This is a genomic window from Pectobacterium brasiliense, assembly GCF_013449685.1.
GTDB lineage: Bacteria > Pseudomonadota > Gammaproteobacteria > Enterobacterales > Enterobacteriaceae > Pectobacterium > Pectobacterium brasiliense_A.
The window spans coordinates 104668-162338 of record NZ_JACDSF010000027.1 but is presented as its reverse complement, the minus strand read 5'-3'; the positions used below and the strand labels follow the sequence as shown (position 1 = coordinate 162338).

Below are 57671 nucleotides of genomic sequence, written 5' to 3'. Positions count from 1 at the left end.
ATGGGTTCGAAACCGCGTCCGTCAACGAAGATAGCGACGATAAAGACGACGTAAACACAGCATGCCCAGCGCACCGAACACGCACCAGAAAACTGCACTCATCACGTAGGCCAACTCTTGCCAGAAAGAACGCATAGGCGTACTCCACAGGTGGAGCACCAGCAAACACACGGGCATTGCCGCCAGCGCGCCAAACAGCGGGTAAAGTAGGCGACCGCGCGCGGAAAGAAAATAGGCCACCATGCCAGGCAGCAGAAAAAGCAACATTCCTGGACTACCACGTAGCCCATCACTCACCGCAACCTCTGATGCCTCAATTTTTTGACTCAGAAATACGATGGTGAACAATAAAAAACAGCAGGTCGCACTAACCCAGCCTTTATTTCTTGCCATAAATCGCCCCCACTCAATATGCCTCCTAACCTGCCTCAACCAGATAACGAAAATAGGCAGCATAGTAAAAATGATCGGTATACCTATTCCTCGATATGAAAAACATGAGGCTTCGTTACGATTTATTCGACATGTAGGCTGTCCACAGAAAAAGACGATAACCCAATGCATTTCTTCAGCAGCAGTACCAAAATCATTAAATTAAACAATAATTACACTGAACAATTTTTATCGGATAAATTATACTGAACGAGGCTGATTCCTTTCAGCTGACGCGTATTGATACCGTCACGGGAATTCATGCATTTCATGGCTAAATCTAGCCGCTATAGTTAATAACATCAAGAACTTACTGGTAAACAACAAGTTACATTCCATGAATATAAACGTCGCTGATTTGTTAAATGGGAATTACATTCTACTTTTATTCGTGGTTCTTTCATTAGGACTCTGCCTGGGGAAATTGCGTCTCGGGCCAGTACAACTCGGTAATTCTATTGGAGTTTTAGTTGTTTCTTTATTACTCGGCCAACAGCATTTTTCGATTAATACTGAAGCGCTGAGCCTCGGCTTTATGTTATTTATTTTTTGCGTCGGTGTGGAGGCTGGGCCGAATTTCTTTTCTATTTTCTTCCGCGACGGAAAGAATTATTTCATGCTGGCGCTGGTGATGGTTGGCAGCGCCATGTTACTGGCGTTAGGCTTAGGCAAATTCTTTGGTTGGGGAATTGGCCTGACGGCGGGGATGCTGGCCGGGTCCATGACCTCAACGCCGGTGCTGGTCGGTGCAGGCGACACGTTGCGCAGCACCGCCAGTTTGGGTAACCAGCTCGGTATTGAGCAAGATCACCTGAGTTTGGGCTATGCGCTGACGTATCTGGTCGGGTTGGTCAGCCTCATTTTTGGCGCACGCTACCTGCCCAAACTCCAGCATCAGGATTTGCCTACCAGCGCTCAGCAGATTGCACGCGAGCGCGGATTAGACCCAGACAGCCTGAGAAAAGTGTATCTGCCCGTGATTCGCGCCTATCGCGTTGGGCCGGAATTGGTTGGCTGGGCGGATGGCAAGAATCTGCGTGAACTGGGGATTTATCGCCAGACTGGCTGCTACATCGAGCGCATCCGACGCAACGGAATTCTAGCCAGCCCCGACGGTGATGCCATCTTGCAAATCGGTGATGAGATCGCGCTGGTCGGCTATCCCGACGCCCATTCACGCCTGAACTCCAATTTCCGCGATGGCAAGGAAGTTTTCGACCGCGATTTGCTGGATATGCGCATCGTAACGGAAGAAATCGTCGTCAAGAACCACAATGCTGTCGGCAAACGCCTGAGCCAATTGAAGCTGACCGATCACGGCTGTTTCCTCAACCGTATTGTCCGTAGCCAAATTGAAATGCCGATTGACGATAACGTCGTGCTGAATAAAGGCGATGTCTTGCAGGTCAGCGGTGATGCCCGCCGGGTAAAAAGCATTGCTGACAGAATTGGGTTCATTTCTATTCATAGCCAGGTCACCGACCTGCTGGCCTTCTGCGCTTTTTTTGTCATCGGCGTGATGATCGGGCTGATCACCATCCAATTCAGCAACTTCACCTTTGGCATCGGTAACGCGGCTGGATTATTGTTCGCCGGTATCATGCTGGGGTTCCTGCGCGCCAACCACCCGACCTTTGGCTACATTCCGCAAGGCGCACTTAACATGGTCAAAGAATTCGGCCTGATGGTTTTTATGGCTGGCGTTGGCCTGAGTGCAGGGAGCACCATCAACAGTAGTCTGGGTGACGTTGGTATCCAGATGCTGGTTTCAGGGCTGATCGTTAGCCTACTACCCGTGGTGATTTGCTTTCTGTTTGGTGCGTACGTGTTAAAAATGAACCGTGCGCTGCTGTTTGGCGCCATGATGGGTGCACGAACCTGCGCTCCCGCAATGGAAATTATCAGCGATACGGCACGCAGTAACATCCCTGCGCTCGGCTATGCGGGTACCTATGCGATTGCTAACGTGCTACTCACCTTAGCAGGTTCACTGATCGTGGTTATCTGGCCTGAACTGCCCGGCTGAAAAAGTGTAAAAAATCGTCAATATTATTTTCTAAAGGCCAGAACTTTTTCTTTGCCCTAGAGTCTGAATAAGTGCCACTGCTTTTCTTTGATTCCCCTTATTGAGGAGCCCATCGTTCCCGCCTTTCAGGTTCAAGAACGATGGGCGTTTTCTTTTCCGCATTATACTCGTCATACTTCCCGATATCCACACATCCGCTATCACATTTACTTCATTTTTTGTTATTAAAATAACAAAAATTAATTACATTGTTATTTTTATGACATAAAAATCATTGAGTGTCATAATCGCGCTATCTGATTTCTTATCTCCACCGCCAAGGATTTACCATGACTGACTACGCACGCTATATCGACCACACACTACTGGCAGCCAATGCCACTGAACAGCAAATCGCCACCCTGTGTGATGAAGCGATCGCTCACCGTTTTTATGCCGTCTGTGTTAACTCAGGTTACGTGCCTCTCGTGGCAGAAAAGCTGAAAGGCACGGAAGTGCAGGTATGTTCTGTTATCGGTTTCCCTCTTGGTGCAAGCCTGACATCCAGCAAAGTTTTTGAAGCGAAAGCGGCAATTGATGCCGGTGCGCAAGAAATCGATATGGTGATTAACGCCGGCTGGCTGAAAAGCGGGAATGTTGCCGCCGTCAAAGCGGATATTCAGGCCGTGCGTGAGGTTTGCGCCGCTATACCGTTGAAGGTAATATTGGAAACCTGTCTGCTTGATGACGAACAGATTGTCCTGGTGTGTGAAATGTGTCGTCAGTTGGATGTCGCGTTCGTCAAAACGTCTACCGGTTTCAGCACCGGCGGCGCACGCGAAGAACACGTTCGACTGATGCGTAGCACCGTCGGCAGCGACATGGGTGTCAAAGCATCCGGCGCGGTTCGCGATCGCCAAACGGCACAGCGTATGATTGAAGCAGGTGCCACACGTATCGGCACCAGTTCAGGCGTCGCTATCGTTTCAGGTGAAACGGCAGTAGCAGGAAACTACTAACAACAAAAATAGCTTACTAGCAGGGAATTTTATGGAAACGCGGCGCGGCGAACGGATAGGCAGACTGGCTCAGGCATTAAAGAAAACCGATAAACTCCATCTTAAAGACGCCGCACAGCTACTCGGCGTGTCCGAGATGACCGTGCGCCGCGATCTAAATGCCGATTCCACCAGCGTCATGCTGCTCGGCGGCTACGTGGTTAGCGACCTGAAGAATAACGGTGTCACCAACTATTTTGTCTCCGACCAGCAGACCAAGCACGTAAGAGAGAAGCGGGCTATCGGTACTGCGGCTGCTTATCTGGTGGAAGCAAACGATACCGTTTTTTTCGACTGTGGTACTACGATTCCTTTCATCATTGATGCCATTCCTGATGCGTTGCCCTTTACCGCGATTTGCTATTCCCTGAACACCTTTTTAGCACTACAGGAAAAAAAGGCGTGCAGAGTGATTTTGTGCGGCGGGGAATACCATCCAGATAACGCGATTTTTACCCCGCTCAACCAGCGAAGCGAGCTGGACAACGTCTGTCCGAACAAAGCCTTTATCTCTGCGGCGGGTATCGAACTGACTGCGGGAGCCACCTGCTTTAACTTTGCCGAACTGGGCATGAAGCAACGCGCGATGGCAACCGCACAGCGAATCATTCTAGTGGCGGACAGCAGCAAGTTCGGTCAGATTAAACGCGCCTGCATTGGCCCAGTGAAGCTGTTTGATACCGTCATTTCCGACGGAGCCCCAAGCGACGTCTACTTACGCTATTTTTCCAACAACGGCATTCAGTTACTCCACCCCGGAAATTAGCTGAATAGCCCACCGAACCACTGCTGCACCTTCATCATCAACGTATCCCAGAGGCGGCTAAAGAAGCCAGCCTCGGGGATATCATCCATCGCGACCAGTTCGCGCTGTCCTATGCTCTTGCCGTCCAGTTGGAAGTCGATAGTGCCGACAACCTGATTCTTGGTCAGTGGTGCGGAAAGCTGCGGCTGATTTAGCGTAAAGCTGGCTTTCAGGTTCTTCATTTGCCCTTTCGGGATGGTCAGCGCAGCATCCTGTGCGACGCCGAGTCGTGCCTCTTTTTCAGTACCAAACCAGACCCGCTGCGTAGTAAAAGGCGTATCCGTCTTGATAGGCGTTACCGTTTCGAAAAAGCGGAAGCCCCAGGTGAGCAGTTTCTCACTTTCACGAAAGCGAATGGCATCCGTTTGCGCGCCCAGCACCACGGAAATCAGGCGCATATTGCCTTCGGTGGCCGAGGCCACCAGATTGTGTCCTGCCCCGCTGGTATGGCCGGTTTTCACACCGTCCACATTCAGGTTAGTACTCCACAGCAGACGGTTGCGGTTAGGCTGGCGAATATTATTGAAGGTGAACTCTTTTTCCTTGTGCAACGCGTATTCTTCCGGCACATCGCGAATCAGCGCTTGCCCTAACCGCGCCATATCACGTGCGGTGCTGTACTGCCCTGGCGCATCAAGACCGTGCACGGTTCGAAAATGCGTATTCGTCAGGTTAAGTGCCTTCGCATAATTGTTCATCAGGCTAACGAACGCATCCTGACTACCCGCGACGTAATCCGCCAGCGCGATGCTGGCATCATTGCCGGACTGAATGACAATGCCTTTATTTAATTCAGAAACGGGGATACGGTCGCCCGGCTTAAGGAACATCAGCGACGAACCACGCAGCGCCGGATTGCCGGTTGCCCAGGCATCTTTTCCGACGGTCACTTCATCCGTCGGACGAATTTTACCGGATTTGATCGCCTGCCCAATCACATAGCTCGCCATAATTTTTGTCAGGCTGGCAGGGTCAAGACGCTCATCAGCATTGCTTTCCGCCAGCACTTTACCGCTGTGGTGATCGATCAGGATATAGGCTTTAGCATCAATCTGCGGCACCGCTGGCAACTGTTCCGCATAGGTGAATGGCACTAAACCAACAAGCAATACCGTACCTACAGAGAAAGACGTGAGTCTGGTCAGGAAAGGAGTTGTTTTCATGAGTTCGCCGCGATATCCATACTTCGTTAAAAATTCTTGATTTTCAATATGTTTTGAAAACTTTAGTAACATACAAAGGTAACGCGTCATCTCTGGGATGAAAACCGCTCCTTCTGTAAAGATAGTCAAAGAAATGAAAGTTTCTAAAAAAACGCAGATAAAAAAGGGACTTAGGGAAAATTAAGGAATGTCTGAAAATCTAGGTATCAGGTAGCCAGAAAGAATAACGGATGGCACGACGAATGTCGCAATGTCGCCTTCTCCTCGAGGTCGAGCGAGAAAGATGCTGTCATTGTTAAGAATGACAAGTGAAATCATAAAGACTAAAAAGGTGTATCATTATTTCCCACTATCGCAAACATCCGAATATCCTTGTGTGCACAAAGAGGTTGCTATGATAACGATTTGGGGTCGTGATAACTCGACCAACGTAAAGAAAGTCCTGTGGTGTGCGGAAGAACTTGCGCTGCCTTATCAGCATATTGTGGCAGGCGGACAATTCGGTCTTAACCATGAAGCCGACTATCTGGCGATGAATCCTAATGGCCTCATCCCCTGTTTGCGTGACGACGATCTGGTGCTATGGGAATCCAATACCATCGTCCGTTATCTGGCGGCACAGTATGTGTCAGGATTCTCTGTATCTTGCCGACCCAGGCAAGCGCGCCAGTGCCGAAAAATGGATGGACTGGGCAACCTCTCTCGCCGTCTCCTTCGGGCCGGTGTTCATTAATATCGTGCGTATGGCACCGGAAAAACGCGATACCGCCTTGGTACAGAAAGGCATCGCCGAATGCGAACGTTTATTTGATATCGTGGATACCGTTCTGGCTAATCAGCCGTGGCTATCCGGCGATCGATTCGGCGTTGGCGATATTCCACTAGGCTGTATTGCTTACGGCTGGCTGAATATGCCGATTGAACAACAGTCGCATCCTCATCTGGAACGCTGGTATCAGCAACTCACCGAGCGCCCAGCGTATCAGAAACACGTCATGATTCCGCTGTCTTAAGTGAATCAGGCACCGTAAGGTGCCTGATTTATTACTCCAGCCCGACTTTCAGCAATTTGCCATTATCGTGATCGGTCAGCAGATAGAGGTAATCGTCTGGCCCCAGTCTTACGTCGCGGATACGTTCACCACGGTCGCCCAGCAAGCGCTCTTGGGACGTGACTTTGTCGCCATCAAGCGTCAACCGAATCAGGTTCTTCTCTGCCAGCGCGCCGATAAAGACTGAGTTTTTCCACTGCGGGAAACGGTCGCTGTTATAGAATGCCATTCCGCTGATACCCGGTGATTTCTCCCAATAAAAATCGGGATTCACCATACCGGCGATCTCTTTTCCTTTCGCTTCTGGAATCTTCAGCCCAGAATAATTAATGCCATGCGTTGCAATTGGCCAGCCATAATTTTCGCCCGCTTTAGGAATGTTAATTTCATCTCCACCTTTCGGGCCATGTTCATTTTCCCACAGCACGCCAGACCATGGGTTAATCGCCAATCCCTGCGGGTTACGATGCCCGTAAGACCAGATTTCCGGTCGAGCGTTAGGCGTGTTCACAAACGGGTTATCGGACGGCACTTTCCCCTCTGCGGTCAGGCGAACAATTTTGCCCTGTAATTTATCCAGATCTTGTGCTGTCGGGCGTTCGTTGTTTTCGCCCAGTGCGATAAACAGATGCCCTTGTCGATCAAAGGCCAGCTTGCCGCCGAAGTGGTTACCCGTAGACAGCTTCGGTTCCTGACGGAAGAAGACCGTGAAATTCTCTAGCCGCGTATTATCCTCCGAGAGTTTGCCATAGCCGACAGCGGTCCCCGCTTTACCCTCGCTCCCTTCTTCGGCAAAGCTCAGGTAGATGCGTCGATTCTGTGCAAAGTCCGGCGATAGCGCGACTTCCAGCAATCCGCCCTGTGATTTAGCAAAGACCTTCGGTACGCCGGCTATCGGCGCAGACAGCGCACTGCCCGCTTTCCATAAACGTAAATTTCCGGCGCGTTCCGTAATCAGAATCCCCTGCTCTTCCGGCAAAAACGCTAATGACCACGGATGATCCAGCTTATCCTGCAATTCCGTCACTTTAGGTTCCGCCGCCAAGAGCTGGCTGGAAAGCAGCAGCGTTGCGCTAAGCAGCAGCCAATGTGGGGCAGCAGAAAATCGTCGTAACAGGGGATGTGAAGCAGAATTGCGAGGCATCAGGCGATAGGGCATAGCGTTGTCTCCATCCAACAAAAGTCCTGTAAATTTAGGCAGCAGGCCGTGTTTGTACAAAAAAACGTGGCAAGGTTTACATTTATTGAAGAAATCGCTCATTAGAAGCGTCATCTTCACAGCGATAAAATGCTGAGTTTTACACCACTGACTATAAGGATAATCAACTATGGTGTAGAATCCTCCGGTTTTTATTTTCTGTTTATTTTGTGAGCGAATAATATGCAACAACCACGTATCGGCTTTGTTTCCCTCGGTTGCCCGAAAAACCTCGTCGACTCCGAGAGGATTCTGACCGAACTGCGTACTGAAGGTTATCAGGTCGTCCCACGTTATGACGACGCTGAGCTGGTGATCGTCAATACCTGTGGTTTTATTGACAGCGCCGTACAAGAGTCGCTGGAAGCCATCGGCGAAGCGCTGAATGAGAACGGTAAAGTCATCGTAACGGGCTGTTTGGGTGCCAAAGAAAATCAAATACGCGAAGTGCATCCCAAGGTTCTTGAAATTACCGGTCCGCACAGCTACGAGCAGGTGCTCTCACACGTACATCAATACGTCCCGAAACCGACGCATAACCCGTTTACCAGTTTAGTTCCCGAGCAGGGCGTCAAGCTCACCCCGCGCCATTACGCCTATTTGAAAATTTCAGAAGGCTGTAACCACCGCTGTACGTTCTGCATCATCCCTTCTATGCGTGGCGATTTAGACAGCCGTCCAATCGGTTCGGTGTTGGATGAAGCAAAACGTCTGGTTGATGCAGGGGTAAAAGAGCTGCTGGTGATTTCTCAGGATACCTCAGCGTACGGCGCGGATGTGAAGCAGCGAACTGGCTTTTGGAACGGACAACCGGTCAAAACCAGCATGGTCAGCCTGTGTGAACAACTGGCATCGCTCGGCGTGTGGGTGCGTCTGCACTATGTCTACCCGTATCCGCACGTAGACGATGTGATCCCGTTAATGGCAGAAGGCAAAATCCTGCCTTATCTGGACATTCCGCTCCAGCACGCCAGCCCGAAAATTCTCAAGCTGATGAAACGCCCTGGCGCAGTAGAAAGAACGCTGGAGCGCATTAAGCGTTGGCGCGAAATCTGCCCGGACTTAACGCTGCGTTCTACCTTTATTGTCGGCTTCCCCGGCGAAACGGAAGAAGATTTCCAGATGCTGCTCGACTTCCTGACAGAAGCCAAGCTCGACCGCGTGGGCTGCTTTAAATTCAGTCCAGTCGAAGGTGCTGCGGCAAACGCATTGCCGGATCAGGTACCGGAAGAGATCAAAGAAGCGCGTTTCCATCGCTTCATGCAGCTTCAGCAGGCGATTTCTACCCAGCGTTTGCAGGATAAAATTGGCCGTGAAGTGCTGGTGCTGATCGATGAAATCGACGAAGAAGGCGCGATTGGCCGCAGCATGGCCGATGCCCCTGAGATTGACGGCGCGGTTTATCTGAACGGCGAAACCGGTGTGAAAGTCGGTGACATCGTTAAAGTGAAAGTCGAACACGCAGACGAGTACGATCTGTGGGGTAGCCGAGTTTAATACTCCTGTCACGCCAGCTTTTCTGCCCGAAAGGCTGGCGTTTTGTTTTTACGCCATCTCGTCCCGCACGCTGAAAATTCAATCAATAAACCGCCCGTTCCTCCCCTTCGTCTTGCGTCCCCCTGTCAGGTAAAGTAGCCTTGGGGAATGATTAGTCTACTCGCCTTACCTGAGGCATAAGCATGTGGAAACGCCTGACATTCGGTTTGTTAGCCCTCATTGGCGTGCTGCTGCTCTCTGCTTTTGCCCTCGATCGTTGGATCAGTTGGAAAACCGCGCCCTTTATTTACGATGAGCTTCAGACCTTGCCGAAACGGCAGGTTGGCGTCGTATTAGGTACCGCGAAATACTACCGTACCGGCGTAATCAATCAGTATTACCTGTTCCGTATGCAAGGGACGATTAACGCTTACAACAGCGGTAAAGTCAGCTATCTGCTATTAAGCGGTGATAACGCGCTACAAAGTTACAATGAACCGATGACGATGCGTCGCGATTTGATCGCCGCAGGCGTTCCACCTTCGGACATCGTGCTGGATTATGCGGGGTTCCGTACGCTGGATTCCATCGTCAGAACGCGCAAAGTGTTTGATACCAACGATTTCACCATCATCACTCAGCGTTTCCACTGTGAACGTGCGCTATTCATCGCGCTGCACCTGGGTATTCAGGCACAGTGTTACGCCGTGCCCTCCCCGAAAAACATGATGACCGTGCGAGTTCGTGAATTTGGCGCTCGTTTGGGCGCGCTGTTCGATCTGTATATCCTGAAACGCGAGCCGCGCTTTTTAGGGCCGCAGGTGCCGATTCCTGCTGAACATACTATCCCAGAGGATGCTCCAGATTATCCTGCCGTCCTGCCTGAACAGGTGATTCCTGCGCCAGCGCATCAGGCTAAACAGGAGCAACCGGCAAAAACCGAGCCCGAATCCGAACCTCACCACGAGCAGGCCGCGCCGTAGCGTCTTTCTCTACGCCGTTTTCCCTATCGCATTAGTGAGCGTGCGCCATAACCATTCGAGTGGTCCCTGACGAAAATAGCGCAGCCAGTAGTGAGAGAAAACCAGATTGACGATCCAAATAGCAGGAACCAGTGCCAGCAGTTGCAGACGGCTAAACGCCATAAACAGGCCAAGCTGATTAAACAATGCGACGCAAATCAGCGTTTGCAGCAAATAGTTGGTTAACGCCATACGCCCGACATCTGTAATCCAGTAGGTGATGCGCGATTGGCACAGCGTGGTCCAGAAGCCATAGCACAGCGCCAGATACCCTATCGCCTGCAAAGGTGAACTCAGCTCGCGCGGAATCTGCAATAACAGCCCACTCCAGCGATATTCCCACTCCACCAGCCACTGCCCCACTACGCCAACGCTGTTAATGGCGATACCTAGCGGAATCAGCCACAGCGCAACCTTACGATAGTGTGCCGTGCTGAATTCACCTTTCAGCCAGCCGCTGCGCATCAAGCCAGCCCCCAGCAGCATCGACCCCGCCAGCAGCCAGCCGTACTGCACGCCCAGCGACAACAGACTTTCCGTTAGCAGGTCGACACGATTCCCCCACGCTTCCGGCCCGCCTAACGCCCGCCAGTAGGCTTCATAGGCGATATCCGCCATGCCCGGCAGCCAAAAACGTCCCGGTTGCAGGCTCAGAATCTGGCTCAACACAAACAGCACGCCGATGCCCACCAGATACAGAACCGCACCCGTCCGCATTAGCAACCGGCTGCTTTCCGCATGACGAATCATGCCGTAACACACGAGTCCAATCAGCGCATAGTCGAGTAAAATGTCGCCATCCCACAGGAAAATGGCATGAATCAGACCGATGATCATCAACCAGAACAGGCGTGCATGTACCCAGCGTTTTCCCCGCGACAGCAGCAGCTGTAACCCTGCGCCAAAAAGAAGAGAAAACAGCGTCAGAAATTTCGCCTGCGCAAGCAAATCCATCGCCGCCCAGGTTAAGACATCAGACAGCGTGGGTTCCCCTTTCCAGGCGGGATTCAGGTAGGCCGCATGCGGTAAACCAAACGCCGTAATATTCAGCAGTAAAATGCCCAAGATGGCGACGCCGCGGGCAAAATCCAGCGTGGCTATCCGTGAAGGTGGCCGCGAAGGTGGCGAATGAAGTGACGGTATAGAGTGAGAAGGCATACAAATTACATTTTCAAATCATCGAAGTAGCGATTGTATGCAGATACAGAGAAAAAGCGAAGATGCTTACTGATTTGACGATGACAAAGCGTATTTTCTTCATCATCGTCAATAAGAAGGCTTAATTGTGGTGACGTACCGCGCGCAAGAATTCCTGACGCGTATTTTGGCTGGATTTAAACAGACCACCGAGCGATGTTGTGGTCGTGGCACTGGTCGCATCACGGATGCCGCGCGCCTTCACGCAGTAGTGCACCGCATCAATCGAGACCGCGACGTTGTTGGTTCCCAACAGCGTTTGTAGCGCAACCAGAATCTGCTGCGTTAAGCGTTCCTGCACCTGAGGGCGCTGAGAGAAAAACTGGACGATTCGGTTGAGCTTCGACAAGCCGATGACGCCGTCTTTCGGAATATACGCCACCGTTGCTTTCCCATCGATCGTCACGAAATGGTGTTCACAGGTGCTGGTCAACGTGATATCCCGCACGGTAACCATTTCATCGACCTTCATTTTGTTTTCAATGATGGTGATTTTGGGGAAGTTGGCGTAGTCCAAACCGGAGAATATTTCATCAACGTACATTTTGGCGATACGCGTCGGTGTTTCAGCCAGGCTGTCATCGCTCAGATCGAGGCTCAGCAAATTCATAATTTCCGTCATATGCTCGGCAATACGTTGCTTACGCGTATCCCGATCCAACAACGCGCCGCGCAGCGGCGTTTCCAGACCGCGTGCCAGCAACGCTTCGTGCACCATAACGGCTTCTTTACTTAGTGATGACATTATTATTCTCCTGCAGGTGTAACTATGCCTATCGCACTATCACGGCCTTGGTCAGGCCCTAGCGCCGTCAACACTCTAGTTGAGAGAGTCACGATTATCCAGTGATTGTATGTCATGATTGTTGAAATAGATTCAGGTTATCAAGCGTGGCGGATGTACCTGTGCGCCGTAGCAAGGTCGAATGGTATGCACAAAAAAACGCCTACGCAGGTGTAACTATTCAGTGATAAACAAAAAAGCACTGGGAAAATATCCTAGTGCTTTTAACGATAAATCACCTGATTTTTGCGGCTGTCAGCGCCCTGACACCGCATGTTATGGGGTTATCAGAAAGTTTCCCAGTTATCGTTAGTGTTGCCTTTCTTACCACCAGTACCGGCTAATAACATCGGTTTCTGCGCTGCTGATGCTTCAGCCAAACGCTGCTGAGAACGACGAGGGGCATCTGCGGCGGACAGCTGGAATACCGATACGGCTTCAGTTAACTGACGGGCCTGATCTTCTAGCAATACTGCTGCAGCGGCAGATGCCTGTACCAACGAGCTGTTCTGTTGCGTTACGCCATCCATCTCGGTAACAGCCTGACCAATCTGCGTAATACCGCGACTCTGCTCATCCGACGCCGAGGCAATTTCTCCCATCAGGTCATTCACCCGGGTAATCGCAGAAATGATAGAGTCCATCGCTTCGCCAGTTTGTGTCACCTGACCCGATCCCACGTTAATACGTTCAACCGATTCGGTAATCAGGCTTTCAATTTCTTTCGCTGCCTGCGCACTGCGCTGTGCCAGATTACGAACTTCACCTGCGACCACCGCAAAGCCGCGGCCTTGTTCACCGGCTCTAGCAGCTTCTACCGCTGCGTTCAACGCCAGAATATTGGTCTGGAAGGCAATACCGTTAATGACGCTGGTGATGTCGGCAATTTTCTTCGAACTGGTCGTAATACTTGCCATCGTCGCCATCACATCTGCCGTGACATCGCCGCCTTTCTTCGCCGCAACGGACGCGTCCTGCGCCAGCTTGGTAGCCTGATGAACGTTATCGGCATTCTGTTTCACTGTCGCACTTAGCTCTTCCATACTGGCTGCAGTCTGCTCCAGTGCGGCTGCCTGCTGATCGGTTCGCGCGGACAGATCGTTGTTACCACTTTTGATTTCACTCGACCCCTGATGAATCGATGCAGAACTGTCGCGGATAATGGATACCGTATTCACCAGACTATCCTGCATCTCTTTCAGATAAGGAATCAGTTGCCCAGCATTATTACTCCCAAATTCATTAATAGGGTGGCCAAGCTGCCCAGCAGCCAGTACTTGGAAATAGCCTTTGATCATGTTCAGCGGTTTAATCAGATAGTGAACCAGATACCGATCCGTCAACAGCAGGATGAGCAACCCAAGAACCGCTGCGCCCAGCAGAATACGATTACTCCAGCCAACCAAGCCGTAGACCTCACCCATTGAGGTTTCTGTCGACGAAAGAATCGCGGATTGGTATTTATCCATGTTGGCACCAAACGAGACGCTGAGTGGTGGATAAATTTTACGAAAGAGCTGGCGGAACTCATCCTGACGATTTTCACGCGCAGCATTCAGCATGGGTGTCAACCCGTTATCCAGTAGCTTGCTCCAAGCAGCGATCATATTGTCTGCGGTTTCTTTATCGACACCAATATGTTTAACCGTTTTAAACAAGGCCAATTGATCCGATGTGATCTTAAAGGCGGCAGTTGCAGACGTGAAGACTTTCTCCGCATCGGCGACATCCCCCGTTTGCTGGAAATCCATCGAGCGAACAACACGGGTAACCGTACGAAAATACTGGTCATTGCCCTTTACCAGCATCTCTACGTTTTTACGCTGAGTTTCGCCGGATTCCAATAGTTTGGTCATGCTGCTTAATGAGGTGGCGGTAAAGAAAGACGCGCCCCCCCATACAACCAGAAACAGACCCAATATTGTTAAGAGCATTGTTCTTATTGAAATATTTTTTAAAAAGTTCACAGAAGACTCCTATAAATTATCTGGCGATTTTTTTTCGCTTTCCACAGCATGGCTACACACCTTGAATTAACAACACGCCCGTTAAGTCATTCAATGAATAAGTTGCTCCTCTCACTAATTAGCTGTTTTCATTTAATGGTAAAAATAAATTTTTTCACAACTATTATTGGCTATTCTTTCTATGTCTTAACATTATCGGCATTTTGCATAAGCACTTTACGCCCCTGCATCAATAATTGCGATCGAAATGAGAGATGACTGTCATTTTAGCCATATATTTTCTAAAACACTGCCATCAATTATGTCAAGCTATTGTTTTAAATTGATATTTACTTAAACCCCCACTTTCAAACTTGGGAAGTTATTTTATTTTTATGTGATTATTCTTATTTTTTACTCTACCCTTTTTCTTAGAAAAATATGACCTTCTTCACGGCAATCATTACTTTTGGTGCTATTAATTTAGGCTACGCACATTTTATCGCTTTCTTCGCTTTACCCCATACCCAGATATTAATCCTGATGATAATTACGTCTGTTATTTTTATCATTCAGAGTACATACCATTGCACTGGGTTTACGTTACGTTCACATCAGCCTAGCGTAAGCCAGTTGCGAAATGCGCTGCTTGACGCTACACTTCACAAAAAATGAATAATCAAGCATCAGTTCATTACGAAAAGAGAAAGATATGGATTTGACCCAGCTCCGCATGTTCTGTCTCGTCGCCGAAACGGGCTCCGTCGCGCGTGCAGCAGAACAGCTTCATCGGGTTCCTTCAAATCTGACCACACGGCTGCGTCAGTTGGAACAAGAACTGGGCACCGATCTGTTTATCCGTGAGAAGCAGCGCCTGCGCCTGTCCCCTATTGGCCACAATTTCTTATGTTATGCACAGCGCATTCTGGCACTTAGTGAGGAAGCGATCAGCATGACACGCACGGGGGAACCCGCCGGTAATTTCGCGCTCGGTTCGATGGAAAGTACCGCGGCAACCCGTTTGCCTACGCTATTAGCGGCTTACCATCAGCGTTACCCCAATGTTTCGCTGTCCCTGAATACCGGTACATCCGGGGAAATCATTGAGCGCGTGCGCGCGGGAACATTAGCGGCAGCGTTAGTCGATGGCCCCGTTGTCTACGATGAGCTGAATGGCTGTTCGTGTTTTACGGAACGACTCGTGCTGATATCTGACACGACGCACGCGCCGATTACCCATGCGCGGGATGCCAGCCACGATACGCTGTTTGCCTTCCGCCCCAGTTGTTCCTATAGAAAGCGCCTTGAGAACTGGTTCCGGCAGGATGGCGTGGTGCCCGGCACGATCATGGAAATCCACTCATACCACGCCATGCTTGCCTGTGTAGCCAGCGGTGCCGGACTCGCCATGCTCCCGTATGCCGTCCTCGAATCACTGCCCGCAGGCACACGCGTTCAGGTGCATGAATTACCACCCGACATCGCCGCCGCGCCCACCTGGCTTGTCTGGCGACGTGACGCCTTCGGCCCGAATGTCGAGGCGCTTAAAAAGCTCATTATTGAACAGGGCAGCATTATTGAACCACCCGCTCAGTCGGAATGAACCCATTATTTTCTCTGAGCAGCCATTTTCAAGACAGGACGACGCCGTGATGAATACCACGTCCTGTCATTCAATTTACCACCCATAACGGAATGCCATTAGGAGCCTCCACCATGCAAATGATTAAAACCCGTGCCGCTATCGCCTGGGGTCCCAACCAGCCACTGTCGGTTGAAGAAGTGGATCTGATGCCACCGCAGAAAGGTGAAGTATTGGTGCGCATCGTCGCAACTGGCGTATGCCACACGGATGCCTACACGCTGTCCGGCAAAGATCCTGAAGGCGTGTTCCCGGCGATTCTTGGTCATGAAGGCGGCGGGATTGTCGAAGCCATCGGGGAAGGCGTGACCAGCGTTGCCGTTGGCGATCACGTTATTCCGCTTTACACCCCAGAATGTGGCGAATGTAAATTCTGTCGCTCTGGTAAAACCAACCTGTGTCAGGCTATTCGTTCCACGCAGGGTAAAGGCCTGATGCCGGACGGTACGACTCGCTTCTCCAAAAATGGCCAGCCGATTTTCCATTACATGGGCACCTCTACCTTCGCAGAGCACACCGTTGTGCCTGAAATTTCGCTGGCGAAAGTGAATAAAGAAGCACCACTGGAAGAAGTTTGCCTGCTGGGCTGTGGCGTTACCACCGGTATGGGCGCCGTGCTGAATACCGCAAAAGTGAAAGCGGGCGATACCGTTGCGATTTTCGGCCTCGGCGGCATTGGTCTGTCGGCGATTATCGGTGCGCAAATGGCAGGTGCGGGACGCATCATCGGTATCGATCTCAACACCAGCAAATTCGATCTGGCGCGTAAACTGGGTGCGACCGATCTGATCAACCCGAAAGATTACGATAAGCCGATTCAGGACGTCATCGTTGAACTGACCGATGGCGGCGTGGACTTCTCCTTCGAGTGTATCGGTAACGTCAATGTCATGCGTTCCGCGCTAGAGTGCTGTCATAAAGGCTGGGGTGAATCCATCATCATCGGCGTAGCGGGTGCAGGTGAAGAAATCGCCACGCGTCCGTTCCAACTGGTGACGGGTCGCGTATGGCGCGGTTCTGCTTTCGGCGGCGTGAAAGGCCGTAGCGAACTGCCAGGCATTGTCGATCGTTACCTGAAAGGCGAATTCCCGCTGAATGACTTCATCACCCACACCATGGGGCTGGACGAGATCAACACGGCATTTGATTTAATGCACGAAGGCAAATCGATTCGATCTGTGATTCATTTCGGTTAATTGCGCTACTGTCAGGAACAGAATAAAGGAGGCTGTACAGCGATGACTTCATCACTGGAACTGCTGGAAGAACACCGTATGTTTGGCGGCTGGCAACAGCGCTACCGCCATGTGTCGGAAACGCTGAACACCGCAATGACGTTCAGTATTTATCTGCCGCCGACACAGGATGACACGCCGCCGCCCGTGCTTTACTGGCTGTCTGGGTTAACCTGCAACGACGAAAATTTTACGACGAAAGCCGGTGCGCAGCGCGTTGCCTCCGAACTGGGTCTGGTGCTGGTCATGCCAGACACTAGCCCGCGCGGCGATGGCGTAGCAGACGACGTGGGATACGATCTGGGTCAGGGGGCGGGATTCTACGTGAATGCCACGCAGGCACCCTGGGCGGCACACTACCGGATGTATGACTACATCAGCAGTGAATTACCAGCGTTAATCCAGCAGCATTTTAACGTGAATCGTCGTCAGTCCATCAGTGGGCATTCGATGGGCGGCCACGGCGCGCTGATGCTGGCGCTACGCAACCCGGATCAATTCCAGTCTGCGTCAGCGTTCGCCCCGATCGTTAACCCAAGTCAGGTTCCCTGGGGACGCAAGGCGCTGACCGCCTACCTCGGTGAGGATGAAACGCAGTGGTTGCAGTATGACAGTTGCCATTTGCTGGTAAATAGCCAGAAGAAGCTGCCCATACTGGTCGATCAGGGCGATTGCGATCAGTTCCTCCCCGATCAGTTGCAACCGGCGAAACTGGAAGCCCTCGCAAGCCAGTATGACTGGCCGCTGACGCTGCGGACACAGTCTGGCTATGACCACAGCTATTTCTTTATCGCCAGTTTTATCGAAGATCATCTGCGCTTCCACGCCCGCTATTTATTGGAAGAATAGTGATTGGAAGAACAGCACGTCGAATAATGTTGCTATGCTTATCTTATTGAGCGCCGCGCTCAGGAATCTCCTGAGCGCATTTTCTCTACTCCATCGTCATAATCCCTGAAAGACATAAGCGCACCTGCGGCATGACGGATAAAAAAAGAAAAAAAGGAAATCTTGATGATACACGTTCATCACCTCGAAAAATCCCGTTCGACCCGCGTAACCTGGCTGCTGGAAGAGCTGGGCGTTGACTATGAAATCATTCGCTACGTGCGTGACCCAAAAACGTTTAGCGCTCCCGCATCACTCAAACAAATCCACCCGTTAGGGAAATCGCCAGTGATTACCGATGGTGAACTCACGATTGCCGAATCCGGGGCCATCGTGGAATACCTGATTGAGACTTACGGCAACGGCAGGCTCCGCCCACAGAGCGGACAAGCACTGCTGGACTATCGCTTCTGGCTGCATTTTGCGGAAGGTTCATTCATGCCGCTGCTGGTGATGCGTTTAGTCTTAGCGAAAACAGAATCCGCACCGATGCCATTTTTCATCCGCCCCATTGCACGCAAAATTGTGCGCAGCATCGAGCAGGCCTTTATTGTGCCGCGGCTGACGACACAGCTTCAGTTCATCGAACAGCATTTGAGTAAACAAGACTGGTTTGCGGGAGCGTCGCTCAGCGGTGCCGATATACAAATGGCCGTCCTGCTAGTTTTGGCGAAAACACGTTTGGATTTCAGTCACTACCCGCACATCAAGCAATACATTGAGCGGATAGAAAGCCAGCCAGCTTTTCAGCGAGCCCTCGCTCAGGATTAACAATCCGATCGGGATACCTCCTCATCGACAAGGACAAACAACGCAGGTCGCTGGACGACAGAGCAAGAATTCTGTGAGCGTTTACTGATTATTCATGAACTAATAACGATATGCTGCAGTTTACCCCCGATATATTTCGAGCTATAACACGCTATAGCCAAAAGGTGGTATACCGTCAGGATGCGGCATTGACACGTTGGGAGTGATTAATTTTGCAGAGAAAACGAGTTTCATCAACAGAGTTGTTTTCAGTCGGATACGATGCAGAAAAAAGTCAGTTAGAAGTCGAAATGCTGAATGGGAGCATTTACCTCTATAGCGGCGTCGCACGCATGATTTATGAAGAACTGATGGCAAGTAAGACGAAATACCGTTACTACGCCAGCTTTATCAAAAATTCATTCCCCTATGAGAAAACGCAGTAGTTTTTGAAGATAAAGATCCCTAGTTTTTAAAGATAAATAATAGCCTTTAGGGCGGAGAATACTCTCCGCCCTTCGCTTTCTACCCGGTTATTCCCCAATAGACTCAACGGTGTTAAACGCCGCCAGCAGGACGTCTTCATTGAGCGTCAACGGCAAATAATGAATGGATTCCCCCGCCTGCAAGGTGCGGGCAATAACCGCCTGAAGCGCGGCGCGATCGTGAATATCCACGTCCAGTGCGGCGAGTGTGGTCGGCAAACCGAACGCCTTAAACGCCGCCTTTAACTGGTGCAACGTGTCGCTATCGCCCAGTAACGCGCTTTGCACCAGAATGCCATAAGCCACCTTGGTGCCGTGCAGGAAGCGCTCAGTTTGTGGCAACACCGTTAAACCGTTATGCACGGCATGCGCCGCCGCCACGCGGGTATAGCGCTCACCCAACCCGCCAACCATGCCGCCACCGGCAATGATCGCATCTACGACATCCAGAAAATCCTGCGTCAGTTCACCACGCTCAACGGCTTCTAGCGCTGCCGCACTTTGTTGTAGCAACACATTGCGGATATCCAGCGCGGCCTGTAAGCCCAGCCGAACAGAAAGCGGCAGCGTTTCTGGCTGGGGGCTGAGAACGACAGCTTCATACCACTTCGCCAGCGTATCGCCGACGCCAGCCAGTAAGTATTCCACCGGTGCCGCCAGCATAATCCGCGGTTCCACCAGCACCAGATGGTTAGCATCAGTGAAAATCTCGAAGCGCAGCGCCTGTCCGGCATCGTTATACCACACGGACAGCGGCGTCCAGGCTGCACAGGTCGCCGCAATGGTCGGGATAGCGACCAGTGGGACACCGATATGACGCGCGGCGACCTTCGCGGTATCCAGCACCGCCCCGCCGCCGACGCCAATGACAACCTGACATTCATCGCCCGCCTGCGCCACCAGTTTTGCGACTTCCCCTTCGCTACAATGCGCACCAAACTGCACGCGACGGGCTGAAGGCGCATCGAATTCGGCCGGTAAATAGGGTCGAGCCGCGGCAATCGCCCGCTCGCCGTAGATCCACAGCGCGTTTTTCAGCACGTCTGATGGATAAAATTCCAGCAGCTTATCGATAGCGCCAGAGAAAGAGAAATAGTTAGCAGGGCCAACCTGTACGCGGACTGTCGTTGTGTGCATGTTTGAATCTTCCTCGCCGCGTCCTCTCTTGAACACGGATCTTATCTTATGTTTGTCTAATAGATGAATCTGCTGCGCTACCCTATTGATAACCCCATCTTATTCACTTGCCTGCGCCAGCTTAAGAACTTTTTTATTTAATTTATGCCTTTTCGTTCATAGCCAATAACTCTCAAACACTTGAAGCTGTATTAAATTCTCTGGGATATGTGCTACCTTTCTTTTCCGTTATTTCATGACCCTGACCGCCAAGAGCGTTACCGACCATGATTCCTACCTCCCAAAGCCGACTGGAAATGCACAATATTTCCATCTCCTTTTCTGGTTTCCACGCCCTCAAGCAGGTTAATTTCACACTGGAAGGTGGTTCGATTCATGCCCTGACTGGCGCAAACGGCGCGGGTAAATCCACGCTGATGACGATCTTATCGGGCGCTTACGATCACTATCAGGGCGACATTCTGATTAATGGTAAGCAGGTCGATGTCCATTCCCCGCGTGATGCCAAGCGATACGGCATTCATCTGGTGCAGCAGGAAGTCGATGTTGCGTTGGTCCCCACGCTGTCCGTGGCGGAAAATATTATGCTGGATACGCTGGCGCAGGACGGACATCTGCTGAGTTGGCCACAGATCTACCGTCAGGCACAGACGCTACTCGATCAGCTTGGCGTTCACCTTAATGTTCGCCAACGGCTGGATACCTGCTCGCTCGCTGAGAAACAGCAAATTCTGCTCGCCCGCGCGTTATCTCACGAATGTCGCTTCCTGATTCTGGATGAACCCACCGCCCCGTTGGATCAGGCCGAAAGCGCGCGCCTCTTCGAGGTGGTACGCCGTTTACAGGCCGATGGCATCGGGATCGTGTTTATTTCCCACCGTATTCATGAGTTGAGCGAAATCTGCGATACGTTGACCGTTCTGCGTGACGGCGAGTTTGTCAGCAGCGGGGCGATGCAGGGACTCAGCGGGGAAGCGATCGTAGAGAGAATGCTGGGGCACCGGCTTGACGATATCTTCCCACCGCGCCGAGCGACACCTGCCGCAGAGACGCTGCTTCAGGTTACGGGTTTGCACGACGAAACGCTGTTGCACAATATTTCTCTCACGCTGCGCAAAGGGGAAATTCTGGGCATTGCCGGGCTGGCTGGTGCGGGGAAAACCGAGCTATGTAAAGCGCTGTTCGGCGCGGAGCCCTGCCAGATCGCGCAGGGAGAATATCGTGGTAAACCCTGGCGACCACATTCGCCGCACCGGTCCGTCGAACAGGGTCTAGCGCTGGTTCCTGAAGAGCGGCGCAAAGAAGGCATTTTTATTGATGAATCTGTCACCATGAATCTCAGCATCACCGCCACCGATAGCTTTTCACGTTGGAGTGTATTCAGTCGTGGCAAAGCATTGCGCTGGGCAAAACAGATCGTTGAACGGCTGGCAGTTCGCACCACCGGTCCGGCGCAAAAGCTGGCGCGCCTGTCGGGTGGGAATCAGCAGAAAGTCGCTATCGGCAAGTGGCTGCGCAGTGAAGCACAGGTTTTGATTTTTGACGAACCCACCAAAGGCGTGGATATCAAGGCCAAACAGGACTTGTTCACCCTGATTGACGGCCTCGCCCGTCAGGGTAAAGGCATTATTTATGCGTCGGGCGAGTTCTCCGAACTTGTCGGGCTCTGCGATCGCATCTGCGTGCTATGGGACGGCCGCATTGTCGCAGAGCTGAATGCGGCTGAGATTGACGAAGAAACCCTACTTTTATATTCAACTGGAGGAACTCCCGCGTGAGTCACCCACTTTCATCTAACGGGGCGCTCCCCTTCCGTCACCACGTTTTCGAGTTTCTCTATAAGTGGGGGATGCTGATCACAGTTGTTGCGCTGATTGCCCTTTTCGGGCTGGCGTCGGAGAATTTTCTCGACCCGTATAACATCATCAATATTTTGCGCTCTATCGCCATCGTTACGGTGATTGCTATTGGCGTCTCCATTTCGCTGTCCGTAGGCGGATTCGATCTTTCCGTGGGATCGACGGCCTCGCTGGCTAATGCGCTGGTTATCTCGCTTTTCGTCTGGCATGGATTCGGCACCACCGGCGCGATTATCCTGACGCTGCTGCTGTGTACGCTGGTCGGGCTATTCAACGCCTTCCTCATCGTCGTGTTGAAGATTCCCGATATGCTGGCGACCCTCGCCAGCCTGTTCGTCATTCAGGGCGTGGCGATGACCTACAGCTATGGCGGTTCCATCACGCAGAACATGGTGCTGCCTAGCGGCGAAATGGCGGAAGGCGTCATTCCTGAATTCTTTGCCACGCTAGGTCAGGTACCGGTCATTGTTGTCATCATGCTGGCGGTAACGGTACTGGTACAACTGTATCTGTCCCTTACCAAACACGGTCGCCGGATGTACGCCATCGGCGGCAACCCAGAAGCCGCACGACTGGCGGGCATTCGCACGGCGCGTTATCGGGTACAAGCATATGTGTTTTCGTCACTACTCGCGGCGCTGGGCGGTATCTTGCTGGCATCGCGCATCGGCTCTTCGCAGGTCAATGCCGGGGGCGGCTATTTGATGGATGCCGTTGCTGCGGCCTACATTGGCTTCTCGCTGGCGGGATCCGGCAAGCCGAACGCGCTGGGTACGCTGCTCGGTGCCGTTATTCTTGGCGTCTTGCAGAATGGACTGGTAATGCTCTCCGTGCCTTATTACGCGATGGATATCATCAAAGGCCTGGTTCTGGCACTCGCACTAGCCATGACGTATATCCAGAAGCGCTGACACATCTCACTTCCGCCCCGGTCATCCGAATTCGGGGCGAATTCATAACGCCTCTATCCACGCCGTCCCTGATTACCTCGTTTTTTGCCACCAATAACTATCGCTGCATTCGTTCTATTATTTACTTCCGTTATTATTAAGAAATAAATATTCCCTCATACCATCAAGCCTGATTCGGAATAATCACAAATAATAACGTTCTCACTTTAGATCCGACGTGTGCCACTTTCATTCCCTGACGATATAGTGAGAGCGACAGAGATCATCGACAGGGAAAGATGCAATCCGATGAAACGTTCAATTTTGATAATCAATTAAAATTGATGAATATCATCATTCCGCTACCGAGCAATATTCCGTCATACCCAGTGAAATCAAACTACACGTTATTTATATCCGTTCTGCTGAGCATACTCATCAATATTTTCAATCGTCTTTTCCATCAGTAATTGCAGCGATGAGGCGGATGTCCAGGAGATATGTGGAGTAATCAGAAGAGTAGGCAGGGTTTTCGCCGCAACCATCAATGGATTGTCTTTTGCTGGCGGTTCCTGCGTCAGGCAGTCTAGCGCAGCACCGGCAATGACGCGCTGCTGCAAAGCATCTGCCAGCGCGTGCTCATCAATCAGCCCGCCTCTGGCCGTGTTAATAATAAATGCGGTAGGCTTACACAGTGCGAGCGTCTCGGCATTAATCAGATGCTGAGTGCTCTCATTGAGCGGGCAGTTGAGTGAAATCACATTAGCCAACCGCAGAACGTCTTCAAACGGCAGATACCCAGCACGACACGATGAAGCTCCCCGGTGCTCGGCAAAAATCACCTTCATCCCCAGCGCCTGCGCCAGACGTGCGACTTCCCGCCCAATCGTACCCGCACCGATGATACCCAGCGTAGCACCAGCGATGTCCTTGACCGGATGATCAAAATAAGCAAATTGCGACTGGCTAGCCCAGCGATCGCCCAGTTGATCGCGATACCACGCCATCAGGCTGTGCTTTAGCGCAAAAATCATGGCAATCACGTGCTCGGATACGGCTTGCGTCGAGTAGCCAGGTACATTTTTAACCGTGATACCCAGTTCTTTGGCAGCAACGAGATCGATATTGTCGGTGCCCGTTGCCGTCACGGCAATCAGCTTCAACGCAGGCAACGCGACCAGGGTGTCTCGCGTTAATAGGGCTTTATTCGTGATGATAATGTGGGTGTCTTTTGCTCGGGCGATAACGTGATCGGGCGAGGTATAGTTATATTCAATCCATTCATGGCGGCACTGTGGACGCCTAAAACTCGTCTTTTTCAGGAAAATGGTTTCAGGCAGTGAGCCTTTATCCAAAAAGGTAATTTTTAACATCATCGTGCCCTGGTTGCTATTCATACACTGATTTCCGCTTGCAGATATCAAGGGTTCCGCAGTCGGCAATCACGACAGGTATTCTCATACAAAAATAATGAATTAAATTCTCTGTATGACACAAGACAACGAACGTATTAATGACGTTACACTTCCTGCCTCATCGGAAATCCATCACTCCGTAACGTGAAGCGTAGTCAGCATTAAAGCAATTAACAATACCTAATATAGTGAATTTCATTCATCGACATTGTTAGACACGGTATTCAGAAATATCACAAAAACAATTAATAACGGATCAAAACTACGCACCGTTGCTAATCAGAAAGAATACATTCACGAAAAAAACGGCAAAAATGATGCCATGCCGTTGAAGATAGGAAGTAGACGAAGATCATAATATTGAGCACATTTTTCGCCGTATAAATAGACTCAACAGGAAGCAACCATCAGAAAGGTATATAAAAAAGAAATTACTACGAATAAAAACGCCACTGATGAAAATTCAATCAGCAGCGTGAAAAGAAATGGCAGATAAAAAGTAGCGGTTAACCGCGTGCTTACGATTTAGTCTTTATGATCGGGGTACGTCATATCCTGATACTTGATAAAGCGCGTTCCACGGAACAGCTTATAGCCGAACCAAATCAGCAGGAACAGCGGAATACCGATGTACGTTGCCGTCACGCCATACCAGTCGATTTTATCTTCCAGAAACGCCTGATAATTCTGCCCCAGCGTGATGATCAGACAGAGCACAAATGCGAAGATCGGCCCGAGCGGGAAGAAACTTGATAAATAAGGTAAGCGATTCAGATCGTGACCTTGCATAACATAGCCACGGCGGAAACGGTAATGGCTGATCGCGATCCCCAGCCAGGCAATAAAGCCCGTCATACCAGAGGTATTCAGCAGCCACAGGTAAACCGTTTGGTTACCATATAAAGAAGACAGGAAACACAGCGCCGCCACCACGGTGGTAGCGTACAGCGCATTACGCGGCACGCCGCCTTTTGACAGTCTGGCGAAAATGCGCGGCGCTTTACCTTCCGATGCCAGCGTAAACAGCATACGCGTAGAGGCGTACATCCCAGAGTTACCCGCCGACAGCACCGCCGTCAGGATAACCGCGTTCATGACCGCCGCCGCCGACAGCAGGCCTGCGTTCTCAAACACCAGCGTGAACGGGCTCACCGTAATGTCTTTGACATCATTACGCAGCAGGTTCGGGTCGGTATACGGAATGATTAAGCTGATAATCAGAATCGCGAAGATGTAGAACAACAGAATGCGCCAGAAAACCTGACGGATGGCACGCGGAATGTTTTTGCTGGGTTCCTGAGATTCCCCCGCCGCCACGCCGATCAGCTCCGTTCCCTGAAAAGAGAAGCCGACGATCATCGCCACACCGATCATGGCAGAGAAGCCGCCAGCAAACGGCGCATCGCCAATTTCCCAGTTGTGGAATCCGGCATTTTCCGCGCCGCTCATGATGCCCGTAATCATCATCACGCCAACAGCAATGAAAATGACGACCGTGACCACTTTAATCAGTGAGAACCAGTATTCCGCCTCACCAAACCCTTTCACGGAAATGTAGTTAAGCAGGAACATCAGCGCGAGGAACAACGCACTCCAGATCCAGCCGGAGACATCGGGGAACCAGTATCCCATCACCAACTGCGCCGCCACCAGATCGACCGCGATGGTCACGGCCCAGTTGTACCAGTAGTTCCAGCCCAGAGCGAAGCCAAACCCTTCTTCTACATAGCGGGAACCGTAGCTGGAGAACGAACCGGAAACCGGCATGAACGCCGCCAGTTCGCCCAGGCTGGTCATCAGAAAGTAAACCATCAGCCCAATCAGGGCATAAGACAGAAGTGCGCCGCCCGGACCTGCTTGTGAAACCGTCGCACCAGATGCGACAAATAACCCGGTGCCAATCGATCCGCCAATGGCGATCATCGTTAAATGCCGTGCTTTCAGTTCACGGCGCAGGGTCGGTGTGCCCTGTGTTGTTTGTTGAATATCGTGCTGAGCCATTGTTATCCTGCATGCTCGTGCTAAAAATCGAGGCGGGATTGTAGCAAATAGCGTTGTGCTGAATAGTTAAGATCGTCGAGTTATAAGAGAGGTTAATAACTCACGCCCAATTATTAGCAGCAGAAAATATTTTCGCTATGGCATTTCGCAGCAATAACTCAGGAAACGCTGCAGCACATTTGAAAGATGTTTCTGTCGGTGATGAACCAGATACAGTGTCCGCGTGAGTTTAGGCAGCGGCACCTTCAACTCCACCAGCGAGCCTGACGCCAGTTGCTCGGCAATGACATGCCGCGACAGGCAGCTAATGCCGATCCCGTGGCGAACCGCATGTTTGATCGCCTCTGAATTACCTAATTCCATCACCAGATGGAAATGCGACAGGTGCGTTAGCAGCAGATGATCCAGCACTTCGCGCGTGCCTGAACCACGCTCGCGCAGGATCCAGTGTGCATCCGCCAGCGCGCTTAATGAGACCGTGCCTCGGCTGAGCGGATGTTCGGGGGAGCAAAACACCACCAGCTCATCTTCCAGCCAGGGCTGCGTAATCAAATCAGGGTGATGGCAAGGCCCTTCGATCAAGCCCAAATCGACACTGAATTCAGATACACGCGTGATCACATCTTTGGTATTGCCGACATGCAGTTCCAGCGGAATATCGGGATAGTCATGGCGATAGCGGGCAATCATTGCAGGCAATAAATAGTTGCCAATGGTGCTGCTGGCATACACGCGCAGCGCCCCATTATCACGCCGGAACAGTTGCTCAATTTCCATCGACTGTTCAAGCAGTGCCAGTGCCTTGGGATACAGCAGGCGGCCATGCTCATTCACCACCAGACGTTTACCCACGCGGTCGAAAAGTTGAACACCCAACTGCCCTTCTAAATCCGCCAGAGCCGCGCTGACAGCCGATTGAGACAGGGCAAGCACAACGGAGGCCTGTGTCGTTGAACCACTTTTCAGGACTTCGGCAAAGACTTCCAGCTGACGTAACGTGATATGCATAGTGCGCTCTTTATCTGAAATACTTATAGGTTATAAATATATAATCAATTTCTCTTTTAATCTCGTGGATTATAAGCTGGCTTCTCAATTTTCGGTACGGTCAGAATAGGCACCCAATCCATGGCTCTTCCTGCGACATTACACACGATAGCCCCGCCCGATGGAGCAAAAGCGCGATTACCCGGCCTGTTGTTAGTAAGTTTAATGACTTTTTTGCTCCTCTGGCTGGCAAATATTCCGAAAATCGCCCACTGGGGTCCGGGTTCGCTGACATTGGCGATCCTGATTGGGATCGTGCTCGGAAATAGCATTTATCCACGTATTCATCCGCTGTGCGATCCTGGCGTGCAGTGGGCCAAACAGCATTTACTCCGCTGGGGCATCATACTTTATGGTTTTCGCCTCAGCTTTCAGCAGGTTGCTGCCGTTGGCTTTACCGGTGTCGCGGTCGATCTTACTATCGTCACGCTGACGTTTTTACTCGCCTGCTGGATAGGCAAACGCTGGCTGAAACTCGACAATCAAACCGTGATGCTCATCGGTGCTGGCAGCAGCATCTGTGGTGCGGCGGCGATCATGGCAACCGCACCGGTTGTCAAAGCATCCAGCAATGCGATTGCCGTCTCCGTTTCCACCGTGGTGATTTTCGGTACGACGGCGATGTTTTTGTATCCGTGGCTCTATCAGCTCAATCTCGAACATCACTGGATTGACGCCACACCACAGATCGTCGGTCTGTACTTCGGCTCAACGATACACGAAGTCGCTCAGGTTGTTGCCGCCGGACATGCCGTTGATGGTGCAACGGAAAACATCGCCGTCATCAGCAAGATGCTGCGCGTGATGCTGCTGGCCCCTTTTCTTCTCATTCTTGGGTTTTACCTGAAAAAAACGACGCAAAAAAGTGACGCGGAAGATGCGATTCCGCTGATGTTTCCGTGGTTTGCACTGGGGTTTATCGCCGTAGCGGCCTTCAATTCTTTCCAGCTACTTTCACCTACGCTCGTCACGCAGCTGGTACAACTCGATAATGTGCTGTTGACCATGGCAATGGTTGCGCTGGGGCTCACAACCCGATTCAGCGCCATCCGTCAGGCCGGCGCAAAACCGCTGCTGCTGGCACTCATTCTGTTTCTCTGGCTGGTTGTTGGCGGTGCGGGCATCAATTTGTTCTTCGAGCATTTATTCGGCTAACGATAAATTATTTACCTGTTAACGTCTGATTAACGTGCCCGACGGAGCCATGACGATGCCATAATGTCTCCGTTACCAAAGGAGACCAACATGAAATACATCGGGGCGCACGTTAGCGCATCTGGCGGGGTCGATCAGGCCGTGATTCGCGCGCATGAGATAAAGGCGACGGCTTTCGCGTTATTTACCAAGAACCAGCGCCAATGGCAGGCTGCACCGCTCAGCGCCGAGGTCATCGACCGTTTTAAAGCCGCCTGTGAGCAATACGCGTATACGTCAGCACAGATTCTGCCCCACGATAGCTATCTGATTAATCTGGGTCACCCGGACGCCGAGGCGCTGGAAAAGTCACGCATCGCGTTTATTGATGAAATGTCCCGTTGCCAACAACTTGGGCTAAGTCTCCTGAATTTTCATCCCGGCAGCCATCTAAAGCAGATCGAGGAAGCTGACTGTCTGGCACGTATCGCCGAGTCCATCAACATCGCGCTGGCGGAAACGGACGGCGTCACCGCGGTGATTGAAAACACCGCCGGGCAAGGCAGTAATTTGGGTTTCCGCTTTGAACATCTGGCAGCCATCATCGATGGCGTAGAAGATAAAAGCCGCGTCGGCGTCTGTATCGACACCTGTCACGCCTTCGCTGGCGGCTACGATCTGCGGACAGAAGCCGATTGCGAAGCCACTTTTGCTGAATTCGATCGCATTGTTGGGTTTCGCTATCTGCGCGGAATGCATTTGAATGATGCCAAAAGCACGTTCGCCAGCCGCGTTGACCGACACCATAGTCTGGGAGAAGGCAATATCGGCAAAACCGCTTTCAGCTATATCATGAAAGATGCCCGCTTTGACGGTATCCCGATGATTCTGGAAACGATCAACCCCGATATCTGGGCCGACGAAATCGCCTGGCTCAAATCTGAAGCCCAATGCTAATTAGTTTTCATCCCATAAAAAAAGCGCCAGATGGTGAATACCAACTGGCGCTATCTCATCCACATCCTTGTGTTATGGCATTACTTTTTATTCACGATGATGATCAAACTTACGCAACTTTCGCCAGCTGTTCATCAGAGCGTTTCAGCAGTGCGTACAGCACGCCAGCGACAGCAGTACCCGCAATGATCGCTAACAGGTAGCCGATAACCGGGGTAATCGCGCCAGGAATCAACAGCACGAACAGACCGCCGTGTGGTGCCATCAACTTAGCGCCCACCGCCATTGACAGCGCACCAGTCAGTGCCCCACCGATGATGCAGCAAGGCAGAACGCGCATCGGGTCACGCGCCGCGTAAGGAATCGCCCCTTCGGAGATAAAGCACAGGCCCAGTACAAACGCCGCTTTGCCCCCTTCACGTTCGGTCGGGTTGAATTTTTTGCTTGCCAGTACAGTCGCCAGACCCATTGCCAACGGTGGCACCATACCGGCTGCCATAACGGCGGCCATCGGCGCGTAAATCTGGCTACTGAGCAAGGTCGTACCGAAGACGTAAGCGACCTTGTTAACTGGCCCGCCCATATCCGTACACATCATAGCACCCAGGATCGCACCCAGAATCACCGCATTCGCTGTACCCATGGATTGCAGCCAGCCTGTCAGGCCAGTCAGGATTTTCGCCACTGGCGTGCCAACGACGTAAATCATGATGAGACCGGTGATTAGCGTAGCGAACAGCGGAATGATCAGGATCGGTTTTAGCGCAGTCAAACTTTGCGGTAGAATCAGTTTATTGTTGATTGCTCTGGCAATATAGCCCGCCAGGAAACCGGCAATGATCCCACCGAGGAAGCCTGCACCCGTACTCACCGCCAACATCCCGCCAACCAGACCTGGCGTTAAGCCTGGACGATCCGCAATGGAGAACGCGATATAGCCTGCTAATACTGGCACCATCAGCGCAAAGGCAGAACCGCCACCGATCTTCATCAGCGCTGCTGCCAGTGTACCTTCCTGTTTAAAGGCTTCGATACCAAAAACAAACGACAGGGCGATACACAAACCACCCGCCACGACCATCGGCAGCATATAAGACACGCCGGTCAACAGGTGACGGTACGGGCCTGCTCCACCTTTCTGGCCAGACTCGCTCGCGCTTGACGCACTAGCTTGCCCGGACGGCTGGTACACTTTCGCTTCAGCCTGCGCTTTATCTAACTCCTGCGCCGTCTTCTTCAGTGCCAGCCCCGTCGAGGTACGATACATCTTCTTACCAGCAAACTTCGCCAGATCGACTTCAATGTCCGCAGCCACGATCACCAGATCGGCCTGTTCCACTTCTTCAGGGGTAATGGCGTTGCCCGCACCAACGGAGCCGCGCGTTTCCACTTTGACCCACCAGCCGCGTTTTTTTGCTTCGCTTTCAATCGCTTCTGCTGCCATAAACGTGTGCGCGACGCCCGTCGGGCACGCCGTTATCGCCACAATACGCTTGGCAACTGCGGGCTGCTGAACGGGAGCTGACGCCGCAGCCTGATAGACCGTGGCGTCAGCCTGCGCTTTCGCCAAGAAAGCGTCCGGCTGCGAAACAGCCAGTTCGATATCACCGACATAAACCTGCTTGCCATTCAGTGCGCTGTCCGCCGCGGCGGATGCACCCAGAACGATCGCCAGTTCAGCGTCGTTAGCCTGTTCTGTAAACGTCACCCCTGCTTTCGCAGCGGCAGCACCGAGTAGGTTCTTCACCAGTTGGCTTCTCGCCAGGCCCAGTGATTTATCCAAAATCAGCAGCGTTTTCATTGTTTATCTCCTGCTGTATCAGTTAAAGGGTTTGAGGTCGACACGCGCCATCATCGCGGCCAACTGAGGACGATCGGTAATACCAACATTACTTTGGCTGACGGCCAGCGCTGAAACCGCCGTCGCCAAACGCAGAGTGTGCTCACTGGACTCACGCATTAATAAGCCATAAATCAACCCCCCAACCATGGAGTCGCCCGCACCTACCGTACTTACCACATCACAAGCCGGTGGCAAAGCCCGCCACGCACCCGATGCATTCACCCACAGTGCACCTTCCGCACCCAGTGAGATCACAACATGCGCGATACCCTGCTCACGCAGTGCGTGGGCGGCATCCACCACATCAGCCAGCGTAGGTAATTTACGCCCAGCCCATATCTCCAGCTCCCGGCGGTTTGGTTTCACCAACCAAGGAGAGGCTTTCAGTCCCGCCACCAGCGCTTCACGGCTGCTGTCGAAAATAATGCAAGGACACTGCGTGCGCAGACGCGACATCCAATCGGTAAAGGCATCAGGATCGACGCCAGCAGGCAGACTGCCGCTCACCGCGACCATGTCGAATTGCCCCAGCCAGCTCAGCGAATCATTGACGAAACGCTGCCAGTCCTGCTGGGTCACTTCAAAACCGGAAAAGTTGAAGTCGGTTACGTCGCCATCTTTTTCGGTTAATTTGACATTAATACGCGTACGTCCTGGTACAACCTGGAAACGGTTGGCAATGCCCAGCTCGCTGAACAATTGCTGAAAACCATCCTGATTGTCTTTACCCAGAAAGCCACCTACCGTGACATCAATCCCGAGATCTTTCAGCACCTTGGCAACGTTAATACCTTTGCCTGCGGCGTGCAGACCCGCTGTCTGAACCAGATTGACTTCGCCTTTCTCAACTTCCGGGCAATAGCCAACCAGGTCATAAGCTGGATTCAGGGTGATTGTGGCTACTCTCCTGCTCATGCTGCCCCCTCGCCCAAACCGGACGTAATCGCGTCGCCAATAGCGGCAAGTGCTTGTTCTGCATCGCTACCGCTCGCGGTGAAACGCAATTTGTGACCTTTCTTCACACCAAGCGCGACGACTTTCATCAGGCTGCGGCCATTCGCCGGTTTGCCTGTGCCATCCAGGTTGGTGACGGTAATGTCACTACTGAACTGTTTGATCACGTTCACCAGCATCGTTCCCGGACGCGCATGCAGACCGTGTTCGTTGCGAATGGTGAACTCTGCAGTCAGCACTTCGCTTTCTTCTGGTACGTCGCTGGTCAAGAGTGCCAGCAGCGTCGGTGCGTCAGCCGTCAGCAGACGTTCCGCTTTTTGCGCAATCAGTAGGTTGCTCAGGTAATCGATCGGGGCGAAAGCCTGATCGTCAGCCGCGGCTACCGTCACCAGTAAGGCCACGTTTTCGCCGTCAACGCTGAAAGGCGTAGCCGGACGCGCCACCGCAGCCGCGCTGCTGAGGTTACCAACAGCACTATCGCTGAACCACACACCTTGCCCCAGATTCAGCGGCTTGCTGCTGACTGCGGTGCTGACGAAGCTGGCGTCTGCTGCACCAACCTGCTGAAGACGGCCGGCGTTCAGCGCCTGAAGCGTCAACAGATTATCGGTCGCCACATCCAGCGCAATCAGCGAGGTATCAAAGCGGAACTCCGCCAGTTGCTGCTCGCCCATCAGCAGGCTACGTAGTTCTTCCGCTGACGTTGTGCTTGCCAAACGTGCTGCAACGCGATCGTCGCTCAGAACGTGGGTCAGCTGACGCAGCAGCGCAAGGTGTTCATCAGAACGGGCTGCAATCCCCAACACCACATAGGCGGTTTGATCTTCACCCCAGGAAATACCCTGAGGAAATTGAAATACTTGAACCCCGGTCTTCAATACCAGATCGCGGGTATCGGTTGTGCCGTGAGGGATAGCAATACCGCTTCCCAAATAGGTGGATGTTTGCTGTTCACGCTGGAGCATGCCGTCGACATACCCTGCGTTAACGCACCCGGCCTCGGTCAGTGCTGAAGCAACAAGCTGGATAGCTTCCTGCTTAGTACTGGCCGCTGCGCCCAAATGAATATCTTGCTGTGACAACTGGAACATGGCACTCCTCTCTTGCTGAAAATTGAATCGTTTCAGCTTTTATGAGAAAAAAATGTGTCGATTGTTAGGGCGTTTCAAAAAAATTCCGCTGAAACGTTTCAAAAGTCTCATTCTATTACGCCATTTATGCAAGCTTTCTACACTGCTGACGTAACAGAATTTTGACATCACGCACATTTTAACGTGGATGACGCGCTGCCCGCCAACAAAAATCACCCAATGGCTGAAGCCGTGCTGACGAAAAATAATGAAACAAGATTTCTGTTTCATTATAAACCCGAGTACTATGTCGCGCTCGACAGCCTCTGCCTATTTTCCAAGCGCTATCAATTTATGTTCACTCCTGCAAATACAACGCGACGTCCGCTCGATCTGACATCGTCAGCATTTTTAGTTATTGCCTTCCTGACCGGAACGGCCGGTGCCCTGCAACTTCCTACGCTTAGCCTCTTTCTTTCCAGCGAAGTCCAGGCTCGTCCTTTCTTAGTCGGGATGTTTTATACCGGTAGCGCTGTTATCGGGATTGTCGTCAGCCAAATGCTGGCCACGCGGTCGGACCGTCAGGGCGATCGCAAATCGCTGATTTTCGTCTGCTGCCTGCTGGGCGCACTCGCCTGCATGCTGTTTGCCTGGAACCGTAACTACTTTATCCTGCTCTTTATTGGCGTATTGCTGAGCAGCTTTGGCTCGACCGCGAACCCACAGCTTTTTGCGCTGGCGCGGGAGCACGCGGATAAAACGGGTCGTGAAGCGGCGATGTTCAGCTCTATCCTGCGCGCGCAAATTTCTCTCGCCTGGGTTGTCGGCCCGCCTATCGCCTTTGCGCTGGCATTGGGATTCGGCTTCACGACGATGTACCTGACCGCCGCTGTCGTCTTTATCTTGTGCGGCATTCTGGTCAAACTCTTTCTGCCTTCCATGCCCAAAGCCGTGGAAAAGACCACATCCACACTGGAATCACCGCGCCGCAACCGCCGGGACACGCTCTTGCTGTTCGTGGCGTGTACCTTGATGTGGACCTGCAACGGCATTTACCTCATTAACATGCCGCTGTATCTGGTGCATGAGTTGCATCTGCCGGAAAAACTGGCGGGTATCATGATGGGTGTGGCTGCCGGGCTGGAAATTCCGGTGATGCTGATTGCCGGCTACGTTGCCAAACGCTTCGGTAAACGTTTCCTGATGCGGCTTGCCGTTGCTTCCGGTTTACTGTTCTTCGGCGGCTTGCTGGTTCTTGATGGCGAAATAGCACTGCTGGCGTTACAGGTGCTGAACGCCATTTTCATCGGTATTCTGGCGGGAATCGGTATGCTTTACTTTCAGGACTTGATGCCCGGACAGGCAGGCGCGGCAACCACGCTGTTTACCAACACCACACGCGTTGGCTGGATCATCTCCGGCTCGCTGGCTGGGATTGTTGCTGAAATCTGGAACTATCACGCCGTCTTCTTCTTCGCGCTGCTGATGATCGCTGGCTCTATCTATTGTATGTGGCGCATCAAAGACGCTTGATCGCTGCACATTAAGGGGCGGTGTCGGCTTCCAGCTTCAGCAGGTAAATCATCGCCTCATCACGATGGCTGAAACACATATCCGCGCGCGGCTTTAGCCCCGCGCAAACCGCAGGTCTCAGTGGAGAATGGAACAGCCCGCAGCGCATCGCCTCATCAAGATGAATACAAGGCGTGTTTGCAGGTTTACCATGCGGCAGACCCGGCATCGGCGTTGAAATCGATGGTGAGGTACAACAGGCACCGCAATGGGGGCGACAGTCCATCAGCAAACTCTCCGGTGCGCTGACAAGAAGTAGAGAGCGCCACCATAACAGCCCTTCTACCAAAAACCAATATCAGCCCTTTCATCTTATACTTGCCTGAACTCTTCGGCGCGAGTAACGTGTCGCCACAAAAATCACACTCCTAATAGCAGGTAATTTTTATGGCAAGAGCGAACGAGATTAAACGCGGAATGGTCGTTAACTATAATGACAAGTTATTGCTGGTAAAGGACATCGACGTCCAGAGCCCCAGCGCCCGCGGTGCCAGCACGCTGTACAAAATGCGTTTTTCTGATGTCCGCACGGGCTTGAAAGTGGAAGAGCGTTTTAAAGGCGACGACATTATCGATACCATCACGCTGACGCGCCGCACGGTGACTTTTTCCTATATTGACGGCGACGAGTACGTCTTCATGGATGATGAGGACTACACCCCTTACCTCTTCAAAAAAGATCAAATAGAAGAAGAGCTGCTGTTTATCCCTGAAGGCGGTATGCCTGGGATTCAGGTATTGAGCTGGGACGGCCAAATCATCGCGCTGGAATTGCCACAAACGGTCGATCTGGAAATTGTTGAGACGGCACCGGGCATTAAAGGTGCCTCCGCCAGTTCACGCAACAAACCTGCGACCATGAGCACCGGTTTGGTTATCCCTGTTCCAGAATATCTGAGCGCGGGCGAAAAGATCCGTATTCATATTCCAGAACGTCGCTACATGGGTCGCGCAGACTAACATTCTACCTTGTGCTTCTCGCACAATACTTGTCGCCGGATGATCTATCCGGCACACGTCAACCCTCCCCCGCATAGGAGCCTGCCATGCTAACGAAAGTCAATTTGATCACAGGGTTTCTCGGTAGTGGAAAAACCACCACGATTCGTCATCTTCTGTCGCAAAAGCCTGAAGACGAAGTCTGGGCGGTGCTGGTCAATGAATTCGGCGAAGTGGGTATTGACGGTGCGCTACTGGCGGACAGCGGCGCGGTGTTGAAAGAGATTCCCGGCGGCTGCATGTGCTGCGTAAACGGCTTGCCGATGCAGGTTGGCCTGAATATGCTGCTGCAACAGAAGAAGCCCCATCGGTTGCTCATCGAACCTACGGGGCTCGGCCACCCGAAACAAATTCTCTCCTTGCTGACAAGTGATATCTATCAGCCCTGGCTGACATTACAGGCGACGCTGTGTCTGCTAGATGCGCGTCAATTGAGTGATACTCGCTATACGGAAAATGAGAACTTCCGCGATCAGCTTGCCGCCGCGGATATGATTATCGCTAACAAACGAGATACTTATACCGCCGACGATCTCGCGGCCTTGCAGCAGTGGCAGCAGGTAAACGGCGATGGTCGACAAATTATCGAGGTTAGTCAGGGAAATGTTGACTGGCAGTTGCTCGACCAACCGCGCCCCCCCTCATCGCAAGAACGTATACGCGAACTTCCAGATGGTGCACATCACCACGCGCATCAACCCAAAAATGGCCTGGCCGCGCTGCAATTACCGGGTGGTCAACCCTGGCGACGCTCTCTCAATCAGGGACAGGGCTACCACGCCTGTGGCTGGATATTCGCACCTGAAACCACTTTTGATACCGCTGCCCTGTTGGACTGGGTACGCCTTTCTCCCGTGAGTCGGGTTAAAGGGGTGATGCATATAAAGGAGGGGACGCTCGTCGTCAACCGTCAGGGACACGATCTGCATATAGAAACCCGATCGGCGGCACCGATTGATAGCCGTATCGAAATCATTAATGAAATACCCGCAGAATGGAATACGTTACAAACCTCGTTGTTAAAGGCTCGTTTAGTTAATGTGGAGTAAAGTAGTGTTTTTTCGTCTTTGTTCGGATAGTTTGCTTTATGTCGTTTGCCCGTTTTTCTTCTATTTTAGTGCTCAATGTGTTGGGCATTAGTCTGTTTTTATCCTGGTATCTACTGGAAAATCATGGTTTTTGGCTGACTCTCGACAGCCATATCTTTTTCTATTTCAACCGTCTCTTGGTTGATAGCCCGATGTTTTTACATCTGGTTGCGGTTACCAATAACCGCGCGTTTGACGGCTGTGCGCTCGTTGCAATGGGATTGCTGTATCTGTCGTTTTATCTAAAAGCGACGTCCACGGAGCGTCGCCGTTTGTTGATTCTTGGTTTTATCATGCTGTTAACAGCAGTCGTGCTGAATCAGGCAGGACATTTATTGCCGGTGCAACACGCCAGCCCAACGCTCTATTTTAGTGACGTCAACCGCGTATCAGACTTAACGGGTATTCCGACCAAAGATGCGTCATCGGACAGTTTCCCCGGCGACCACGGCATGATGTTGATGATCTTTGCTGCTTTTATGCTGCGCTATTTTACCCGTACCGCTTTCTCTATCGGTCTGGCCATCATGGTGATTTTCTCATTGCCTCGCATCATGATTGGTGCACATTGGTTTACCGATATTGCAGTCGGTTCTCTGTCGGTTGTTCTGGTCGGATTGAGTTGGTGGTTATTAACGCCAGCGAGCGATGCCGCTATTTCCCTGTTAAATCGGCTATTACCTACAAAATCGACAGTATAAATCTCTATGATTTCAGATTTTTTACATCGACATTTTTTATCTGAACACATCATTAAATCTTATAAATAAAATGGCTAAAACTTCTCGCAATCCTACTGCTGTTACGGTAGTCTCGTTCAAGTTTGCTTTTTAGCACACACTGAACGACCTGCGGCAAGAGAAATAATGTGCATTCTGGCACACTTTCGCTGACGAGTGTTTGGCTAAGAAGAAACTCTGATTTAGTCTGACTCTCGTTTTCGTTTGGCATTTATCCCCCAGTGAAATGGGGATACTACATAGCGATAATTATCGTTAAGGACAGCAAGGGAACATAACAACAATGGTCAAATCTCAACCGACTCTGAGATATATCTGGCGGGCAGTGCCTGCCGTTGCGGTAGCAATGATGCTCTCCGCATGTGGAAGTAATAGTGCATACAACAATAAAGCTCAAACTGATATGCATGCAGTTAATGACAAAGATGGTCTTTTACTGCAAGCCTCTCAGGATGAATTTGAAGCACTGGTTCGTAACGTGGATATCAAGTCCAAGTTACTTACCCAATATGCCAGTTGGAAAGGTGTTCGTTACCGTTTAGGCGGTGATAGTCGACGTGGCATTGACTGCTCAGCTTTCGTTCAGCGCACGTTCCGCGAACAGTTTGGTATGGATTTACCGCGTTCAACTTATGAACAGCAAGAAATGGGCCAGCAAATTCAGCGCAACAAATTGCGCGTTGGCGATCTTGTTTTGTTCCGTGCAGGTTCAACCGGTCGCCACGTTGGCATTTATCTCGGCAACGATCAATTCGTCCACGCATCAACCAGCAGTGGCGTCATTATATCCAACATGACAGAAGACTACTGGGATAAGCGTTATCAGGAAGGACGTCGTGTCCTGAGTAAAAGAAAAACCAGCTAAACCATACCGCTCCCTTGCTGTGTGTTAGTGAAAGAAGTTTGCTGTTAGCCAACGAAACCAGACGACATCAACGCCGCTTATGACCACAAGCGGCGTTTTTTTATGATGGACATCCTTGTCCATCACCCTGCGGGCCGTCGCTGCGCAACGTTGAAAAACGTTCCCTACGTTTTTTTATGACGGGCATCCTTGTCCATCACCCTGCGGGCCGTTGCTATGCAACGTTGAAAAACGTTCCCTACGTTTTTATGCCTGCTTTTCCCCCGAATATCACCAAGTTCCTCCCCTTCTGCGGCACACTGCGCAAAATATGACTTGTTCAACAATCTGAAACATTAACAGGCCGTGATTAAGGTAGGTTTATCACCTGATTTCATGATAAAAAGAAAACACGCAGCTTCCCGATGGGAATGTTAATTATTTCAAGAACTTTATGCCGAGGAAATCGGCATTGTTGACGTTACAGTATGGTATGTCTGCATCAGACGATGCCTAGTCAGATAACGTCCACTAGCAGGAGATTACCGTCAGATGTTAAAACGCGTTATCGCTGCCGTATTGCTTTGCACAGCCCATTTTGGGGTGCATGCCGAGACGATTGAAAACAGCACCAGCTTTGCACTTTTGGGTGAACCCAAATATGCCGAGAACTTCAGCCATTTTGATTACGTCAACCCAGATGCCCCGAAAGGCGGCAGCATCACCCTCAGCTCTCTGGGTACTTTTGACAATTTCAATCGTTACGCGCTACGCGGCGTGGCAGCGGCACGTACCGAACGCCTCTACGATTCGCTCTTCACGACGTCTGATGACGAGCCCGGCAGTTATTATCCGCTGGTCGCCCTGACGACGCGCCATTCGGCGGATTTTCGCTGGATTGAAATCGAGATGAATCCCAAAGCCCGCTTTCATGATGGTTCACCGATCACCGCCGCTGACGTCGCGTTCACCTACAATATGTTTATGACGCAAGGCGTGCCGCAGTTCCGCATCTATTTTAAAAATGTCACCGCCAAGGCCGTTGCACCGCTGACTGTGCGTTTCGATTTTCCCGTATCCGACAAAAATCGCATGTTCAGCCTGCTGACGCTGCCCATCATGCCGGAGAAGTTCTGGAAGAATCATAAATTCAACGAACCGCTAGCGTATCCGCCACCGGCCAGTGGGCCTTATCGCATCACCGCCTATCGTACCGGACAATATGTCACCTATTCTCGCGTGAAAGACTATTGGGGGGCCGATCTGCCGGTCAATAAAGGCCAATACAATTTCGATAAAATTCGCTACGACTACTATATGGATGACAGTGTCGCGCTGGAGGCGTTTAAAGCCGGCGCTTTCGACCTGCGTGAGGAAGGTTCGCCAAAAAACTGGGCGACCCAATATCAGGGCGGCAACTTTGCACGCGGCTACATCATCAAACAAGATCAGGTCAATCAATCCGCCCAGTCTACGCGCTGGCTGGTATTCAATACCCAACGCCCACTGTTTCAGGATCGACGCGTGCGTCAGGCGCTAGCGCTGGCATTTGACTTTAACTGGATGAACAAGGCGCTGTATTACAACGCCTATCAGCGTACCAACAGCTATTTCCAAAACACCGAGTATGCCGCTGAAGGCGAACCCAGCGCAGAAGAATTGACTTGGTTGACGCCGCTGAAAGACAAGATACCCGCCGAGGTCTTTGGCCCCAGCTATCAACCGCCCTCTTCCGACGGCAGCGGCTATGATCGACAAAACTGGCTTAAGGCACTCAAACTGCTGGAAGAAGCTGGTTGGGAATTGAAAGATCAAAAGCTGGTCAATCGCAAAACCGGACAACCATTTACGTTTGAACTACTGCTGCCAAGCGCTGGCAATTCGCAGTATGTCCTGCCTTTTCAGCAGAGCCTGAAAAAACTCGGTATCACCATGAACGTGCGTAACATCGACAGCACGCAATTCAACAGCCGCCTGCGCAAGCGCGATTTAGATATGACGGCAACGGTGTACCCTGCGTTCATCTACCCCGATGACAGCCTGCAAATGCGCTGGAGCTCGCAGTATATCGACTCAACCTACAATACTTCCGGCGTCAGCGATCCCGCGATTGATTCACTCATCGCGGAAATCGTTAAGCATCAGGGGCAGAAAGCCCCGTTGCTGTCATTAGGCCGCGCGCTGGACAGGGTATTGACCTGGAATCAGCTTATGATTCCGATGTGGTATTCCAATCATGACCGTTTCGCCTATTGGAACAAGTTCGCCATGCCCGCTATACGTCCGGCCTATTCGCTTGGCTTTGATGGCTGGTGGTTCGATACCAAACAGGCGGCCACGCTGCCCGCAGAGCGACGTTAAGGAATAAAAATGGGAACGTATCTGTTACGCCGCCTCTTGCTGGTTATTCCAACCCTGTGGGCAATCATCACGATTAATTTCTTCATTGTACAAATTGCCCCCGGCGGCCCGGTGGATCAGGCCATTGCGGCAATTGAAATGGGGCACGGCAGCGGTTATACCGCTAATAGCGGAATGGATGCTGGTATGGCACGGGCGGGCACCAGCGGCGCACCGAATATCGAGAACGCTTATCGCGGTTCACGCGGCCTCGATCCGGAAGTCATCGAAGAAATCACCAAACGTTATGGCTTCGATAAGCCAATCCATGAACGTTATTTTAAACTGCTGTGGGATTACGTACGTTTTGACTTCGGCGACAGTCTGTTCCGTGGTTCCTCAGTGATGCAACTTATTAAGGAGAGCATGCCGGTTTCGATTACGCTGGGGCTGTGGAGTACGCTGATCGTCTACCTGATTTCCATTCCTCTTGGTATCAAAAAAGCCGTGAAGAACGGCACACCGTTCGATACTTGGAGCAGCACGTTAATCATTATCGGCTATGCCATTCCGGCGTTTTTGTTTGCGATCATTTTGATTGTACTGTTCGCGGGCGGCAGCTATCTGGACTGGTTCCCGCTCCGAGGGCTAGTCTCCAGCAATTTTGATACCCTGCCGTGGTACAGCAAGATTACCGACTACTTGTGGCATATCGCGCTACCGGTTCTGGCCTCCGTCATTGGCGGTTTCGCCACGCTAACGATGCTCACCAAGAACTCCTTTATGGATGAAATTCGTAAGCAGTACGTTGTTACCGCGCGCGCTAAAGGGCTGGATGAAAAGAGCATTCTCTACCGCCACGTATTCCGTAATGCCATGTTGCTGGTGATTGCCGGCTTCCCCGCCACGTTTATCAGTATGTTTTTCACCGGCTCGCTACTGATTGAGGTGATGTTTTCGCTCAACGGGCTGGGTCTATTGGGCTATGACGCCACGCTGCAACGTGACTATCCCGTCATGTTCGGTACGCTGTATATCTTCACGCTGATCGGCTTATTGCTGAATATCGTCAGCGACATAACCTATACGCTGGTGGATCCGCGTATCGATTTTGAGGGACGCCAATGAGCCGCTTAAGCCCGATTAATCAGGCGCGCTGGGCACGCTTTAAAAGTAATCGTCGCGGTTACTGGTCGCTGTGGATTTTCATGGCGCTGTTTATCGTCAGCCTGTTTTCCGAATTGATCGCCAACGACAAACCGCTGTTGGTGAAGTATGACGGCCAGTTCTATACGCCGGTGCTCATTGACCACAGCGAGAGGATGTTCGGCGGACAGTTGGATACCACCGCTGATTTCCGCGATCCTTATATCGCCGAACGTATAAGCAGCCACGGTTGGGCCATCTGGCCGCTGATTCACTACAGTTACGACACCATAAACTACGCCACTACAGCGTCCTTCCCCTCTGCACCAAACTGGCAGAACTGGCTGGGCACGGATAGCCAGGGGAAAGATGTGGTCGCGCAGGTGCTGTATGGCTTCCGTATTTCACTGCTGTTCGGTCTGGCGCTCACGATCCTGTCCAGCGTGATTGGTATCGCTGTCGGTGCGACACAGGGCTATTACGGCGGGAGGCTCGATCTATGGGGGCAACGCTTTATCGAAGTCTGGTCCGGCATGCCGACGCTGTTTCTGATTATCTTGCTGTCCAGCGTGATTCAGCCGGATTTCTGGTGGCTATTAGGCATTACCGTCCTTTTCGGCTGGATGAGTCTGGTTGGTGTGGTACGGGCGGAATTTTTGCGTACCCGCAACTTTGACTATATTCGTGCCGCGCAGGCGATGGGGGTCAGTGACCGCGTCATTATGTTTCGCTGCATGCTGCCAAACGCGATGGTCGCCACGCTGACCTACCTGCCCTTTATTCTTTGCGGCTCGATTACCACGCTGACATCGCTGGATTTTCTCGGCTTTGGTCTGCCGATGGGCTCGCCATCATTAGGCACTTTATTGCTGGAAGGGAAAAATAACCTTCAGGCGCCGTGGCTGGGCATTACCGTGTTTATGGTGCTTTCCATCGTGCTTTCCTTACTCATTTTTATCGGCGAAGCGGTGCGCGACGCCTTTGACCCCAGCAAGGCGCATTAATATGTCCAGTTCACCTTTATTGCAGATAGATAATCTCAGCATTGCCTTCCGCAAAGGCGGTCAGGAGCAGCGCGTTGTCGACCAGCTTTCACTGGCGGTGAACGCGGGTGAGACGCTGGCGCTGGTCGGTGAGTCGGGTTCGGGGAAAAGCGTCACCGCGCTGTCGGTTTTGCGTTTGCTCCCCTCCCCGCCCGTGGTTTATCCGCAAGGGGATATCCGCTTCGCGGGGCAGTCGCTGCTGCATGCTGATGAAAAAACACTGCGTCAGATACGCGGCAATCGGATCGCGATGATCTTTCAGGAACCGATGGTGTCGCTTAACCCTTTGCAAAGCATTGAGAAACAGCTGATTGAAGTGCTTTCGCTCCACCGTGGCATGCGCACCGAGGCAGCCCGCAGCGAAGTTATCACCTGTCTGGATCGCGTGGGTATTCGGCAAGCTAAGAGTCGATTGAATGATTTCCCGCACCAGCTTTCCGGCGGGGAACGCCAGCGCGTCATGATTGCGATGGCGCTGCTGACACAGCCGGATTTACTGATTGCCGATGAACCCACAACGGCGTTGGACGTGACCGTTCAGGCACAAATATTGAAATTGCTGAACGAGCTGAAGCAAGAACTGGGGATGAGCTTACTGTTCATCACCCATAACCTGAATATTGTCCGCCAGTTGGCAGATAACGTGTCGGTCATGAAAGCCGGTCAGGCCGTGGAACATAATCGCTGTCAGCAACTTTTCAGCGCACCGCAGCATCCCTACACGCGCCAATTGCTGGATGCCGAGCCGTCGGGCGAACCGCTCCCAGTAACAGATGTCGGCGAGCCTCTTTTGCGGGTGGAGAAACTGCACGTTTCGTTTCCCATCAAACGTGGCCTTTTACGCCGTACCGTTGACGAAAAGCAGGTAGTGAACAATATCAACTTCACCTTACGGCGCGGCGAAAGTCTGGGTCTGGTGGGGGAATCCGGTTCAGGAAAAAGCACGACCGGACTCGCGCTGCTGCGCCTGATTCAATCACGCGGTGATATCTGGTTTGACGGCCAGCCCTTGCAAGGGCTAACCCGTAAGCAAATGCTGCCTTTCCGCCACCGGATTCAAGTTGTCTTTCAGGATCCGAACTCTGCGCTGAACCCGCGACTGAATGTAGAGCAAATTATTGCTGAGGGGTTGACCGTCCATCATAAGTTGAGCAAAGAGGCACTCGACCAGCGTGTGGTTGAGGCGATGCAGGAAGTTGGGCTGGATCCGACGACCCGCTACCGCTATCCTTCCGAGTTTTCCGGTGGTCAACGCCAGCGTATCGCTATCGCGCGCGCCCTGATACTGCAACCGGAGCTGCTGATCCTTGATGAACCCACCTCATCGCTGGACAGAACGGTGCAGGCGCAAATTCTGGCACTGCTGAAATCATTACAGGAAAAGCACAAAATCGCCTACCTGTTTATCAGCCATGACTTACAGGTTATCCGTTCGCTGTGCCATCAGGTTATTGTGTTGCGACAAGGTGAAGTAGTCGAACAGGGCGAATGCAAACAGGTATTTGTGCACCCTGCCGAACATTACACGCGTGAACTGCTACAGTTTTCATCCTATACGGCAGAAACGCAGTCAGCATAAATGAGGGAATACCGCAGCGTCAGTCTGCTGACGGCTGCGGTTTAAAAGGGGTATTGTGCTGATACGGACTCAGCGATAGCGACACCAACATTTTTAAGACGGCACATTGCCGTGCTTTCATCATTACGATGCAAAAACAGGCACGGTTCGCCTTCCCATTCCAGGACGGCGCATTCAACCTGAATCTCAGACAGAGACTGATGCAGTTGGTGCATGATTTTCCATGCAATATCGCCGTCATGGCTCAACAGCTTGAGGCCAATCAGGTTATTCTCTTCTTCTCTGCCGCTCAGCGGAATCGGTTCAACATTGATACCTGTAAAACCCGATAACCAGCGATAACTTTGCGGCAAACGATGAACTACCGAAAGTTGGAAACTGTCCACTACTGTTTTCCTCAGGTAATAATTCACAAAATAGTAACATATTTATCATAGTAGCGTGTTTACACCATTCCTTGCCACTTTTAGTGAACAAAAAAACAACAAACACGCTTTTTTCGTATCGTGTTAACGATTAACAGATCTGATTGCAAGGACTATTAATGCCAAATTGATCACGAATCTCTCTTCTTTTCCGGCTATATGTAACCTTTTCCACTCAATATCTCAACCCTTTTAACCCACACGTTCACTTTTGGGTTAAACATTTTACATTAATCAAACAAAAAGCCATGCCTGAGTATCGTATTAAGAAGCAAAATGAGGAATCAGAGAGAACAGACTCAAATGCAGGAACATCTTTCCTGCATTTGAGAAGAAGGGAAAATCAGGACGCGGGGGAACGGGTTGCGTACAGATACAGCAGAAAGCCACCAATCGAACAAAGTGCCATTGATAGCACCATCGGCCAGGCGCTGTTGAATGAAGCCAGCGATAGGATAACGCCTACGATAGCACCCAGCCCGAAGCGCAACGTACCCGCTAGCGACGAGGCAGTCCCTGCCATATGCGGGAAATCATCGAGAATCACTGCCATCGCATTCGACGCCACCATCGCAATACAGCCGACAAACAGTGCCACGCCAAACACCAGCGGTAAGAAACCGAGATCGAACAGGCAGACGACCACCAGCCATATTCCCATCACAAACTGAATGACCAGCCCCGTGCGGAACATCGCCATCGCTCCCAGTCGTCGCACATTGCGGCTGTTAAACAACGTGACCACAAAGAGAAAGACGACGTTCAGAGCAAAGTAGTAGCCAAAATTCTGAGGAGACACGCCATACAGATTGATATATACAAACGGCCCGGCGCTCAGGAAGGAGAACATGCCGCAAAACGACAGCCCGCTTGCCACCATATAGCTGAATACGCGCTTGTGGCGGAACAAGATGGCAAAATTCCCGATTGTGGTACGCAGATGAAATTTCTGCCGCTTAGCGGGCGGTAAGGTTTCTTTGATAAAAAAGAAAATCAGCGCTGACGCGAGAAAAGCCGCACCAGAGATCGTCCAGAAAATAGAATGCCAGCTAAACCACAGCAGCAGCCAGCCACCGGCAATCGGCGCAATGAGCGGCGCGACGGTCATCACCAACACGACAAACGACATCATGCGAGAAAAATCATCCCGCGAGAACATATCGCGCATCAGGGCATTAATCACCACCGCAGCCGCCGCAGCGGAGACACCGTGCAGAAAACGCATGTAGATCAGTTGCTCTACTGTCTGTGCCAGCGCACAGGCCACGCCTGCAAACGCAAAAACCAGCGTACCGCCGAGAATCACAGGCTTACGTCCCAAACTGTCCGCCATCGGCCCGTAGAACATCTGGCCAATCGCAAAACCCAGTACATAGGTGCTGAGCGTCATTTGGACATGCCCGTCCCCCACGCCAAATTCGTTAGCAATGGTCGGCAACGCAGGTAAATACATATCGATAGCTAACGGCATTAGCATCGAAATCAGGCCGAGAATAAAGATCAGCCCGAAATGAGAAGAGCGGCGTAATTGCACTAATAACTCCAGATTAGAAAAACGGTCATGCTATGCAGCATTATTTTACGCTGGCGATCTCCTCAGCACTTAACTCCCGGTATTCCCCCGGCTCAAGTTCGCTATCCAGATAGATGCCACCGATACGTTCGCGATGCAGCTCAACGACCCGATTCCCCACTGCCGCAAACATCCTTTTGACCTGATGATAGCGGCCTTCGCTAATCGTCAGTCGAACGACATAATCCGTTAGCTTCTCAAGCGTAGCGGGTTTGGTGAGGTTCTTCTCGTTATGCAGTTGCACACCTGCCGTAAATTGTGCGGCGGTGTCCTCGGCCAGCGGTTGTTCCAGCGTCACCAGATAGGTTTTTTCACACTGGTGCTTAGGCGAGGTAATGCGATGCGACCATTGTCCGTCGTCAGTTAACAGTACCAGTCCGGTGGTATCGATATCCAGACGACCCGCCGCATGCAGTTTGTACGCCACCGGGACATCCATGAAATATAAAATGGTGGGATGATCGGGATCGTCCGTTGAACAGACGTAACCCTGAGGCTTATTCAACATGAAATAGCGTGGGCCATTCTGCTGTTTCAACGGGTTACCATCAAATTCAACGTTATGCTCGGGGGATAACTTGAACGCACCGCTTTTTACCACTTCACCATCAACGGTAACACGCTGTGCGTGGAGCTCGCGCGCCACCAGTGAACGACTAATTTCCAACTGCTGGGATAAAAATTTGTCCAATCGCATTAAAGCTCACTACCTATCTCAAATAACTGCCTGTCTCACATCATGAGACCCTAAATTCTGAGAGGGTAGTATAACGGGGGTTTGTTCACTCGTCCTGCAATTCACGGCCCATAAGTGGCTCTTTTTAGCCGACCTTGAATTTAAACGCCTCTTGCTTATCCCTCGCGCCAGGTATTATCAACAGGCATAATAAGGGCAATTTTTTACATTTTAAGGACAGCCCCATGTCATCTATTCACGGTCATGAAGTGTTGCAAATGATGATCGCATCCGGTGAGTCATTTACCACCGAACAGCTGATTAGCACGATAGAAGCCCGCTTCGGCAATGAGGCGCGTTTTCACACCTGTTCCGCCGAAAATATGACGGCCTCGATGCTGGTACAGTTTCTGTCCGAACGCGGGAAATTTATCCCGCACGATGCGGGCTTTACCACCAGCGCCAGTAAAATCTGCCAGCACTAGCCATGTCGTTCACACTACGGCCTTACCAGCGTGAGGCTGTTTCCGCCACACTCGACTATTTTCGCCGTCATACCCAACCGGCCGTCATCGTTTTGCCTACCGGTGCGGGGAAAAGTCTGGTCATTGCCGAACTGGCGCGGCTTGCCCGTGGCCGCGTGCTGGTGCTCGCGCACGTTAAGGAACTGGTCGCACAAAACCATGCCAAATATTGCGCCTTGGATTTGGAAGCGGATATCTTCGCGGCAGGGCTACAGCAGCGAGAGAGTCAGGGAAAGGTGGTCTTTGGCAGCGTGCAGTCCGTCGCGCGTAATCTCGACCAATTCGATGGTGCCTTCTCTCTGCTGATCATTGATGAATGCCACCGCATTAGCGACGACGATAACAGCCAATATCAGCAAATCATCCAGCATCTGCAAAAAACCAATCCACAGCTGCGGCTGCTCGGCTTAACGGCAACGCCCTATCGGCTTGGCAAAGGCTGGATATATCAGTATCACTATCACGGCATGATCCGTGGCGACGAACGCAGTTTGTTCCGCGACTGCATCTATGAGCTGCCGCTGCGTTATATGATCAAACATGGCTTTCTGGTGCCGCCTGACCGGCTGGACATGCCAGTGGTGCAATATGATTTCAGTAAGCTCGTCGCCCGCAGCAACGGGTTATTCAGCGAAGCCGACCTGAACCTCGAACTCAAACGCCAGCAGCGTATTACGCCGCACATCATCAGTCAGGTCATCGATTATGCGCAAACGCGGCGCGGCGTGATGATTTTTGCGTCCACCGTCGAACATGCCAAAGAAATTACGGCCTTGCTACCGGCCGGACAGGCTGCGCTGGTTAGCGCCGATACGCCAGCGGCCGAGCGTGATGCGCTGATTGACGCCTTTAAACAACAGTCGCTGCGGTATCTGGTCAACGTGGCGGTGCTGACGACCGGGTTTGACGCCCCGCATGTCGACCTTATTGCTATCCTTCGACCAACAGAATCCGTCAGCCTGTATCAGCAAATCGTCGGGCGAGGTTTACGTTTGTATCCGGGGAAAACGGACTGCCTGATTCTGGATTATGCGGGCAACCCACACGATCTCTATACGCCAGAAGTCGGCAACAGCAAGCCGCATACTGGCAGCCAGCCGGTACAGGTCTTCTGTCCTGAATGTGGCTTTGCCAATCTGTTCTGGGGGAAAACGACCCCGGACGGCGACATCATCGAACACTATGGCCGCCGCTGTCAGGGCTGGGAAATGGCGGAAAGTGGCCAACGCCAGCAGTGTGATTTCCGGTTTCGGTTTAAAGTCTGTCCGCACTGCGGCGCGGAAAACGACATTGCCGCGCGGCGCTGCCACCAGTGTGACGAGGTATTGGTCGATCCTGACGATATGCTGAAAGCAGCGTTGAAACTGAAAGATGCATTGGTTTTACGCTGTAGCGGCATGAGTTTCGAGCAGGGGCAAGATGCAAAAGGTGAATGGTTAAAAATTACCTACCACGATGAAGACGGTGCCGAAGTGAGTGAACGTTTTCGCCTGCACACTACCGCTCAGCGCCACGTTTTCCTGCAACAGTTCTTACGTGTTCACCAACGCGCACCGGGAACCCCGTTTAACTGGCAAAATGCCGCCGACGTCATCGCACAGCAGCTATTATTACGCGCACCTGATTTTGTCGTCGCCCGTAAACATGGAAAATTCTGGCAAATACGCGAAAAGCTCTTTGATTATCAGGGCCGCTTTCGCCGCGCCAACGAGATCCGCGGCTAAGTAATTTTGGGATTCATTTGCCCGCAGAGCCATATTCCGCTAGAATTCAGCCCGCTTTTGTTCGCAAAAGCTGAATAACCCAACCTGCTGCTGGGTCGCCTGTAGCAGGATTACTTTATATAAGTAGAGAAGAAAATGATTACTATCAAAGCAGAAGCACGTCAAGGTCAGGGTAAGGGTGCGAGCCGCCGCCTGCGTTCAGCTGGTAAATTCCCAGCCATCGTTTACGGTGGTTCAGAAGCACCAGTATCTATCGAACTGGATCACGACTCAGTAAAAAACCAAGAAGTGAAAGAAGGCTTCTACGGTGAAACCGTTATCCTGTCTATCGATGGCAAAGAAGTTAAAGTTAAAGTTCAGGCTGTACAACGTCACGTTTACAAGCCAAAACTGACTCACATCGACTTCGTTCGCGTTTAGTTTGCGCTGAAGTTGTTTTCCGGGACGCCGGAAAAGAAGAACGCCGCTTATGCGGCGTTTTTTTTATAAAAATTTGTTCATTCACAAAGGAATGTGAACATGTCTCGTGATCTCTCACAGCGACTTATCGCTATCGATGCCCTACGCGGTCTGGTTATGGTACTTATGCTACTGGACCATGTGCGGGAAACCTTTTATCTACACCTGCAACTCGCCGATCCGATTGATGTAACCAGTACCGAACCCATGCTATTCATCAACCGCACGCTGGCGCACCTGTGTGCTCCCGTATTTGTCTTTTTAACCGGGCTTTCTGCCGCGCTTTATCATCAGAAAGTGCAAGATCGCCGACAAACCGCCCTCTTCCTGTTCCAGCGCGGCTTAATTCTTATTCTTCTTGAGCTCACGCTAATCAACTTCGCGTGGACGTTCCAATTCCCGCCGCAGGTTATCTATTTACAGGTCATCTGGGCTATCGGTATGAGTATGCTTGCCCTCAGCGCGCTGATCTGGCTCCCTGTCGGGCTGGTTTTCATTCTGGGCATCGTTATCGTGAGCGGACATAACCTGCTGGACTCTCTGCAGGCTTCCGCAGGCTCCATCTGGTCTATTCCCTGGGCGATTTTGCACGATCGCGGTTGGATAGACATCAGCGACACATTCCGTATGCGTACTTCATACCCGGTATTGCCATGGATTGGCGTCATTTCACTTGGCTACGTCGCTGGAGCACTATATCAAAAAGAGGTATTTCCGCTTCAGCGCCAGAAAGTCCTGCTCACTCTGGCTGGGATCACGCTAGCGCTGTTCTTCGTTCTTCGTAGCATCAATCTGTATGGTGAAAAACCCTGGCAGCAGGGTGATGTCATCACACAAACGCTCATGAGTTATTTCAACATCACGAAATACCCGCCATCGCTGCTGTTCCTCTGCCTGACGCTTAGCATCGGGCTTTGCCTGCTTGCCGTATTCGAGCGTCAGCAGCAACGGCGCTGGCTCGTTATACTGGCGAGCTTCGGTGCCGCACCGATGTTTTTCTACCTACTGCATCTGTATGTTTTAAAAGGGATGTATTTAATCGCTGTCGCGATCTGGGGGAAGAATCAGGGAGAATGGTTCGGCTTTTCCGCCGTCTGGCAATTGTGGGTGTGCACTCTGGTGCTGATGGTCGTGTTATTTTCGCCAGTTCGCGCGTTTGCCCGCTTAAAAGCCCGCCGCAGAGACATCCGCTGGCTTAAATACTTCTAATCTCTATCGTTTCAACCCGCTATCAGCCGCTGCCCTTTTCCTAAAGTAAGAAAAAGGGCAGCGTATTCTGGTGCGATGTCTACGACTTACCGCTGCTTGTCCGACGCTGTAACTGATCGCGCAGGTTCGGTGGCGTGCCTTTAATCGTCAATGTATCCGTCGCCGGATCCCAGAAAATTCGCTCGCCGAGCAATAGCGCATCAAAATTCAGGCTGATGCCACCGCCGCTGCCCGCAAATTTGGTCAACTGGCGCAGTGTTCCACGATCGGCCGGGAAGCTCTCTTCCAGCTCATAACCCTGCTCGGTTGAAAACTGCTGAAAGGTTTTCTCGCCCAGCGGTGGCAATTCCTGCGACAGCGACGCCAGCTCGATTTCCTCACCGGACTGCAACTGCTCATTACAGTAGCTATACACCTGCTGGCGATAATTCTGGCGCTCGTTTTTATCTAACTGGGCTTCTTCACAATACTCATCAACGGCTTTCAGCAAGCCACGGTTTTGTGCTTTGGTGTCCAGCCCTTCTGACGCGGCCAGAAAATCCATGAAGAAGTCAGAGACTTTGCGCCCAACGCGGCCTTTAAGGAACGTCAGATAACGTGTCGATTCTGGATTGGTCTCCCATTCCATCAAATCGATACGCGCAACGATATCGGCATGGCTGATATCCAGATAGTGCGTGGTGCTGATATCCAGCTGTTCATTAACTCGCATGCTGTTGCAGCTATTAAGCACGGATATCAATAAATACTCGACCGCCAGATAACGGTACTGGCAGAACAACACGATACCGCCTTCAGCAAACGGGTACTTCGCCAGTTCATCACGCAGACGCCCGGTCGCGGCGCGTGAGAAACTCAAAAAGTCCTCATCCCCTTTGCGACAAGCTCGCAGCGCATCCGCCAGCTCGCTTTGCTCATTAAACAGCCCATAGGCCTTACTCTTGGCGCTGTAGACGCGATGCAGTTCAGCCATCATCTCTTCTACTGCAGCATTGGTCGACAGCAGGGAATCACGCAACACCATTTCCAGCGTTTGTTCGTCACGTTTAATTAGCTGATGCAGGGCAATCTGGGCGATATCCAGACTCATGATAAACTCTCCTTTTGGCAAGGCGCGTATTCAAACACTGATACGAACGGCCCGCAACACATTAAAGCTGGCCCTTTACATCTGTACGCGCGCTAAGCGTCTACACTACTTATTGATAAAAGCACGCCAGTGATAAAAGTACGTTAATGATAAAAGTGCAGAAAAGCATAAGCCTATACGGTAAGATAAGCGACTTTACCAGCTTGAGATACGCCATTTTATGCCACAATCATCCCGTTATAGTGACGAACACGTTGAACAACTGCTTTCTGAGATGGTCAATGTTCTGGAAAAGCACCACGCCCCAACCGATCTTGCTTTGATGGTGCTCGGTAACATGGTGACAAACCTGATTAACACCAGCATCGCGCCTGCACAACGTCAGGTTCTGGCGCGTTCTTTCGCTGAAGCCCTGCAGGCTTCGATTAAAAAAGCCGATAAAGCTCACTAAGTTTTGACCAACGTATGGTAACCAACCGTCAGCGCTACCGCGAAAAAGTCTCCCAGATGATCAGTTGGGGACACTGGTTCGCCTTATTCAACATTTTGCTCACTTTGGGGCTGGGTAGCCGCTACCTGTTTGTTGCCGATTGGCCGACGTCCCTGTTCGGTCGACTTTACGCGCTGGTTAGCTGGCTTGGTCATTTTAGCTTTATCGTCTTTGCCGCCTATCTGCTGGTCATCTTCCCGCTCACGTTTATTGTGATGTCGCAGCGCCTGCTGCGGTTCCTGTCTGCGGCGCTGGCAACGGCTGGGCTGACGATACTGCTAGTGGATGTTGAGGTCTTTACACGCTTTCACCTGCACCTCAACAGCACCGTTTGGGAACTCGTCGTCAACCCCGGACAGGGTGAGATTGCCCGCGACTGGCAGTGGATGTTTATCGGCATTCCGTTGATTTTCATGGCGGAAATGCTGTTCGGCACCTGGTGCTGGCAAAAACTCCGCAGCCTGAATCGCCGCCATTTTGGCAAACCGCTGGCGGGCGTTTTCATCTCGGCGTTCTTCGCGTCGCACCTGATGTACATCTGGGCCGATGCGAACTTCTATCGCCCAATTACCATGCAGCGTGCCAACCTGCCGCTGTCTTATCCGATGACGGCACGCCGGTTTCTGGAAAAACATGGTCTGCTGGATGCACAGGAATATCAGCGTCGCCTGACGCAGCAGGGTAATCCTGAAGCCATGACGGTGGAGTATCCGATCAGTGACATCACCTTCCGCGATAGCGGCAGCGGCTACAACCTGCTGATGGTGATGATCGACGATACGCAGCCCGACGCCATACAAAACCGGATGCCAAACCTGTCGCGCTTCGCCGCAGAAAACGTGCGCTTTAGCGATCATTACGATTCAGGATCTCAGCCGGACGCCGCCTTGTTTAACCTATTTTACGGCCTCTCGACAACCTACATGGACGGCATCCTGAGCGCGCGCAAACCTTCTGCCTTAATCACCGCGTTAAGCCAGCAGGGTTATCAGTTCGGACTATTTTCGGCGAACGGCTTCAACAGCCCGCTTTATCGTCAGGCGCTGCTTTCTGATTTCTCCTTACCTGCGCCGCAGCAGCAAAGCGGCGATGCCATCATCACGCAATGGCAGGAATGGCTCAGCCGCGATAATAACCCCGCCCCCTGGTTCTCTTACGTTGAACTGAGCAGTGCACCGAAAACCGCAGATGGCAAAGATGCTGGGCCTAACGGCCGCATGAATATTCAGGACGTCGATCGCCAGATTGGGCAAATCATTCATACCCTGCAGGAAAAAAACATTCTGAATAACACCGTCGTCATCGTGACAACGGCACAAAACCAGAATGCTAATGCCAGCAACGCGGCACGTTTTGCCCGAACTCAGTGGCAAACGCCGCTCATTGTTCACTGGCCGAACACGCCTGCGCAGACTATTACGAAAATGACGGATAACAAAGACGTCATGACCACGCTAATGCAGCGCCTGCTCCACGTTAAAAACAGCACGGATGATTATTCGCAGGGTGAAGACCTGTTCTCAGCCCAGCGACGCTACCCGTGGTTGATTAACGGCAACGGTGGCACTCTGCTAATCACAACGCAGGATCAGCTCATCGTATTGGAAAGCAACGGCAACTACCGAGCTTACGACATGGCGGGAAATCGGTTGAATGATGAAAAACCACAGCTTGCGCTACTCTTGCAGGTACTAACAAACGAAAGGCGCTTTATCGCCAACTAACTGCCTAAATCTAAAGCAGTCATTCCATCCGGCTATTGCAATAAGGTCAGGAAAAGGTAGTATAAATACCCATAGCATCGGCACGTAGCGCAGCCTGGTAGCGCACCGTCATGGGGTGTCGGGGGTCGGAGGTTCAAATCCTCTCGTGCCGACCAAATACATATTCGGTAAGTATCGTTTACTACCGGAAACCCCACAGAAACCCGCATTCTCACTGAGTTTGCGGGTTTTTTGTTGCCTGTTATCTATCGGGATACCCCGTTTACAGCCGGAAAGTTTAGTTATACGCTTAGTTATACCGCCCCATATAACTACAAAAGCGTATAACTACGATGGCTCGTATAACTACCCCACTGACCAATACCGAGATCAAAGCCGCCAAACCTGCCGAGAAGGAATATACGCTACAGGACGGAGATGGGTTGTATCTGCTGGTGAAACCGAGCGGTTCTAAAATCTGGCGATTTAATTATTACCGTCCCGATACGAAGAAACGTGCATTAATCAGTTTTGGTTCATACCCTGCGGTTTCTTTGGCCGAAGCCCGACAACGACGCGAGGCGGCAAAGGCACTGATAAGCAAAGGCATCGATCCGCAATTCCACCAGCAACAGCAGCGCGAACAAGAACAAGCCATCAATCTGAACACGTTCACCAAAGTTTCCGCAGACTGGTACGAAGTGAAAAAATCCCAACCGCTGGCAGAGAACACCATTAAAGATATCTGGCGCTCGCTGGAAAAACACGTGTTCCCGTTCATCGGAACCCTACCGATCACCCAGCTTACCGCCCGTCACTTCATCACCGCGCTGGAGCCGATACAGGCCAGCGGCAAGCTGGAAACCGTCAAACGAGTAATCCAGCGAATTAACGAGATAATGGATTACGCGGTTAACTCTGGGCTGATTCCTGCTAACCCCGCAGCCAAGATCCGCAAAGCGTTTCAGACACCAGTTAAAACTCATATGCCGACCATCCGGCCAGAGGCATTACCTGACTTGATGAAAACGCTATCGGTCGCCAGTATCGAACTACAAACCCGCTTATTGATTGAATGGCAACTACTGACCGTCACCCGCCCTGCTGAAGCCGCTGAAACCCGCTGGAGCGAGATAAATCTTACGGAAAGTACCTGGACGATCCCCGCCAGCCGTATGAAGATGCGCCGTGAGCACGTTATTCCCCTACCCCCACAGGCGTTAGCCATTCTGGATGCCATGAAGCCCATCAGCGGACACCGAGAATATCTGTTTCCATCCAATAAAGATCCGAAGCAGCCTATGAACAGCCAAACCGCTAACGCCGCATTGCGCCGTATGGGTTACAAAGGCGTACTGGTATCCCACGGCCTACGCGCCATATTCAGTACCGCCGCCAATGAAGAAGGGTTCCCGCCAGATGTGATCGAAGCCGCCCTCGCCCACGTAGACACCAACGAAGTGCGCCGAGCCTATAACCGCTCCACCTATCTGGAACAGCGCAAGATATTGATGTGCTGGTGGGGTGAATTTGTCGAAAGTGCTGCTACTGGCAAGACGTTAGCATCTGAAGCGGTTCGCGGTTTACGGGTGGTTGGGAAGTAGTGGATAAAATCACAGTAAAAATCACACCCAAGTAGAAAAAATGACGTTATTATGTGCATTCCGGTGATAACCGATAGAAACCGAATAAGCTGCGCCTAGGATATCTCAGCCCCTATGGGTTGGCGCTGGTTTTTACCATAGGGGAACGCAAGGGGGCGTTATGGCAGGAAATCATTCAGTAACGAACATCTGGAAAGATAAAGGGATAGCGCCATTTGAATACTGCTCCTTGCCCCGCGCGGCTAAGTTGCTGAAATGTGAGATCGAAGATTTTTATCACTGGCATGATATTAAGGCAATAACGCTTGCCGTTGATTTGATCGACAGAATACCCGCGACTGTTTATTTTAGTAGCGATAGCGAATTGAGTGATAGTGAGCAAAAGAAAATTCTTTTGGCTATAGCAAATAGCAATAACTTAGGGGCGTCGGTGGCTTGGGGGGGCGCTGAGGAATCATATATAAGCATTCCAACATCTGATGAGCATGGGTTTCATTACGTCGCCTACCCACTTACAGTTACTGGGGTTTGGGAAGTGTCCCATAATCGCTATCTAACGTCAGAGTTAGATAATAAAAATAAGTTAAGTCTCATACATACAACCCCAGTAAAAATTAAAATACCAAGTGTAACCAGTATAATTGCCGCATTAAAAACCGAACTTCATTACAATCTTCAATCGCTGCTTATTTTACGCAGTGATATTGAAAATCTGTATGAGCACGCAAAAACAGGCGCTGTCCTACCGAGCTATATTAATGGCGAAATAGAAAGACCTGCGCAACCCATAGCAGATGGTTCTACCACGCAAAGGCCGTCTGACAAAATGAAAGCTCTGATTACAATACTGGCGAAATGTGCTGGTTTTGACCTTGATCAGCCAGCCAAAACGGCGGCAGCCATCGAAGCGGCAGCACAAAAGCAAGGTTATAAAATACCTATTAGCCAAGGCACATTATCAAGATGGCGCAATGATGGGGTTGAAGCCTTACAACAATACCGAATCCCCGACGAAAACGCCTCTGACAGCACCAAACCGGCCTAAAACATATTCCGTTAAGGGTTTTGGTTCCATTAAGACTTAATGGAATCATAGCCCCTTCCCCGCACACTGCCCTTTTTGCAAATATCCCCACAACGCCGGAATCGTTCGGTATTGACGGAGATATATAAAGTGACGCCAGCAGAAAGAAAAATCTTACTGAAGAAAGAAGTCAAAGCGATTTTACGCCTGAAATCCGATAGCGCATTTCAGGACATGATCAACGCAGGAGAATTCCCCAAAGGTTTCCGTATTGGTATGCGTCGTGTTGGCTGGTTTGAGGATGAAGTTAATGCCTGGTTGAATCAGCGTGTTGCCGAACGAGACCAAACAGTCAGGGCGAGATCTAACTCACT

Annotated in this window: 50 protein-coding genes, 1 tRNA gene and 1 pseudogene; 34 read left to right on the top strand and 18 right to left on the bottom strand. The window is 51.5% G+C overall.

Translation table 11 applies throughout. The features are described 5' to 3' along the window. Positions 1–21 precede the first annotated feature (21 nt). The gene (locus H0248_RS11875; protein WP_180786087.1) at positions 22–393 is read right to left on the bottom strand and encodes an inner membrane protein YbjM; all 372 of its coding nucleotides are present in this window, start codon (positions 391–393) and stop codon (positions 22–24) included. A 376-nt stretch (positions 394–769) separates the two neighbouring features. Between H0248_RS11875 and H0248_RS11870 the strand changes: the two genes are divergently transcribed. The 3 genes from H0248_RS11870 to deoR all read left to right on the top strand — a co-directional run bounded on the left by H0248_RS11870 (position 770) and on the right by deoR (position 4261). Then, positions 770–2458, top strand: coding sequence for an aspartate:alanine antiporter (locus H0248_RS11870; protein WP_180786086.1), 1689 nt, complete (start codon positions 770–772; stop codon positions 2456–2458). 329 nt (positions 2459–2787) lie between these two features. Continuing rightward, a complete protein-coding gene (gene deoC / locus H0248_RS11865) occupies positions 2788–3456 on the top strand; it encodes a deoxyribose-phosphate aldolase (RefSeq protein ID WP_180786085.1) in 669 nt (222 codons plus the stop codon). A gap of 31 nt (positions 3457–3487) precedes the next feature. Next, positions 3488–4261, top strand: a complete 774-nt coding sequence (gene deoR, locus H0248_RS11860) for a DNA-binding transcriptional repressor DeoR (protein ID WP_180786084.1) — start codon at positions 3488–3490, stop codon at positions 4259–4261. Here the strand turns inward: deoR and H0248_RS11855 are convergent. Then, complete coding sequence (locus tag H0248_RS11855) at positions 4258–5463, bottom strand: serine hydrolase (RefSeq protein WP_180786083.1); 1206 nt, start codon at positions 5461–5463, stop codon at positions 4258–4260. The two genes, deoR and H0248_RS11855, sit on opposite strands and share 4 nt — an antisense overlap. Before the next feature lie 394 nt (positions 5464–5857). Between H0248_RS11855 and H0248_RS11850 the strand changes: the two are divergent. Further along, a pseudogene (locus H0248_RS11850) lies at positions 5858–6476 on the top strand (glutathione S-transferase family protein). Positions 6477–6507: 31 nt separating this feature from the next. Here the strand turns inward: H0248_RS11850 and H0248_RS11845 are convergent. Further along, positions 6508–7674 (bottom strand): PQQ-dependent sugar dehydrogenase, encoded by a 1167-nt coding sequence (locus H0248_RS11845; RefSeq protein ID WP_180786082.1) that lies wholly within the window; start codon positions 7672–7674, stop codon positions 6508–6510. A gap of 222 nt (positions 7675–7896) precedes the next feature. On the opposite strand from H0248_RS11845, the gene rimO reads away from it, so the two are divergent. Beyond that, positions 7897–9210: a 30S ribosomal protein S12 methylthiotransferase RimO gene (gene rimO / locus H0248_RS11840; RefSeq protein ID WP_180786081.1), complete on the top strand. Its 1314-nt coding sequence runs from the start codon at positions 7897–7899 to the stop codon at positions 9208–9210. A 182-nt stretch (positions 9211–9392) separates the two neighbouring features. Continuing rightward, complete coding sequence (sanA, locus tag H0248_RS11835) at positions 9393–10172, top strand: outer membrane permeability protein SanA (protein WP_110164227.1); 780 nt, start codon at positions 9393–9395, stop codon at positions 10170–10172. Between the two features lie 9 nt (positions 10173–10181). Here sanA and yeiB read toward each other — a convergent pair whose 3' ends face one another. From yeiB to H0248_RS11820, 3 genes are all read right to left on the bottom strand, one after another. Further along, the gene (gene yeiB, locus H0248_RS11830) at positions 10182–11369 is read right to left on the bottom strand and encodes a DUF418 domain-containing protein YeiB (RefSeq protein WP_110164226.1); all 1188 of its coding nucleotides are present in this window, start codon (positions 11367–11369) and stop codon (positions 10182–10184) included. Positions 11370–11490: 121 nt separating this feature from the next. After that, positions 11491–12153 (bottom strand): GTP cyclohydrolase I FolE, encoded by a 663-nt coding sequence (folE, locus tag H0248_RS11825; RefSeq protein WP_005967317.1) that lies wholly within the window; start codon positions 12151–12153, stop codon positions 11491–11493. Between the two features lie 326 nt (positions 12154–12479). Continuing rightward, positions 12480–14159 (bottom strand): methyl-accepting chemotaxis protein, encoded by a 1680-nt coding sequence (locus tag H0248_RS11820; RefSeq protein ID WP_180786080.1) that lies wholly within the window; start codon positions 14157–14159, stop codon positions 12480–12482. 691 nt (positions 14160–14850) lie between these two features. On the opposite strand from H0248_RS11820, the gene ptrR reads away from it, so the two are divergent. The 5 genes from ptrR to H0248_RS11795 all read left to right on the top strand — a co-directional run bounded on the left by ptrR (position 14851) and on the right by H0248_RS11795 (position 19099). After that, positions 14851–15741: a putrescine utilization regulator PtrR gene (gene ptrR / locus H0248_RS11815; protein WP_180786079.1), complete on the top strand. Its 891-nt coding sequence runs from the start codon at positions 14851–14853 to the stop codon at positions 15739–15741. A 113-nt stretch (positions 15742–15854) separates the two neighbouring features. Then, the gene (locus tag H0248_RS11810) at positions 15855–16976 is read left to right on the top strand and encodes an S-(hydroxymethyl)glutathione dehydrogenase/class III alcohol dehydrogenase (RefSeq protein WP_010294737.1); all 1122 of its coding nucleotides are present in this window, start codon (positions 15855–15857) and stop codon (positions 16974–16976) included. 42 nt (positions 16977–17018) lie between these two features. After that, a complete protein-coding gene (fghA, locus tag H0248_RS11805; protein ID WP_180786078.1) occupies positions 17019–17864 on the top strand; it encodes an S-formylglutathione hydrolase in 846 nt (281 codons plus the stop codon). A gap of 165 nt (positions 17865–18029) precedes the next feature. After that, complete coding sequence (locus tag H0248_RS11800; protein WP_180786077.1) at positions 18030–18674, top strand: glutathione S-transferase family protein; 645 nt, start codon at positions 18030–18032, stop codon at positions 18672–18674. Between the two features lie 212 nt (positions 18675–18886). After that, complete coding sequence (locus H0248_RS11795; RefSeq protein ID WP_180786076.1) at positions 18887–19099, top strand: KTSC domain-containing protein; 213 nt, start codon at positions 18887–18889, stop codon at positions 19097–19099. A gap of 87 nt (positions 19100–19186) precedes the next feature. On the opposite strand, the gene H0248_RS11790 is transcribed toward H0248_RS11795, so the two are convergent. Then, a complete protein-coding gene (locus H0248_RS11790) occupies positions 19187–20275 on the bottom strand; it encodes an oxidoreductase (RefSeq protein WP_180786075.1) in 1089 nt (362 codons plus the stop codon). Between the two features lie 266 nt (positions 20276–20541). On the opposite strand from H0248_RS11790, the gene H0248_RS11785 reads away from it, so the two are divergent. Further along, positions 20542–22053, top strand: coding sequence for a sugar ABC transporter ATP-binding protein (locus H0248_RS11785; protein WP_180786074.1), 1512 nt, complete (start codon positions 20542–20544; stop codon positions 22051–22053). A gap of 71 nt (positions 22054–22124) precedes the next feature. After that, positions 22125–23045, top strand: a complete 921-nt coding sequence (locus tag H0248_RS11780; protein ID WP_219609131.1) for an ABC transporter permease — start codon at positions 22125–22127, stop codon at positions 23043–23045. Positions 23046–23431: 386 nt separating this feature from the next. Here H0248_RS11780 and H0248_RS11775 read toward each other — a convergent pair whose 3' ends face one another. The 3 genes from H0248_RS11775 to yieE form a co-directional block, all read right to left on the bottom strand. Next, positions 23432–24421 carry a 2-hydroxyacid dehydrogenase gene (locus tag H0248_RS11775; protein ID WP_180786073.1) on the bottom strand — a complete coding sequence of 330 codons (990 nt, stop codon included), beginning with the start codon at positions 24419–24421 and terminating at the stop codon, positions 23432–23434. A 543-nt stretch (positions 24422–24964) separates the two neighbouring features. Further along, positions 24965–26440, bottom strand: coding sequence for an amino acid permease (locus H0248_RS11770; protein ID WP_180786072.1), 1476 nt, complete (start codon positions 26438–26440; stop codon positions 24965–24967). Positions 26441–26575: 135 nt separating this feature from the next. Beyond that, on the bottom strand, positions 26576–27448 hold the full coding sequence (gene yieE / locus H0248_RS11765) for a DNA-binding transcriptional regulator YeiE (RefSeq protein WP_180786071.1): 873 nt from the start codon (positions 27446–27448) through the stop codon (positions 26576–26578). A 120-nt stretch (positions 27449–27568) separates the two neighbouring features. Here yieE and H0248_RS11760 point away from each other — a divergent pair, with 120 nt between their 5' ends. Next, positions 27569–28642 (top strand): YeiH family protein, encoded by a 1074-nt coding sequence (locus tag H0248_RS11760; RefSeq protein ID WP_180786070.1) that lies wholly within the window; start codon positions 27569–27571, stop codon positions 28640–28642. 90 nt (positions 28643–28732) lie between these two features. Beyond that, positions 28733–29578 (top strand): deoxyribonuclease IV, encoded by an 846-nt coding sequence (nfo, locus tag H0248_RS11755; RefSeq protein WP_039514553.1) that lies wholly within the window; start codon positions 28733–28735, stop codon positions 29576–29578. 109 nt (positions 29579–29687) lie between these two features. Here the strand turns inward: nfo and fruA are convergent, their stop codons facing one another. From fruA to fruB, 3 genes are read right to left on the bottom strand one after another with little or no spacing between them, the layout of a single operon-like run. Further along, positions 29688–31379 (bottom strand): PTS fructose transporter subunit IIBC, encoded by a 1692-nt coding sequence (gene fruA / locus H0248_RS11750; RefSeq protein WP_180786069.1) that lies wholly within the window; start codon positions 31377–31379, stop codon positions 29688–29690. An 18-nt stretch (positions 31380–31397) separates the two neighbouring features. After that, positions 31398–32336 (bottom strand): 1-phosphofructokinase, encoded by a 939-nt coding sequence (gene fruK / locus H0248_RS11745; protein ID WP_014699594.1) that lies wholly within the window; start codon positions 32334–32336, stop codon positions 31398–31400. Next, positions 32333–33466 carry a fused PTS fructose transporter subunit IIA/HPr protein gene (fruB, locus tag H0248_RS11740; RefSeq protein ID WP_039500622.1) on the bottom strand — a complete coding sequence of 378 codons (1134 nt, stop codon included), beginning with the start codon at positions 33464–33466 and terminating at the stop codon, positions 32333–32335. Before fruB ends, fruK begins: the two co-directional genes overlap by 4 nt. Positions 33467–33799: 333 nt before the next feature. Here fruB and setB point away from each other — a divergent pair, with 333 nt between their 5' ends. Further along, positions 33800–34978 (top strand): sugar efflux transporter SetB, encoded by a 1179-nt coding sequence (setB, locus tag H0248_RS11735; protein WP_039288087.1) that lies wholly within the window; start codon positions 33800–33802, stop codon positions 34976–34978. 10 nt (positions 34979–34988) lie between these two features. Here setB and H0248_RS11730 read toward each other — a convergent pair whose 3' ends face one another. Continuing rightward, positions 34989–35243 (bottom strand): YkgJ family cysteine cluster protein, encoded by a 255-nt coding sequence (locus tag H0248_RS11730; protein WP_180786068.1) that lies wholly within the window; start codon positions 35241–35243, stop codon positions 34989–34991. A gap of 161 nt (positions 35244–35404) precedes the next feature. Here H0248_RS11730 and yeiP point away from each other — a divergent pair, with 161 nt between their 5' ends. The 8 genes from yeiP to yejF all read left to right on the top strand — a co-directional run bounded on the left by yeiP (position 35405) and on the right by yejF (position 44796). Further along, positions 35405–35977 carry an elongation factor P-like protein YeiP gene (yeiP, locus tag H0248_RS11725; protein WP_010277377.1) on the top strand — a complete coding sequence of 191 codons (573 nt, stop codon included), beginning with the start codon at positions 35405–35407 and terminating at the stop codon, positions 35975–35977. Between the two features lie 86 nt (positions 35978–36063). Continuing rightward, positions 36064–37065, top strand: a complete 1002-nt coding sequence (locus H0248_RS11720) for a CobW family GTP-binding protein (protein WP_180786067.1) — start codon at positions 36064–36066, stop codon at positions 37063–37065. A gap of 38 nt (positions 37066–37103) precedes the next feature. Beyond that, positions 37104–37805 carry a phosphatase PAP2 family protein gene (locus H0248_RS11715; protein WP_180786066.1) on the top strand — a complete coding sequence of 234 codons (702 nt, stop codon included), beginning with the start codon at positions 37104–37106 and terminating at the stop codon, positions 37803–37805. A 322-nt stretch (positions 37806–38127) separates the two neighbouring features. After that, positions 38128–38709 (top strand): bifunctional murein DD-endopeptidase/murein LD-carboxypeptidase, encoded by a 582-nt coding sequence (gene mepS, locus H0248_RS11710; RefSeq protein ID WP_180786065.1) that lies wholly within the window; start codon positions 38128–38130, stop codon positions 38707–38709. 531 nt (positions 38710–39240) lie between these two features. Beyond that, positions 39241–41049, top strand: a complete 1809-nt coding sequence (locus H0248_RS11705) for an extracellular solute-binding protein (protein WP_180786064.1) — start codon at positions 39241–39243, stop codon at positions 41047–41049. 9 nt (positions 41050–41058) lie between these two features. Further along, a complete protein-coding gene (locus H0248_RS11700) occupies positions 41059–42156 on the top strand; it encodes a microcin C ABC transporter permease YejB (RefSeq protein WP_014915013.1) in 1098 nt (365 codons plus the stop codon). Next, a complete protein-coding gene (locus H0248_RS11695; RefSeq protein WP_180786063.1) occupies positions 42153–43178 on the top strand; it encodes an ABC transporter permease in 1026 nt (341 codons plus the stop codon). The genes H0248_RS11700 and H0248_RS11695 overlap by 4 nt, the downstream gene beginning before the upstream one ends. Position 43179: 1 nt before the next feature. Continuing rightward, a complete protein-coding gene (gene yejF, locus H0248_RS11690; protein WP_180786062.1) occupies positions 43180–44796 on the top strand; it encodes a microcin C ABC transporter ATP-binding protein YejF in 1617 nt (538 codons plus the stop codon). Positions 44797–44837: 41 nt separating this feature from the next. Here yejF and H0248_RS11685 read toward each other — a convergent pair whose 3' ends face one another. The 3 genes from H0248_RS11685 to rsuA form a co-directional block, all read right to left on the bottom strand. Next, the gene (locus tag H0248_RS11685; protein WP_010277398.1) at positions 44838–45182 is read right to left on the bottom strand and encodes a YejG family protein; all 345 of its coding nucleotides are present in this window, start codon (positions 45180–45182) and stop codon (positions 44838–44840) included. Between the two features lie 382 nt (positions 45183–45564). Further along, entirely contained in the window at positions 45565–46755 is a 1191-nt protein-coding gene (locus H0248_RS11680; RefSeq protein WP_180786061.1) for a Bcr/CflA family multidrug efflux MFS transporter, read from the bottom strand. Positions 46756–46795: 40 nt separating this feature from the next. Further along, the gene (gene rsuA, locus H0248_RS11675) at positions 46796–47491 is read right to left on the bottom strand and encodes a 16S rRNA pseudouridine(516) synthase RsuA (RefSeq protein ID WP_180786060.1); all 696 of its coding nucleotides are present in this window, start codon (positions 47489–47491) and stop codon (positions 46796–46798) included. A gap of 224 nt (positions 47492–47715) precedes the next feature. Between rsuA and H0248_RS11670 the strand changes: the two genes are divergently transcribed. The 4 genes from H0248_RS11670 (at position 47716) to H0248_RS11655 (ending at position 51386) form a co-directional block, all read left to right on the top strand. Beyond that, positions 47716–47955, top strand: a complete 240-nt coding sequence (locus H0248_RS11670) for a YecH family metal-binding protein (RefSeq protein WP_180786059.1) — start codon at positions 47716–47718, stop codon at positions 47953–47955. A 2-nt stretch (positions 47956–47957) separates the two neighbouring features. Beyond that, positions 47958–49718 (top strand): DEAD/DEAH box helicase, encoded by a 1761-nt coding sequence (locus H0248_RS11665; RefSeq protein WP_180786058.1) that lies wholly within the window; start codon positions 47958–47960, stop codon positions 49716–49718. Between the two features lie 135 nt (positions 49719–49853). Further along, on the top strand, positions 49854–50138 hold the full coding sequence (rplY, locus tag H0248_RS11660; RefSeq protein WP_010277411.1) for a 50S ribosomal protein L25: 285 nt from the start codon (positions 49854–49856) through the stop codon (positions 50136–50138). Positions 50139–50237: 99 nt separating this feature from the next. Next, positions 50238–51386, top strand: a complete 1149-nt coding sequence (locus tag H0248_RS11655; protein WP_180786057.1) for a DUF1624 domain-containing protein — start codon at positions 50238–50240, stop codon at positions 51384–51386. A gap of 79 nt (positions 51387–51465) precedes the next feature. Here H0248_RS11655 and yejK read toward each other — a convergent pair whose 3' ends face one another. Continuing rightward, complete coding sequence (yejK, locus tag H0248_RS11650) at positions 51466–52476, bottom strand: nucleoid-associated protein YejK (RefSeq protein ID WP_180786056.1); 1011 nt, start codon at positions 52474–52476, stop codon at positions 51466–51468. 220 nt (positions 52477–52696) lie between these two features. On the opposite strand from yejK, the gene H0248_RS11645 reads away from it, so the two are divergent. The 6 genes from H0248_RS11645 to H0248_RS11620 form a co-directional block, all read left to right on the top strand. Continuing rightward, positions 52697–52927: a YejL family protein gene (locus tag H0248_RS11645; RefSeq protein ID WP_005967239.1), complete on the top strand. Its 231-nt coding sequence runs from the start codon at positions 52697–52699 to the stop codon at positions 52925–52927. A gap of 14 nt (positions 52928–52941) precedes the next feature. After that, positions 52942–54690 carry an LPS biosynthesis-modulating metalloenzyme YejM gene (gene yejM, locus H0248_RS11640; RefSeq protein WP_180786055.1) on the top strand — a complete coding sequence of 583 codons (1749 nt, stop codon included), beginning with the start codon at positions 52942–52944 and terminating at the stop codon, positions 54688–54690. 78 nt (positions 54691–54768) lie between these two features. Beyond that, positions 54769–54845 (top strand) — tRNA-Pro (locus tag H0248_RS11635). Positions 54846–55022: 177 nt separating this feature from the next. Then, a complete protein-coding gene (locus H0248_RS11630) occupies positions 55023–56273 on the top strand; it encodes an integrase domain-containing protein (RefSeq protein ID WP_180786054.1) in 1251 nt (416 codons plus the stop codon). 160 nt (positions 56274–56433) lie between these two features. Next, entirely contained in the window at positions 56434–57318 is an 885-nt protein-coding gene (locus tag H0248_RS11625) for a hypothetical protein (RefSeq protein ID WP_180786053.1), read from the top strand. 129 nt (positions 57319–57447) lie between these two features. After that, a partial coding sequence (locus H0248_RS11620) for a helix-turn-helix transcriptional regulator (protein WP_180786099.1) occupies positions 57448–57671 on the top strand: 224 nt, incomplete at its 3' end.

Excerpts from the sequence above, each read along its gene's own strand:
- H0248_RS11875 (WP_180786087.1), bottom strand. The coding sequence starts at position 393 with ATGGCAAGAAATAAAGGCTGGGTTAGTGCGACCTGCTGTTTTTTATTG.
- H0248_RS11870 (WP_180786086.1), top strand. The coding sequence starts at position 770 with ATGAATATAAACGTCGCTGATTTGTTAAATGGGAATTACATTCTACTT.
- deoC (WP_180786085.1), top strand. The coding sequence starts at position 2,788 with ATGACTGACTACGCACGCTATATCGACCACACACTACTGGCAGCCAAT.
- deoR (WP_180786084.1), top strand. The coding sequence starts at position 3,488 with ATGGAAACGCGGCGCGGCGAACGGATAGGCAGACTGGCTCAGGCATTA.
- H0248_RS11855 (WP_180786083.1), bottom strand. The coding sequence starts at position 5,463 with ATGAAAACAACTCCTTTCCTGACCAGACTCACGTCTTTCTCTGTAGGT.
- H0248_RS11845 (WP_180786082.1), bottom strand. The coding sequence starts at position 7,674 with ATGCCCTATCGCCTGATGCCTCGCAATTCTGCTTCACATCCCCTGTTA.
- rimO (WP_180786081.1), top strand. The coding sequence starts at position 7,897 with ATGCAACAACCACGTATCGGCTTTGTTTCCCTCGGTTGCCCGAAAAAC.
- sanA (WP_110164227.1), top strand. The coding sequence starts at position 9,393 with ATGTGGAAACGCCTGACATTCGGTTTGTTAGCCCTCATTGGCGTGCTG.
- yeiB (WP_110164226.1), bottom strand. The coding sequence starts at position 11,369 with ATGCCTTCTCACTCTATACCGTCACTTCATTCGCCACCTTCGCGGCCA.
- folE (WP_005967317.1), bottom strand. The coding sequence starts at position 12,153 with ATGTCATCACTAAGTAAAGAAGCCGTTATGGTGCACGAAGCGTTGCTG.
- ptrR (WP_180786079.1), top strand. The coding sequence starts at position 14,851 with ATGGATTTGACCCAGCTCCGCATGTTCTGTCTCGTCGCCGAAACGGGC.
- H0248_RS11810 (WP_010294737.1), top strand. The coding sequence starts at position 15,855 with ATGCAAATGATTAAAACCCGTGCCGCTATCGCCTGGGGTCCCAACCAG.
- fghA (WP_180786078.1), top strand. The coding sequence starts at position 17,019 with ATGACTTCATCACTGGAACTGCTGGAAGAACACCGTATGTTTGGCGGC.
- H0248_RS11800 (WP_180786077.1), top strand. The coding sequence starts at position 18,030 with ATGATACACGTTCATCACCTCGAAAAATCCCGTTCGACCCGCGTAACC.
- H0248_RS11790 (WP_180786075.1), bottom strand. The coding sequence starts at position 20,275 with ATGCACACAACGACAGTCCGCGTACAGGTTGGCCCTGCTAACTATTTC.
- H0248_RS11785 (WP_180786074.1), top strand. The coding sequence starts at position 20,542 with ATGATTCCTACCTCCCAAAGCCGACTGGAAATGCACAATATTTCCATC.
- H0248_RS11780 (WP_219609131.1), top strand. The coding sequence starts at position 22,125 with ATGCTGATCACAGTTGTTGCGCTGATTGCCCTTTTCGGGCTGGCGTCG.
- H0248_RS11775 (WP_180786073.1), bottom strand. The coding sequence starts at position 24,421 with ATGAATAGCAACCAGGGCACGATGATGTTAAAAATTACCTTTTTGGAT.
- H0248_RS11770 (WP_180786072.1), bottom strand. The coding sequence starts at position 26,440 with ATGGCTCAGCACGATATTCAACAAACAACACAGGGCACACCGACCCTG.
- yieE (WP_180786071.1), bottom strand. The coding sequence starts at position 27,448 with ATGCATATCACGTTACGTCAGCTGGAAGTCTTTGCCGAAGTCCTGAAA.
- H0248_RS11760 (WP_180786070.1), top strand. The coding sequence starts at position 27,569 with ATGGCTCTTCCTGCGACATTACACACGATAGCCCCGCCCGATGGAGCA.
- nfo (WP_039514553.1), top strand. The coding sequence starts at position 28,733 with ATGAAATACATCGGGGCGCACGTTAGCGCATCTGGCGGGGTCGATCAG.
- fruA (WP_180786069.1), bottom strand. The coding sequence starts at position 31,379 with ATGAAAACGCTGCTGATTTTGGATAAATCACTGGGCCTGGCGAGAAGC.
- fruK (WP_014699594.1), bottom strand. The coding sequence starts at position 32,336 with ATGAGCAGGAGAGTAGCCACAATCACCCTGAATCCAGCTTATGACCTG.
- fruB (WP_039500622.1), bottom strand. The coding sequence starts at position 33,466 with ATGTTCCAGTTGTCACAGCAAGATATTCATTTGGGCGCAGCGGCCAGT.
- setB (WP_039288087.1), top strand. The coding sequence starts at position 33,800 with ATGTTCACTCCTGCAAATACAACGCGACGTCCGCTCGATCTGACATCG.
- H0248_RS11730 (WP_180786068.1), bottom strand. The coding sequence starts at position 35,243 with ATGGACTGTCGCCCCCATTGCGGTGCCTGTTGTACCTCACCATCGATT.
- yeiP (WP_010277377.1), top strand. The coding sequence starts at position 35,405 with ATGGCAAGAGCGAACGAGATTAAACGCGGAATGGTCGTTAACTATAAT.
- H0248_RS11720 (WP_180786067.1), top strand. The coding sequence starts at position 36,064 with ATGCTAACGAAAGTCAATTTGATCACAGGGTTTCTCGGTAGTGGAAAA.
- H0248_RS11715 (WP_180786066.1), top strand. The coding sequence starts at position 37,104 with ATGTCGTTTGCCCGTTTTTCTTCTATTTTAGTGCTCAATGTGTTGGGC.
- mepS (WP_180786065.1), top strand. The coding sequence starts at position 38,128 with ATGGTCAAATCTCAACCGACTCTGAGATATATCTGGCGGGCAGTGCCT.
- H0248_RS11705 (WP_180786064.1), top strand. The coding sequence starts at position 39,241 with ATGTTAAAACGCGTTATCGCTGCCGTATTGCTTTGCACAGCCCATTTT.
- H0248_RS11700 (WP_014915013.1), top strand. The coding sequence starts at position 41,059 with ATGGGAACGTATCTGTTACGCCGCCTCTTGCTGGTTATTCCAACCCTG.
- H0248_RS11695 (WP_180786063.1), top strand. The coding sequence starts at position 42,153 with ATGAGCCGCTTAAGCCCGATTAATCAGGCGCGCTGGGCACGCTTTAAA.
- yejF (WP_180786062.1), top strand. The coding sequence starts at position 43,180 with ATGTCCAGTTCACCTTTATTGCAGATAGATAATCTCAGCATTGCCTTC.
- rsuA (WP_180786060.1), bottom strand. The coding sequence starts at position 47,491 with ATGCGATTGGACAAATTTTTATCCCAGCAGTTGGAAATTAGTCGTTCA.
- H0248_RS11670 (WP_180786059.1), top strand. The coding sequence starts at position 47,716 with ATGTCATCTATTCACGGTCATGAAGTGTTGCAAATGATGATCGCATCC.
- H0248_RS11665 (WP_180786058.1), top strand. The coding sequence starts at position 47,958 with ATGTCGTTCACACTACGGCCTTACCAGCGTGAGGCTGTTTCCGCCACA.
- rplY (WP_010277411.1), top strand. The coding sequence starts at position 49,854 with ATGATTACTATCAAAGCAGAAGCACGTCAAGGTCAGGGTAAGGGTGCG.
- H0248_RS11655 (WP_180786057.1), top strand. The coding sequence starts at position 50,238 with ATGTCTCGTGATCTCTCACAGCGACTTATCGCTATCGATGCCCTACGC.
- yejK (WP_180786056.1), bottom strand. The coding sequence starts at position 52,476 with ATGAGTCTGGATATCGCCCAGATTGCCCTGCATCAGCTAATTAAACGT.
- H0248_RS11645 (WP_005967239.1), top strand. The coding sequence starts at position 52,697 with ATGCCACAATCATCCCGTTATAGTGACGAACACGTTGAACAACTGCTT.
- yejM (WP_180786055.1), top strand. The coding sequence starts at position 52,942 with ATGGTAACCAACCGTCAGCGCTACCGCGAAAAAGTCTCCCAGATGATC.
- H0248_RS11630 (WP_180786054.1), top strand. The coding sequence starts at position 55,023 with ATGGCTCGTATAACTACCCCACTGACCAATACCGAGATCAAAGCCGCC.
- H0248_RS11625 (WP_180786053.1), top strand. The coding sequence starts at position 56,434 with ATGGCAGGAAATCATTCAGTAACGAACATCTGGAAAGATAAAGGGATA.